The sequence below is a fragment of the Chryseobacterium caseinilyticum genome, assembly GCF_014837145.1.
GTDB classification, from domain to species: Bacteria; Bacteroidota; Bacteroidia; order Flavobacteriales; family Weeksellaceae; genus Chryseobacterium; species Chryseobacterium caseinilyticum.
This window is the reverse complement of the sequence record NZ_JACYFS010000003.1, coordinates 216,836-274,506: the sequence shown is the minus strand read 5'-3', so window position 1 is coordinate 274,506 and position 57,671 is coordinate 216,836. Positions and strand designations below refer to the sequence as shown.

53 protein-coding genes and 1 pseudogene (1 of these 54 cut by a window edge) are annotated in these 57,671 nt (G+C 34.4%); 40 read left to right on the top strand and 14 right to left on the bottom strand.

The genetic code is table 11. From position 1 onward, the window contains the following. Positions 1–4: 4 nt before the first annotated feature. On the bottom strand, positions 5–2,134 hold the full coding sequence (locus IC610_RS11875) for a carboxy terminal-processing peptidase (protein WP_191737049.1): 2,130 nt from the start codon (positions 2,132–2,134) through the stop codon (positions 5–7). A gap of 214 nt (positions 2,135–2,348) precedes the next feature. On the opposite strand from IC610_RS11875, the gene IC610_RS11870 reads away from it, so the two are divergent. From IC610_RS11870 to surE, 13 genes are all read left to right on the top strand, one after another. Next, complete coding sequence (locus IC610_RS11870; protein WP_191737048.1) at positions 2,349–3,338, top strand: hypothetical protein; 990 nt, start codon at positions 2,349–2,351, stop codon at positions 3,336–3,338. A 63-nt stretch (positions 3,339–3,401) separates the two neighbouring features. Next, a complete protein-coding gene (locus IC610_RS11865; RefSeq protein ID WP_191737047.1) occupies positions 3,402–3,890 on the top strand; it encodes a DUF4280 domain-containing protein in 489 nt (162 codons plus the stop codon). 2 nt (positions 3,891–3,892) lie between these two features. Beyond that, positions 3,893–4,201 (top strand): hypothetical protein, encoded by a 309-nt coding sequence (locus IC610_RS11860; RefSeq protein WP_191737046.1) that lies wholly within the window; start codon positions 3,893–3,895, stop codon positions 4,199–4,201. Positions 4,202–4,415: 214 nt separating this feature from the next. Then, complete coding sequence (locus IC610_RS11855; protein ID WP_191737045.1) at positions 4,416–6,602, top strand: hypothetical protein; 2,187 nt, start codon at positions 4,416–4,418, stop codon at positions 6,600–6,602. Between the two features lies 1 nt (position 6,603). Next, positions 6,604–7,287, top strand: a complete 684-nt coding sequence (locus IC610_RS11850; RefSeq protein WP_191737044.1) for a hypothetical protein — start codon at positions 6,604–6,606, stop codon at positions 7,285–7,287. A gap of 7 nt (positions 7,288–7,294) precedes the next feature. Then, positions 7,295–8,080 carry a hypothetical protein gene (locus IC610_RS11845; RefSeq protein ID WP_191737043.1) on the top strand — a complete coding sequence of 262 codons (786 nt, stop codon included), beginning with the start codon at positions 7,295–7,297 and terminating at the stop codon, positions 8,078–8,080. 120 nt (positions 8,081–8,200) lie between these two features. Further along, positions 8,201–8,410, top strand: coding sequence for a hypothetical protein (locus IC610_RS11840; protein ID WP_191737042.1), 210 nt, complete (start codon positions 8,201–8,203; stop codon positions 8,408–8,410). A gap of 4 nt (positions 8,411–8,414) precedes the next feature. Next, complete coding sequence (locus tag IC610_RS11835; RefSeq protein WP_191737041.1) at positions 8,415–9,923, top strand: hypothetical protein; 1,509 nt, start codon at positions 8,415–8,417, stop codon at positions 9,921–9,923. Between the two features lie 64 nt (positions 9,924–9,987). After that, on the top strand, positions 9,988–10,830 hold the full coding sequence (locus IC610_RS11830) for a hypothetical protein (RefSeq protein WP_191737040.1): 843 nt from the start codon (positions 9,988–9,990) through the stop codon (positions 10,828–10,830). A 532-nt stretch (positions 10,831–11,362) separates the two neighbouring features. Further along, complete coding sequence (locus IC610_RS11825) at positions 11,363–11,662, top strand: hypothetical protein (RefSeq protein WP_191737039.1); 300 nt, start codon at positions 11,363–11,365, stop codon at positions 11,660–11,662. 161 nt (positions 11,663–11,823) lie between these two features. Next, the gene (locus tag IC610_RS11820) at positions 11,824–12,777 is read left to right on the top strand and encodes a hypothetical protein (RefSeq protein WP_191737038.1); all 954 of its coding nucleotides are present in this window, start codon (positions 11,824–11,826) and stop codon (positions 12,775–12,777) included. Beyond that, positions 12,758–13,759, top strand: coding sequence for a hypothetical protein (locus IC610_RS11815; protein ID WP_191737037.1), 1,002 nt, complete (start codon positions 12,758–12,760; stop codon positions 13,757–13,759). The genes IC610_RS11820 and IC610_RS11815 overlap by 20 nt, the downstream gene beginning before the upstream one ends. A 192-nt stretch (positions 13,760–13,951) precedes the next feature. Beyond that, on the top strand, positions 13,952–14,722 hold the full coding sequence (gene surE / locus IC610_RS11810; RefSeq protein WP_191737036.1) for a 5'/3'-nucleotidase SurE: 771 nt from the start codon (positions 13,952–13,954) through the stop codon (positions 14,720–14,722). Between the two features lie 307 nt (positions 14,723–15,029). Here surE and IC610_RS11805 read toward each other — a convergent pair whose 3' ends face one another. The 4 genes from IC610_RS11805 to IC610_RS11790 are packed head-to-tail and all read right to left on the bottom strand — an operon-like array spanning position 15,030 to position 17,654. Next, on the bottom strand, positions 15,030–16,433 hold the full coding sequence (locus tag IC610_RS11805) for a radical SAM protein (protein ID WP_191737035.1): 1,404 nt from the start codon (positions 16,431–16,433) through the stop codon (positions 15,030–15,032). A 10-nt stretch (positions 16,434–16,443) separates the two neighbouring features. Then, a complete protein-coding gene (locus IC610_RS11800; RefSeq protein ID WP_191737034.1) occupies positions 16,444–16,650 on the bottom strand; it encodes a hypothetical protein in 207 nt (68 codons plus the stop codon). Between the two features lie 9 nt (positions 16,651–16,659). Further along, a complete protein-coding gene (locus tag IC610_RS11795) occupies positions 16,660–16,893 on the bottom strand; it encodes a hypothetical protein (RefSeq protein ID WP_194698920.1) in 234 nt (77 codons plus the stop codon). Further along, on the bottom strand, positions 16,890–17,654 hold the full coding sequence (locus IC610_RS11790) for a prolipoprotein diacylglyceryl transferase (protein ID WP_191737033.1): 765 nt from the start codon (positions 17,652–17,654) through the stop codon (positions 16,890–16,892). Before IC610_RS11790 ends, IC610_RS11795 begins: the two co-directional genes overlap by 4 nt. A 70-nt stretch (positions 17,655–17,724) precedes the next feature. On the opposite strand from IC610_RS11790, the gene IC610_RS11785 reads away from it, so the two are divergent. Both IC610_RS11785 and IC610_RS11780 read left to right on the top strand, forming a co-directional pair. Beyond that, positions 17,725–18,765, top strand: coding sequence for a GMP reductase (locus IC610_RS11785; RefSeq protein ID WP_191737032.1), 1,041 nt, complete (start codon positions 17,725–17,727; stop codon positions 18,763–18,765). 770 nt (positions 18,766–19,535) lie between these two features. Continuing rightward, positions 19,536–21,044, top strand: a complete 1,509-nt coding sequence (locus IC610_RS11780; RefSeq protein ID WP_191737031.1) for a tetratricopeptide repeat protein — start codon at positions 19,536–19,538, stop codon at positions 21,042–21,044. A 56-nt stretch (positions 21,045–21,100) separates the two neighbouring features. Here the strand turns inward: IC610_RS11780 and fabG are convergent, their stop codons facing one another. Genes fabG through IC610_RS11765 form a run of 3 tightly spaced genes read right to left on the bottom strand, consistent with a single transcriptional unit; the run spans position 21,101 to position 24,037 of the window. Beyond that, positions 21,101–21,844: a 3-oxoacyl-[acyl-carrier-protein] reductase gene (gene fabG / locus IC610_RS11775; RefSeq protein WP_056083134.1), complete on the bottom strand. Its 744-nt coding sequence runs from the start codon at positions 21,842–21,844 to the stop codon at positions 21,101–21,103. A gap of 10 nt (positions 21,845–21,854) precedes the next feature. Continuing rightward, complete coding sequence (gene rsmI, locus IC610_RS11770) at positions 21,855–22,589, bottom strand: 16S rRNA (cytidine(1402)-2'-O)-methyltransferase (RefSeq protein WP_228462914.1); 735 nt, start codon at positions 22,587–22,589, stop codon at positions 21,855–21,857. A gap of 2 nt (positions 22,590–22,591) precedes the next feature. Continuing rightward, a complete protein-coding gene (locus IC610_RS11765; RefSeq protein ID WP_191737030.1) occupies positions 22,592–24,037 on the bottom strand; it encodes a hypothetical protein in 1,446 nt (481 codons plus the stop codon). Positions 24,038–24,097: 60 nt separating this feature from the next. Here IC610_RS11765 and IC610_RS11760 point away from each other — a divergent pair, with 60 nt between their 5' ends. The 6 genes from IC610_RS11760 to IC610_RS11735 all read left to right on the top strand — a co-directional run bounded on the left by IC610_RS11760 (position 24,098) and on the right by IC610_RS11735 (position 32,841). Further along, positions 24,098–24,691, top strand: coding sequence for a thymidine kinase (locus IC610_RS11760; protein ID WP_056083125.1), 594 nt, complete (start codon positions 24,098–24,100; stop codon positions 24,689–24,691). 139 nt (positions 24,692–24,830) lie between these two features. Continuing rightward, entirely contained in the window at positions 24,831–27,278 is a 2,448-nt protein-coding gene (locus IC610_RS11755) for a bifunctional UDP-N-acetylmuramoyl-tripeptide:D-alanyl-D-alanine ligase/alanine racemase (RefSeq protein WP_191737029.1), read from the top strand. A gap of 2 nt (positions 27,279–27,280) precedes the next feature. Continuing rightward, positions 27,281–29,437, top strand: coding sequence for a patatin-like phospholipase family protein (locus IC610_RS11750; protein WP_191737028.1), 2,157 nt, complete (start codon positions 27,281–27,283; stop codon positions 29,435–29,437). Positions 29,438–29,442: 5 nt separating this feature from the next. After that, the gene (gene ybeY, locus IC610_RS11745) at positions 29,443–29,850 is read left to right on the top strand and encodes an rRNA maturation RNase YbeY (RefSeq protein WP_191737027.1); all 408 of its coding nucleotides are present in this window, start codon (positions 29,443–29,445) and stop codon (positions 29,848–29,850) included. Between the two features lie 206 nt (positions 29,851–30,056). Next, positions 30,057–31,919 (top strand): tRNA uridine-5-carboxymethylaminomethyl(34) synthesis enzyme MnmG, encoded by a 1,863-nt coding sequence (mnmG, locus tag IC610_RS11740; RefSeq protein ID WP_191737026.1) that lies wholly within the window; start codon positions 30,057–30,059, stop codon positions 31,917–31,919. Positions 31,920–32,019: 100 nt separating this feature from the next. Beyond that, positions 32,020–32,841, top strand: coding sequence for a class I SAM-dependent methyltransferase (locus tag IC610_RS11735; protein WP_191737025.1), 822 nt, complete (start codon positions 32,020–32,022; stop codon positions 32,839–32,841). A 649-nt stretch (positions 32,842–33,490) separates the two neighbouring features. Here IC610_RS11735 and IC610_RS11730 read toward each other — a convergent pair. After that, positions 33,491–34,681, bottom strand: a complete 1,191-nt coding sequence (locus IC610_RS11730) for a phosphoglycerate kinase (protein WP_191737024.1) — start codon at positions 34,679–34,681, stop codon at positions 33,491–33,493. Between the two features lie 700 nt (positions 34,682–35,381). On the opposite strand from IC610_RS11730, the gene IC610_RS11725 reads away from it, so the two are divergent. From IC610_RS11725 to tsaB, 14 genes and pseudogenes are all read left to right on the top strand, one after another. Continuing rightward, a complete protein-coding gene (locus tag IC610_RS11725) occupies positions 35,382–37,001 on the top strand; it encodes a DUF4139 domain-containing protein (RefSeq protein WP_191737023.1) in 1,620 nt (539 codons plus the stop codon). Positions 37,002–37,037: 36 nt separating this feature from the next. After that, positions 37,038–37,472 carry a ribose 5-phosphate isomerase B gene (rpiB, locus tag IC610_RS11720; RefSeq protein WP_056027681.1) on the top strand — a complete coding sequence of 145 codons (435 nt, stop codon included), beginning with the start codon at positions 37,038–37,040 and terminating at the stop codon, positions 37,470–37,472. Between the two features lie 493 nt (positions 37,473–37,965). Then, positions 37,966–38,217, top strand: a pseudogene (locus IC610_RS11715) (thrombospondin type 3 repeat-containing protein); the annotation flags it as partial. A gap of 1,018 nt (positions 38,218–39,235) precedes the next feature. After that, positions 39,236–40,288, top strand: a complete 1,053-nt coding sequence (locus IC610_RS20185; RefSeq protein WP_191737022.1) for a thrombospondin type 3 repeat-containing protein — start codon at positions 39,236–39,238, stop codon at positions 40,286–40,288. 2 nt (positions 40,289–40,290) lie between these two features. Continuing rightward, a complete protein-coding gene (rnr, locus tag IC610_RS11705) occupies positions 40,291–42,441 on the top strand; it encodes a ribonuclease R (protein ID WP_056083091.1) in 2,151 nt (716 codons plus the stop codon). Further along, positions 42,441–42,953, top strand: a complete 513-nt coding sequence (locus IC610_RS11700; protein WP_191737021.1) for a hypothetical protein — start codon at positions 42,441–42,443, stop codon at positions 42,951–42,953. Before rnr ends, IC610_RS11700 begins: the two co-directional genes overlap by 1 nt. Positions 42,954–43,084: 131 nt before the next feature. Continuing rightward, positions 43,085–43,771, top strand: coding sequence for a LysE family translocator (locus IC610_RS11695; RefSeq protein WP_191737020.1), 687 nt, complete (start codon positions 43,085–43,087; stop codon positions 43,769–43,771). 160 nt (positions 43,772–43,931) lie between these two features. Next, on the top strand, positions 43,932–44,858 hold the full coding sequence (locus IC610_RS11690) for a S66 peptidase family protein (RefSeq protein WP_191737019.1): 927 nt from the start codon (positions 43,932–43,934) through the stop codon (positions 44,856–44,858). 1 nt (position 44,859) lies between these two features. After that, the gene (locus IC610_RS11685) at positions 44,860–45,213 is read left to right on the top strand and encodes a DoxX family protein (RefSeq protein ID WP_191737018.1); all 354 of its coding nucleotides are present in this window, start codon (positions 44,860–44,862) and stop codon (positions 45,211–45,213) included. Positions 45,214–45,267: 54 nt separating this feature from the next. After that, positions 45,268–45,639, top strand: a complete 372-nt coding sequence (locus IC610_RS11680; protein WP_191737017.1) for a YraN family protein — start codon at positions 45,268–45,270, stop codon at positions 45,637–45,639. A gap of 92 nt (positions 45,640–45,731) precedes the next feature. Continuing rightward, the gene (locus IC610_RS11675; protein ID WP_191737016.1) at positions 45,732–46,484 is read left to right on the top strand and encodes an SDR family NAD(P)-dependent oxidoreductase; all 753 of its coding nucleotides are present in this window, start codon (positions 45,732–45,734) and stop codon (positions 46,482–46,484) included. 12 nt (positions 46,485–46,496) lie between these two features. Further along, on the top strand, positions 46,497–46,949 hold the full coding sequence (locus IC610_RS11670; protein WP_191737015.1) for a hypothetical protein: 453 nt from the start codon (positions 46,497–46,499) through the stop codon (positions 46,947–46,949). A 26-nt stretch (positions 46,950–46,975) separates the two neighbouring features. Next, positions 46,976–47,980 carry a virulence RhuM family protein gene (locus IC610_RS11665; protein WP_191737014.1) on the top strand — a complete coding sequence of 335 codons (1,005 nt, stop codon included), beginning with the start codon at positions 46,976–46,978 and terminating at the stop codon, positions 47,978–47,980. Positions 47,981–48,087: 107 nt separating this feature from the next. Continuing rightward, positions 48,088–48,768, top strand: coding sequence for a tRNA (adenosine(37)-N6)-threonylcarbamoyltransferase complex dimerization subunit type 1 TsaB (gene tsaB, locus IC610_RS11660; RefSeq protein ID WP_191737013.1), 681 nt, complete (start codon positions 48,088–48,090; stop codon positions 48,766–48,768). Between the two features lie 15 nt (positions 48,769–48,783). Here the strand turns inward: tsaB and porW are convergent, their stop codons facing one another. The 5 genes from porW to IC610_RS11635 all read right to left on the bottom strand — a co-directional run bounded on the left by porW (position 48,784) and on the right by IC610_RS11635 (position 54,223). Then, positions 48,784–51,396 carry a type IX secretion system periplasmic lipoprotein PorW/SprE gene (gene porW, locus IC610_RS11655; protein ID WP_191737012.1) on the bottom strand — a complete coding sequence of 871 codons (2,613 nt, stop codon included), beginning with the start codon at positions 51,394–51,396 and terminating at the stop codon, positions 48,784–48,786. Between the two features lie 83 nt (positions 51,397–51,479). Then, positions 51,480–52,034, bottom strand: a complete 555-nt coding sequence (locus IC610_RS11650) for a Maf family protein (protein ID WP_191737011.1) — start codon at positions 52,032–52,034, stop codon at positions 51,480–51,482. 39 nt (positions 52,035–52,073) lie between these two features. Continuing rightward, the gene (locus tag IC610_RS11645) at positions 52,074–52,592 is read right to left on the bottom strand and encodes a KdsC family phosphatase (RefSeq protein ID WP_191737010.1); all 519 of its coding nucleotides are present in this window, start codon (positions 52,590–52,592) and stop codon (positions 52,074–52,076) included. A 93-nt stretch (positions 52,593–52,685) separates the two neighbouring features. Then, on the bottom strand, positions 52,686–53,441 hold the full coding sequence (locus IC610_RS11640) for an SIMPL domain-containing protein (RefSeq protein ID WP_191737009.1): 756 nt from the start codon (positions 53,439–53,441) through the stop codon (positions 52,686–52,688). Positions 53,442–53,470: 29 nt separating this feature from the next. Next, positions 53,471–54,223 (bottom strand): Rossmann-like and DUF2520 domain-containing protein, encoded by a 753-nt coding sequence (locus tag IC610_RS11635; protein WP_191737008.1) that lies wholly within the window; start codon positions 54,221–54,223, stop codon positions 53,471–53,473. Positions 54,224–54,602: 379 nt separating this feature from the next. Here IC610_RS11635 and IC610_RS11630 point away from each other — a divergent pair, with 379 nt between their 5' ends. The 5 genes from IC610_RS11630 to IC610_RS11610 all read left to right on the top strand — a co-directional run. Then, a complete protein-coding gene (locus IC610_RS11630) occupies positions 54,603–55,154 on the top strand; it encodes an RNA polymerase sigma factor (protein WP_056083040.1) in 552 nt (183 codons plus the stop codon). 17 nt (positions 55,155–55,171) lie between these two features. After that, positions 55,172–55,879 carry a hypothetical protein gene (locus IC610_RS11625; RefSeq protein WP_228462913.1) on the top strand — a complete coding sequence of 236 codons (708 nt, stop codon included), beginning with the start codon at positions 55,172–55,174 and terminating at the stop codon, positions 55,877–55,879. 7 nt (positions 55,880–55,886) lie between these two features. Then, the gene (locus IC610_RS11620; RefSeq protein WP_056083037.1) at positions 55,887–56,381 is read left to right on the top strand and encodes a hypothetical protein; all 495 of its coding nucleotides are present in this window, start codon (positions 55,887–55,889) and stop codon (positions 56,379–56,381) included. Between the two features lie 106 nt (positions 56,382–56,487). Then, positions 56,488–57,513: a hypothetical protein gene (locus IC610_RS11615; protein ID WP_191737007.1), complete on the top strand. Its 1,026-nt coding sequence runs from the start codon at positions 56,488–56,490 to the stop codon at positions 57,511–57,513. A 34-nt stretch (positions 57,514–57,547) separates the two neighbouring features. Further along, positions 57,548–57,671, top strand: partial view of a hypothetical protein gene (locus IC610_RS11610; RefSeq protein ID WP_191737006.1) — the 5' portion only. The gene runs 59 nt beyond the window's last position; the window shows 124 of its 183 coding nt (coding positions 1–124); its start codon is at positions 57,548–57,550; the stop codon falls past the right edge of the window.

The following is a 57,671-nucleotide window of genomic DNA, read 5'->3' as shown; positions in this document are numbered from 1 at the left end:
TGTTTTATGATTTCTTACTCATGTCGGCAATGATATTCATTGCTTCCTGGAGGTAAGTGTCTTTGCGGAGATTTTTTACCCAGATTTCAGATTTCTTTTTGAAAACTTCGTCTTTCTTCTCTCTTTCGATTTCGGCAGGATACATATTGAATTTCAATCCGTTATCGTATTTCGTAAGAACTTTAAACTTTTCGATCTGTGCTTTTCTCTGCTTCATAAGATCGTTGAATTTATTCATATTTAAAGTGATCGTTTTTTCTTTATCTAACTGCTCTCTCCATTGTGCAGACTCCATCAACAGTTGATAATTGGCGTTTTTCGCCATTCTTGCATTGCTGGCAGCTTCCAATGCTTTTACATCAAAAAAGCTAAGTTTCTCGTACTTCGTAGATGGAATTTTGTCCCACGCCAAAGAGAAGTCATCATAGCGCTCTCCTATTTCTGCATAGCTGAAGAAATCTTTCATCTGAACATCAGAAACAATTCCTTTTCGCTGGTTAGATTCTCCGGTAATTCTGTAGAATTTCTGAATGGTTAATTTTAATGATCCAAAATCATCTTCGGTATTTAAGAATCTGTTTAAGTCAACGAAAGTCTGAACCGTTCCTTTACCGAATGATTGCGGTGAACCAACTACAACAGCTCTGCCGTAATCCTGCATCGCGCCTGCCAGAATCTCAGATGCTGATGCTGAAAGTTCATTTTGCATAATTACCACAGGACCTGTCCAGATTGGAGTTTCCTGCTTATTTTTCAGCGTTTGGATTTTACCGTTAGAATCTTTTACCTGAACGTAAGGACCGGCATTCATAAATAATCCCATGATATCTCCTACTTCCGTCAGTGAGCCACCGCCATTATTTCTAAGGTCTAAAACGATTCCTTCGATATTCTGAGCTTTTAACTTAATTATCTCATTTTTGATGTCATCAGAAGCGTTTCTTCCTTTTGCATCTTCAAAATCTGCATTAAAACTTGGCAAATTGATGAATCCGTATTTTTTTCCGTCAGGAGAATTTACGATGATACTTTTTGCGAAAGTGTCTTCAATAGCCACTTCCTCACGAATCATGGTCACTTCTCTTACAGTTCCGTCTTTTTTCTGAACCGTTAAAGTTACCGGAGTTCCTTTTTCACCACGGATCAATCTTACAGCTTCATCAGAAAGCATTCCTACAACGTTAACGTGGTCTTCTTTAGGTTTGGATCTTACTTTTAATATTTTATCCCCTTCTGAAAGCTGTTTAGATTTCCATGCCGGAGCTCCAATGGTAAGTGCCCCGAGATAAAGATTTCCTTTTTTCTCCTGGATAATAGCTCCGATACCGATTACTTTTCCAGTAAACTGAGTATCAAAATCTTCCTTATCCTTTGGAGAATAATAGTTTGTATGCGGATCAAAAACTTCTGTGTACGAATTCATATACACAGAGAACCAATCCATTTTCTTTCTCTTTTTGAATCTTGTAAATGTTTCTTTTACAAGATCTTTCACCTCATCGGTAGCTTTCTGAATCTTCTGCTGAGGCGTAAGAACTTCAAGTTTGATGGTATCCTGCAGCTTGTATTTCTGTACAGAATCTTTCTTTTCTTTCTGTGCATCGTACTTACTGTTCATAGATTCCACCTCCTGAAGAATGTTGTACTTGATGTATTTTCTCCACTCATTGTACTGCTCCTGCTTATTTGCCGGAACAACCTTATCTTTTGCTTCCAAAACCAAAGTTTCATCTTCTTCCAGGTTTATTGGTTTGCTGAAGATGTCCTGAGTGATTTTATCAATCTCGTCTACTCTCTGGTAAAGTCTGTCGATAGTAAGTTTATAAAACTGAAGATCGCCCTGATTGAGATAGTCATCAAGTTTTGTTTCATGCTTTGCAAATTCTGTCATATCAGACTGCAGGAAATATCTTTTTCCGGGATCTACCATTTCAAAATAATGCTTGTAAACATCTTTTGAGTAAGCATCGTTGATGGGTTTTGGACTATAATGTAAGTATGAAAGTGTGTTTTTAACGCTCACCATTATCGTCTGCATCTTTTCGTCATCATTTTTCGGTGAATTGAAACAAAACATCAAGCTTGTTAATGGAATGAGGAGTAAAAATTTATTCAGTTTAAAATTTTTCCACATAAATCTTTAAGGTATAATATTATTTTCTAAAAATTGTTTGCTAATTAGTGTATAAAACCGTGAAGCTGTTACAAACTATCAAAAGTAATACCTTATTTACAAATATCAAGCAGTTTTAAGTATTTTTTAATAGCAAATTTCATTAATTTTTACTGTTTAATTATTTCATTTTTTCGGGATAATTTCTATTTTTGTGTAAACACAAATGACATAAATGAAAGAAATTACGCTCTCCAAAAAAGAGTTGCAGCACCGGCTCAACAGCATAAAGATCAATTATGAAGGCCTGAAGCCCCGAAAATACGGTGTTTCTGTAAAATATTTTTCCGGAACCGAAAACAAACCTTCAAAACGTATTGACTACGAAGTAACCGCTGATTTACAAATCATTAACGGCATCGGAACAATCAGTTTAGATAAAAAGAATATTTTCTACAACCGGCACAGCCCCGATCTCATTAACGAAATTATTTCCGATAGCATTACAAAATCAATCTATCCCATTGAAACTACTATTAACGAAAGAGGAAATTCTACCTGCGAAATTTTAAATCATGATGAAATAATCAATCGCTGGAAGCAGAATAAAGAATTGTTATCAGAAAAATATCAAAGCAAAGCACTCGATGAATTTTTTGCTGTAGCCGACCGGAAAATCAATTCAAAACTGCAGATTGAAAGAAGTTTGCATCACGATTGGTTCTGGAATTTATTTTTTCACCCTAGGCTGATCAGTTATGGTGACTACAGACAGGTTGAAACAGATTTACTCTTATCTGTTATCGCATATCAGGCTCCTGTAAGATTTCATGGAGTTCAAACGATTGAAAAGATTCCGACGGATTATCATTCTTTTGTGATCCGGTTTGAAAGTGACGAAATAAAAGCTCGTAAGTATTTCTATCCCAAAAACAGTGCAGATGATTTTACACTTTATATGTCTCTGTGCGTAGAGTTTGATTCAGATCTTTACCATCATTTTCCGATGCATACCCGTGCTATATTCCAGATTTATTCTAAAAATATGGATGGCTCGAAATTGATTACCAAAAAAATTGAATTTACGATGTATCAGATCGATTCTGATGGGTATCAAAACAAAACTTTAAGTGTGGAGAGTCCTTTTATTACCGGCGGTTTGGTGAAACTTCCACCCAATAAATGGGGCTTTGACAATTTTGAAAACCTGGAAAATAATTGGTAATTATCATTTTTTATTGAAATAATTATTATATTTATATACCACAATTACAAAATAATAAACACAATGTCACTGAAAGAAAAAGTAGTACAGGGAGCAATCTGTATGTGCAACTTCGGCACAACTCCCGACACGTTAAAAGTTCTTACTCAGAGCAAATACTACCTCAACGATTACGAAGGCAACAACAAATTAGCAGCTACGCATAAAGATATAGGGCAAACATTCGAGAAAAACACATTCGGCCCCTGCAAGATGCAGCCCACTCCCGGAGGTTACAAACCTTGCCAGGCCATTGTCACAGAATGGAGCGGCTATTATGAAAAAGAAAAATACTCCCCACCCGATGGCTATATACTACTGGAAGACAGCAAGGCAACCTGCCCCATTGGCGGTAAAGACTGTATTAAAATCATAAAAACCGGCCAGATTGGAGAACCATCAAAGAAGAATTTTGTGAATGCTGACAGTGAGTTGCAGTCGCATGTGAATCCTTTGGTGGATGTGAAGAATTATGAGAAGAAAGATCCTTATGAATTTTTAAATGCAGAATAATTATGCCTGATACTATTGAAAATACAGTCGGATTGCAACACTGCTACTGGAGTACGAACGGAAAACTTGCAGCCGTTACCAAAGGCGGTACTTATTTTTTGTATACAAGAGATAAAAACGAATTTATAGTTGATGAAAGTTGTGTTGGTGGAAAAACGGCCAACCCTAAATATACAGCAGATCATGCCAGATGGGCTTTTATTTATGACCTCTTTTTCCAAAGCTTGGAGAAAGCAAAACCTGAGGATATTAAAGAAAATCTCTGGGGACCTTTAGCGGCGGAACTATTCATGTTAGTAAATATGGATTAGAGAAAAAATATAAAGTTGGGCGTTCTTTAAAATTTAATCCATCTGAAGGCTCATATTATTTTGGACATAAACAAAGAGTTGAGCTTTTCAGCGAGAGTCTGGAACAGGATTTTATTTTTATATCGTTCCCGTAACTTCATCAAAAATAAATTATGCCTATTTTCATAAGAGTGAAGATATTAAACACTACTGAGAAAACGTAAGTCTTACTGTAATGTTTCATGGCTATAATCTTGAAAAGAAAAATAAATACAAAGCAAAAGTTTATCTGCTTGAGGAAACAGAAGCGATAGGATTAACACAAACAGAAGACTTTGAAGACAAAAACCTTTGGGATGCTGTAATTACTGATGATTTATCGTCAACAGGAAAAGATGATGATTTTAATCATTATCTAAAGCACAATTTTAATATTAATATCGACTGGAAAAAAGGAGAAAACATAAAGAAAAACTTCACCGTTGCAGTTGAGGTTTACAGAGTTTGGGAAGAACCGGGAATGATATACGGCACATATGCAAAAGAAGAAAGAGTCGCTTTTAAAAACTATGCCGATACTCCTACTACAGATCTCATCAATTATAATGCTGAATTACTAAAAACCCAGGATGTAGATAAAAAAGATTCTATCTCCAGCCGTTTTATGGTTTCTGAAGAATTAATGGATCATTATCTTACCCGTATAGAACAGGACAAAAAAAATATGATTCAGTATATCGGGGATATTGAATACACGAAACGAGAATTTGATCCTTGTGGATATTCAAAAATTACTATTCAGGATAAAGGAGATGCAAGTCGCTCTCTGGTTATATTTGATGAAACAAAACCAGCCAATGAAATTGATAAAACGGAACACGCATTTGGTATCATAGCAGGCGACAATCGAAAAGAGATAACCATTACTCTTGATGGCTTACAGACCAAAAACCAATTTTGCCAGGGATCGCTGTTGGATGAGGGACAAAAACATACACAAGATAAAAATGTTTTTCAGGTAGATAAAGTGTATTCTGCATTTTTCAGAGGAGAAATCACAACACCAGACTCTACACATCAACAGCAGCAGAATGACGCTGGTATTCCAACTACTGTGGAAAACAGCAAAGATACCGATGTTATTATAACCGATAATGTATCTAATCCATCTGCAGCACAACAGTGGCAGGACAGAATTGATTACAAAATTGAAAGTGATAAAGAAATTACTTTGAAACTGAGGTATTTGTATAATAAGTCGGCGTTTGAAAGTTTACAAGGTTCTAATAAGACACTAAATAATGCGGTAAATTTATTTTGGGTTTTTAGATATTTTTGGTTTACAGATAGGATTGTTCAAAAATATTTCCTTCCAATTTCAACATGCAGATACCCAAACCAAATAGCAAAAATAAATGTTTATCCAGATATTGAATGGGAAGTTTCATTCTTAATCACAACGGGCGAAACCCATACTTTAGCTGGTGGCAAAAAAGATGATGTAACAAATTATCCTTCAAGACAAAATTTTAAATTCTCAGATAGATTTAAACTTACACGTGAATATAAAGGTTTTAGTTTTGCTACTGATATCTCTGTGAAGGTTAATGGTGACGTTCATAAACTAGGATTAGATAAAATTGAAAATATAATCAAAAAACTAGCTGATTTAAAGGAGTTTCTTGATCAATTTAATAGCAGTAATTCTGTAAATGCGAGTACAGGTGGTTTTAAAGAATACTTTACTTTTAAACTTGTTTCTCCTAATATTGCCTTGGCTTTTAAATGGAATCTGGGATATGTTGTAGAAAGTGCACATAATCATAAGGCTGTAACGATGCTTAATGGTGCTTTAAAACTTGCTCCATTGATCGGAGTTAACTTTGAAGTAGATTTATTTATCATTACAGACAATATTAAAGTTTATGGTATAGGACCAATCACTAAATTTATTAGAAAGTCAATAGAATGGGTAACTGAAACGGATATATTTGTACTGGCCTATGTAAATGTTGAATTACATGGCGAGTTTACATTGGTTTATAATTCAATTAATGGATTTGATAGTAAAAAATCATATAGAAAAGCGATTTTAAGTATTCCATTTGGAGTTAGAGGAGGTATAAAGAGTAATGAAGAAAATGTAATTATATTACCAACGGGTGAAAAAACGGAAAAATTCAATGCAGAAATATCTATAAATTCAGGAATTGATATTGTAGAGGAGTTAGGAACAGATAATACCGGTCCATATAAAAAGAATAGCTATATTTTTAAAGGATTAAATGTAAAAGTGGTTATTGTTGAAAATGTATTTAGTCGCAACAGAATTTCTGTCATTCCAAAAATTGATGAAACATTTGAAATTTTAAAAGAAGATAAAATTTGTCCTGATAATACAGAATACTTAAATAACAATTAAAATGAAAATAAAGTCCATACTATTTTTACTGTGCCTAATTAATTTAACAACTGTTTCCTGTCAGTCAAAATCAGAAAAAGTTAATTTGAATATTTTAAATGAACCGAGTAGGAATGTTATAGGCAATAAACAAACATATCCCTTAAAGTATTATAGTTTCATAGACTCACTACACTCTCGCGTAGTCTTACAAGAAAACTACATTCAAGACAAATGGCAATTATTTAAAGATAAAAATTTTAAGCTAGGTTATATGGATGTTTATTTTAATAAAGAAAACGTAGTAGGTTTTAAAGGATATTTGGAAACTGACTCTAAACGTGACGCTGAAGCATTATACAAAAAGGCTTTGATATATATATCTGAAGATGAAAATTATAAACAGATTGATTTAGTATATGATGACCCTTCTATAATGATTAATGAATGGGAATTTAATGACTTTATACTGGGTATTCAATATGAAACAGGTAGTAAACAATTTGCAGTTTTAGCAATATACAAAAATGAACTGTCAACTTTTTACGATAAAATTTTTGATAGTGAATTTTTAGATTTAACTAAATTTCGTGATAAAAACTCACAAATAAAATTTAAAGAATTAAAGGTGTCACCTTCCAAAAGTGATAAAAACTTTTATAAAAAGACAATCAACGAATTAAAAAAAGAATATAATAAAAAATAACACAGATATGTATAAGCAACCCATGTATAAAGTTGAAGTAAAAGCATATTTATGTTCAATAGAAACTTTTGTAAATGAAATCCCATGTTTTTCATATTTTGATGAGCCTCAAATCGCTACTGATACTCCTATAAATAATTTAATTTTTAACTCTGGAAAACAAAAACTTAGATTCAAAATCACTCCACTTTTTAATAATGAAAAATTAAATAAAAAAACAAAAATTGAAATCAATGTTTTTGTTAAAGAATCGGATGATTTTTATTTGAAAAAACAAGTAATAAAGTCTTATGTAAATAAGGAGCCTCTTGGAGAATTACAGTGGTTCGAAGATGAGTTAAATTTTGAAGCCACAATCCCATATAACTTAGATAATAGCTTTATTAATTATTCTTTTATTAATGATGAGAAAGATAAATTGTTATCAGAGGTGTATAATCAATATGAAATTCTTACTAATTTCATCAATAAGCAGGATGTGAATAATTATAATGATTTGACAGAAATTAGATTTAATGCTTTTGTAAAAGCACATTATCTTGATGCGAGCAAGCAAAATTACTATTTAAATAAATCACTCAATTCATTTAAAGATTATAATCTCACTTTAGTGCCCAAAATCGATTATACATTAAAGTTTTGTTATGAAAACAAATTGGTTTACTTACAAAAAATAAAAAATGCACCAGGATTAATTTTAGAAGATTTGTCGTCTGGAGACGAACAATTACACTTTACGGAAAGTGCAGTTTTTTTTAAAGATAAGAACGGAAAATTAAAGTTATTTAGATAAATGCGATTGCAGTAAAATAAGAATGAATGATAAATTAAAAAGATTCTATTTCCAGCCATTTATGGTTTCTGAAGAATTAATGGATCATTATCTTACCGCATAGAACAGGACAAAAAAAATATGATTCAGTATATCTGGGATATTGACTATACCCAACGTGAATTTGATCCTTGCGGATATTCAAAAATTACAATTAAGAATAAAGAAGATGCAAGTCGCTCTCTGATTATATTTGATAAAACAAAACCAGCCAATGAGATCGATAAAACGGAACACGCATTTGCTTTCATAGCAGGCGAAAATCGAAAAGAGATAACCATTACTCTTTGATGATTTGCAGACCAAAAACCAATTTTGCCAGGGATTGCTGTTGGATGAGGGACAAAAACATACACAAGATAAAAATGTTTTTCAGGTAGATAAAGTGTATTCTGCATTTTTCAGAGGAGAAATCACAACACCAGACTCTACACATCAACAGCAGCAGAAGGACGCTGGTATTCCAACTACTGTGGAAAACAGCAAAGATACCGATGTTATTATAACCGATAATGTATCTAATCCATCTGAGGCACAACAGTGGCAGGACAGAATTGATTACAAAATTGAAAGTGATAAAGAAATTACTTTGAAACTGAGGTATTTGTATAATAAGACGGCGTTTGAAAGTTTACAAGGTTCTAATAAGACACTAAATAATGCGGTAAATTTATTTTGGGTTTTTAGATATTTTTGGTTTACAGATAGGATTGTTCAAAAATATTTCCTTCCAATTTCAACATGCAGATACCCAAACCAAATAGCAAAAATAAATGTTTATCCAGATATTGAATGGTTAATAAGTTTGAAACTAAGCTCAACAATACCCAATGTATATTCGCATACTAATATGCCATCTGGTCCCACCTATGAGCATCATCAGGAAAGAGCTATTGAAGTTGGTCAAAATAGGAGAAGACTAAATAAAGAAGTATCTTTTGAATTGGTAATTAAAGCAACGACAGACTCTGTAGAACGTTCAATCGGTATTGCTTATGAGGACAAAATTGAAATTTTATTAAAAGCTTTAATTAAAGTCAAAGAAATTTTAGATAATATTACAGGTGTTACAAGTGCTCGTAATGGAATGGCAGGAGAAATTGCAGATAGACTTCCAGGGTTTTTAGGAAAAAGTCCAATTACATTTCAATTAGATTATCCCACAATTTCAATTGACGGGGGTTGGAAATTTGGATTTGAACCTTCAAAAAAAACTGTGGAAGCCCAAGGTAAACTTGCTGTTGCTCTAACACCATTAATAAAAGGTACGGGAAAATTAGATTTAATTGCTTGTGCCGAATTTATTCCTCCAGCAAAGCCCATTATTATGGCAATTAGAACTGCTACAAAAGCAGTTGGTGTAGACATTTGGTTTAATTTATATGCGTTTGGACAGATAGATATAAGTTACACTTTTTTATTTGGTGCTATTGTGGGAGCAGAGCCTTTGAATATTGCTACAACAGTAGGCATCGGTGCTGAACTCGGAGTTAGAGCATCTGCAGAAGTGCCGAAATTGAGCTTTGGAAATGAAACCGTAGATAATATGAATATTGGTTTTGAGGCTTCTGCTAAAGGGGAAACGTCATTAATAATTTCTGGTAAACAAGGTTCTACTACAGAAGGTGTTTATATTGAACCATCAATTGGTTTTGGTGGAATGGTTGTTATAGTAACAGCAAAAGCCAGTGTATGGAAGATGGGAGTTGGATTTGAAGATAAACCATATGAATTAATAAAACCTGAGCCAGATCTTTTAAAAGATAAATTTTATATAATAAAAGCAAACAATGATAAGAAATAGTATAATTTGTCTCTTAATGATGATGTTGATTTCATCATGCAAGGGACAAGATAAAGATCAAAAGATGGAAAAAATTACGGAAGAAATAATTAGCTTAATTCATCACTATCCTACTACCCCTATGTACTCTTTACAAATGAATAAACAAGGATGTAAACTGGTAGTTGAAATGGAAAACAACGTAGATTATAGGTTAGTAGAAAATAATGGCGAGAGTATAATGATTCCCCTAAATGTAATGATAACAAGAAGTGGAAAACAAAGATTAAAAGTGAAAATTTATCCTAAAGATGGGGATCAATACCTTACCAAGTATGCACATGTGCAGATAAATATTTTTAACGCTCCTTCTAAAAACAGCTCATTAAAGGAATATGTTAAAATTGCTGAATTTATACTACCTCAAGGATTAGAAGCAAAAAAACTACCATATTATGAACAAAACGTAGATTTTAAGGCACGTGTTCCTTTCGATTATAGTGAAGAACTTAATACTGCAATGGATCTGAGTAAAATAAAAGGTATTGAAGAAAAAGTTGTAAAAAAATATAACGAAGTCAGAGAAATTTGTGAAAATTCTGATATTATCGCTTATAATAAACTCTCAATACATTCTTCTGTTCTGGTCTACAATACTACTTACACATCGGCTGAAGATATTAAAAATGGTCAGAAGTCTAATAGATTTGGTGTTGTTGAATCAAATTTAAAAAACAGAAAATTTTTACCTATAGAAAATTATATTGTACAGTTTTATGCCAATAATAAAATTGTAGCACTTTGGCAAAAGAATCATAATCCATCGCTATTTATGAATGGAGAAAATTCTACTGGTAAGATTATGGAAGGCGGAGATCCTTTATTTTTATATATGCCCGAAGGTAGTACAGAATTAAAAGCTTGGTAGTTTCATAAGTAAAAATGTGAACCTCTTTAAATATTAGCAAGAAATAATTTCTTGCTTTTTCAGCTATATGCAATCTTATATGTTTTTATGAATTTATCTATAAATAAATGGTTTTCAGTAAATAAAAAAACATTTTTCGAATTTGCAAAATTAATCGTTATTGTAATCCTAACCCCTTTTAGAAAACATTTATCTAAAAGAAGATAAAAAATAATAGAAATGAAAAAGATACTTTTATTAATACTAAGCTTTTTATTGATAATAAGTTGTAAATCCCAAGAAAAAGAAAACCCAAAGGCACTGGGTAAAAAAGATCAGAAATTTTATTTGGATAGACTGTCATTTTAATGAAAATAAAGATATTTTATTTTCAAATGTAAAATATGTAACAGGTAATATTAATGATAAGGCAACCTTATACAATATTAATAATCCAGAAAATATTTCACTCAATATTGGGGATGTAAATATTATTTTTGATTACATGCAATTTTGGATTAATATAAAAACAAATAAATTTATTTTTCTCGAGTTGGAAGCCGAAGCCGATGAAAATAAAACATCTGATATTATAAAAAATCTAAGTGAATCATTTAAAAAGATTGATTTAACTGATAAAGAAATATTAGAAGAGGATATCTCAGACAAGAATACTTTCATGTATCATAAAAACTACTTATTTAAATCAAGTAACATGTATATAAATTTGGAAACAATTGAATTTAAAGATAAAAAAGAACAAAATAGAATTCGTTTAAATTTTTATTCTTATCCATATGATGATATTCTCATTGAATCAAATCAAATAAGTGACAAAATATTAAATCAATAAAATGTATAAAAATCCTTTTTATATAGCTGAATTACAAGCTAGTAATTGTCAAGTTGAGTTATTAGTTAATGATCTGCCGTGCTTTAATCAATATACACAAAATTTTCCTTCCCAAATAGTAATAAAAGATTTGGCATGATCCAGAATAAAATATTTAGATGATGAATAATACAATAAATATATTAACCTGCACAGTATTATTTTTGTTAACGATAGCTAGTTATAGTTGCTCAAATAAATCTAACGATAATAAATTAATCATTCAAAATAAAACCCAAATTGAGAAAAATAAACACATAACTTATGCCGTGCATGTGAATGCCAAAACACCATATGAACTTTATCTCGATGATATATTGATAGATCGTTTTTATGAAAATAATATGAATCGTAGTACAGATTTAAACACTTATCTTTTAAACAATGGAACACATAAACTAAAAATTAGATATCTGCCATTGTCTGACAGTCAGGATGGTTTGTTGGATCCTAAAGATATTATATTTAATAAAGATTCGAGATGGCACATTTACTTTGTCTCGCTTAATAAGGACCCTGAAGCTCCTTTAGGATATACCAATGAAATAGATTATGGAAGTAGTGCTTTGAATATTATAACGCCACCAAAAAAAGTCCCTTTTTGGGAACAGGAATGGGATTTAGAAATAAAAGACTTACCCTATAAGTTAAAAGGATGGAGTGAAAGTGAAGATTTATCAAAGGTAAATCAAGACGAGTTGAAAAAAGAAGTTGTAGCATTCTTTGAGGAACAAAGACTTTTATTAAATGAGGGAAAGGTTGACGAATATCTACAATTGGGATTAAAAAAAGATCAGGAATTAATTGTTGCTACTTATGGAGAAGATTTAGAGTATTATAACTCACAAGAAAGAAAAAAAAATATATTAAGAGCAAAAGGAGATATGCTTCCATTAGAAAATTATACATTGGAGCTGTTTGCCAACGGAAGATTAGCAACATTAATAATAGCATCCGGACAATATAAAAATTGGTCAGCATTATTAAGTAAAAGTGAAAAAGGAAGAGTTAGCGGATGGGGAATCTTAGTACATAAGCCTAAAGGCTCATCCCAATTTGAAATTATTAGAAAATAAAACAATTTTGAAGCAGCTTTTAAATACCGGAATCAAAATCGTAGGAATTATATGTTTAATTGCTACAATCATGATCTCTATTACTGCATATACTCAAAAGATAGAAATTATACCTACTTATTTGGCTATTCTTTTTTGTGGAATTTTATTTGAAAGTTTTAGAATTTCAAATAAAAGTAAATCAATCTTTTACGTTTTATTATATGCCTATTTTATAAGTTTAATAGTTTTCTTTCCTGATCAGGGAAATGATGCTTATCATTTTGAAGAAAGAATTAAGCGATTACCGTATGTTTTATGTTTTGTCTATTTAATAATTTTAGTTGCTTCCCATAAAAAAATAATAATCCCTAGACTCACCGAAGGGGTAACCTTACTGCTTTCGGTTTCTATTATATATTGGTTATTAAGTAAGCAATTGCTAAATTTTGAAACCTGGTACTCATCAATAATAACAATAGTTACTTTATTATTATCCTTATTTTCTGTCATTAATGGATTGTTTTTGGTAAAACTTTCTAAATTAAACCGTTTAATTTTAAGTATTTGGAGTACAATTATAGTATTTGTAATAGGTGTAGATGATTTTATAGGTTTGATGGATTATATTAGTTTTGATGATCAGAATGGTTTTTCTGATTCATTTAAGATTGTTATTCAATATTTTCTTTTTGGGATGAGTAGTATTTACTTAGTTCAAAACTTTTTTTTATTATTTCTGCTCATACCATCGAAAGAAGATCAAGACAATATTTTGTTTCATGAAAACATCAGAGATCATTACGGTCGGTATTCTGAAAGTCAAGTAAAAAGACTCTTTTCTATTTTTTGCATTATATATTGTTTTGTATTTTTTTACCTAAATCATATCCTAAAAATTTTACCCATAAATACAATTATTTGGATCGTTACATTTACATTTCCAGTTGTATTAAATGTAATGATAAAAATTAACTATAAAAAAAGTGAGTTCATTGATTAATGATGGATTGGTTTGTTTGTAGAAAAAAAGATAATCAAATTATTAGATTAAAATTTTTTTTAATGTTTAACAACTTACAATTATATCCTCAATAAATAAAAAGTATCCTCAATAATTTTAACAGAACCTTCACCCCACCCTCTCAAAAATCAATTTCCATTTTAGTAAATTTGTTCAAATTAAAAATAATATATGGAAAAACCACTTATTCTGGTAACCAATGATGATGGAATTACGGCTCCCGGTATCAGAAATCTTGTAGAATTTATGAATGAAATCGGAGAAGTAATCGTGGTAGCTCCCAACTCTCCCCAAAGTGGAAAAGGTCACGCCATTACCATCAACTCTACTCTAAGTTTTGAAGAAGTACAGCTTGACGGACCTCAAAAAGATTATTCGTGTAGCGGTACTCCTGTTGACTGTGTGAAGATGGCTTTAGATAAAATTCTTCCGAGAAGACCGGATATCGTGGTTTCAGGAATTAATCACGGTGCGAATTCTTCGATTAATGTAATTTATTCAGGAACCATGTCTGCAGCGGTGGAAGGCGGTGTGGAAGGACTTCCTTCGATTGGTTTTTCACTTTTAGATTTCAGTTGGGAAGCAGATTTTACGCAGGCAAAGGAATACATTCAGAATATTGTAAGAAAAACTTTAGAAAACCCAATGCCTAAAGGTGTTGTGCTGAATGTCAACATTCCGAAACTTACCAAAGAAGAAATTAAAGGCGTGAAAATCTGTAAGCAGGCCAATGCAAAATGGGAAGAAAGTTTTGACGAAAGAATCAATCCGCACGGTAAAAAATATTACTGGTTAACAGGTTATTTCAACAATATGGATGAGTCTGAAGATGCTGACGAAACCGCTTTGGCTAACGGATATATCTCGATTGTTCCCGTTAAATTTGATATGACGGCTTATGAATATATGAATACGCTCAATGAGGTGATGAAGTTTGATTAAAAGAATTATTCTTTTGTCTTGAAATCGCAGATTCGACGTAGTCAAACAAAAGAATCAAAAATTCAAGACTTGGAATCTGAATGCTAAAAATTAAAATTTAATCCTAAAATTCCCAAAACTTGCGCGATTGAATATTGTTTCTTCGATTCAAAATTTCTACCGCGCTTCGAACAGTGGGAATTTTTTCACGGATTAAATTTTAATTTTCTTAACGCTTCAGTTTCCTATGTCGTTTCTGATTCATCACAATATAAAAATCTGTGAAATCTGCGGGAACATTTTACTTTAAGTTATTGTTCTGTGGGATTTAAAATAAAACCCTATCCTCTTTCCTCAGTTCCTCCAGATATTTAATTTTATCATCGCGGTAAAATAAATTCATCGTCTCAAACGGAATCATTTTTAAATCTTTATTCACAATGTGAACACAGGATTTCTTAATTGCCCGGACATCAAAATCATGCGCATCCATAAAATTCATAATGATGATTCTGAAAAGATTATCATAATCCAAATTCGGAGCTGAAACTTCTGGCAGACAACATAATAACTGGTTTACTTTAGGCTGAACTTTATCCACAGAAATACCGGTACTGAAAATATCCAAAAGCTGCATCTGTAACCCTTGATCCTGTTCGTAAACAATAGTGTTTTTCGTTTCGTTATTCAGAAGATCAGCAGGATTAATATATCTCGTTAAAGGAATAGTTTCACCCTCGAGCTTTAAAATATATCCCATGGCCAAAGAATCAGGATTACACGGAACAGGAATAATATCGTTACCATTCAGCAGCGGAAACTGACTTAAGATTTCCTGACGGACTTCAGTTAACGTGATTTTTTCGTGCGCTGAATCTTCACGGTTTCTTCCGGCGACCTCAACGGGCTGAAAGGTAATTCCGCGGACGCATTTCTGTTTTAAAGCAAAATCAATCAGCTTCCCAATCTCATCAATATTTTTTCCTTTCTGAAGAACAATCACGAGCGTCGTGGAAAGATTTAAATCATTCAATTTCTCCAAAGCTTTCATTCGGACGTTCGTGAGATCTTTTCCTCTGAAATCTTCCAGAACTTCAGGCTTAAAAGAATCAAACTGAAGATAAATTTCAAATTCCGGAGCGTAAGTCGCCAGCTTTTCTGCAAAACCGGGATCATTTGCGATACGGATTCCGTTGGTATTGAGCATCAAATGTTTAATAGGTTTCGTTTTGGCGATATCCATTATTTTAAAAAATTCAGGATGTATCGTTGGCTCGCCACCGCTGATCTGCACGACATCTGGCTCGCCCTCGTTCTTTACAATCGTATCAAACATGGCTTCGATCTGCTCCAAACTACGGTGACTTCCGTAATGCGGTGAAGACATTGCGTAACAGGTTGGACACGTCAGATTACATCGGTCAGTAACCTCAACAATCGACAGACAGCTGTGCTGCTCATGATCTACACACAATCCGCAGTCGTAAGGGCAGCCATATTCCACGTCAGTTCCGAAGTGAACGGGCATCTCTGATGCTTTATTGTAGTTTCTGATATTTTTATAATAATCAACATCCGAGGCAATCATCGTTTTGAAAAAGCCGTGATCCGGACATCTTTTGGTCATAAAAACCGCCTCATCTTTAATGATAATCTTCGCTCCAACCCTTTTCAGACATTCGGGACAAAGGCTTATTGTATAATCGTAATAGGTATAATTTCTTACAGGCATAATTTATTATTTAAAGTAGTCCGCCACAGACCATTCCGCTTATAATCAGAATAAGAAGGGCTGCTATTGCAATAGTCTGCCAAAACTGCTTTGAAGAAAATTCTTGCTTTCTCCAATGAAAAATACCTTCTGTAATTTTTGCAATGACAAAAGATATGAAAAAAACGATGGCTCCTCCCATCAAAAGAAGCATCAAAATTCCAAAGATGATTTCCATTTAAATTTTTTACATTCCACCACAAACAGCTCCGCTTATCAATCCGCAAATCAACATTGAAATAAGTACGGTTGTCCAAAATTTACTTTTAGAAAATTTTCGTCCGTCTTTACTTTCGTAAATAAGTTTTGCAAAAACGGCAACGACCAATGATACAACGAAAGCTACAGCAAGAATCATCAGAATGATCATGGCGACCAATCCTTCTAAACCACCAACTTCCAGGAGTGTCAGCATTTTCATAATGTAACTGTGTTTTTAGGTTTAATTAAATTTCTCTCCGTTTTTAATACATAAATATAATAAATAATCATTAAAAGACACACCAGTTGAATCGTTCCGAGATTTCCAATGATGTGAATTTTAGGTTTAATAAAATCTAAAAGAAATCTGAATGAAAAATAACTCAGCATAAACATTTTGAAGAGAAATCCGGAAACATATTTGTTTTTCCGGGCAATCATTTTCAGTTCGAACCAAATAAAAAGTAAAAATGCGATCTCATAAAGTGCTACAGGATGTCTCAGATATTCATCACCGAGATGCATTCCGAAGATTGAGGTTGTTGGTAAGCCATAGGTTTCTTCATGAACGCCTGTCAGAAAACAGCCTATTCTTCCGATGATCATGGCTAAAATCAAAGGATAAACAATTAAATCTCCTGTACTTTCTTTATGACCGACAATCTTTTTTGCCAGTTCCACTCCAATCAAGCCAAACGCTAAACCGCCGACGATGGTATTATTGGTCCAGAATCTTTGAAAGTTGAAATCACTGAAAAAAACATGAGGATTTTCAAGATTTCCGATGAGTTTTGAGCCAATCAGAGCGCCTGCAGTTGCACCGATCAAAACCGCTGCAGAAGTGTTGAAAGACAGTTTTTCGGATGATTTTCTTTTTAAATAAAAATAAAAACGCATTCCGAGAAAAATCCCTACCGTTTCAAACACGGGATGTGCCAGAATTGTTTTGCCAAAAATGTGAAAAGTAACAGGGAAATCCATCTGACCAAAAGTAGTATATTTAAGGTAAATTATTAATTTTAATATTTAAATAAAAATAAATTTCACCAAAATGCGAATAGAAAATGATATAAAGCTGGGTTTTAAAGACGTTATGTTCAGACCGAAGCGTTCAACCTTAAAATCCCGCTCAGAAGTTGATCTGGAAAGAGAATTTACTTTTCTTCATACCCAAAAAAAATGGAAAGGAACCCCAATTATCGCTGCCAATATGGATACGGTGGGCACTTTTGAAATGGCTGTGGAGCTGGCAAAAGACAAAATTATCACTGCTGTACACAAACATTACACCGTGGAAGAGTGGTCGGAATTCCTTGAAAATCAAGACACAAGCATTCATCAGTACATTGCATTAAGTACCGGAACTGGGAAAGCTGACGAGGAAAAGATTAAAAAAATTCTTGATAAGCATCCGCAGATTGAATTTCTGTGTATTGATGTTGCCAACGGATATTCAGAACACTTTGTGCAGTTTGTAAAGAAGGCAAGACAGGATTTTCCTGATAAAATCATTATTGCGGGTAATGTAGTGACCGGTGAAATGGTGGAAGAACTGCTTTTGGTAGGTGCAGACATCATCAAAGTAGGAATCGGGCCGGGATCGGTCTGTACTACGAGAGTGAAAACCGGTGTTGGTTATCCCCAACTTTCCGCTATAATTGAATGTTCTGATGCCGCTCACGGTTTGAAAGGTCATATCATCGCAGACGGTGGCTGCAAAGTTCCGGGTGATGTTGCCAAAGCTTTCGGTGGCGGAGCAGATTTTGTAATGCTCGGAGGAATGCTTGCCGGACATGAAGAAAGTGGTGGCGAGATGATTGAAGAAGACGGTAAAAAATTCAAACTTTTTTATGGTATGAGTTCTAAAACAGCAATGGATAAACACGCCGGAGGTGTAGCCGAATACCGTGCCTCGGAAGGCAAGACTGTGAAGATAAAATACAAAGGAAATGTATCTGAAACCGTAAAGGATATTTTGGGTGGAGTGAGATCAACCTGCACTTATGTGGGTGCCTCCACGTTGAAAGAATTGTCAAAAAGGACGACTTTTATCAGAGTTCAGGAGCAGGAAAATCAGGTTTTTAATGATTAAATTCTGAAAAATCAGGATTAATTATAAAGTTTATATATACTTTAAGACTATCTTCAAACCCTCATCAATAAAGCATTTACAAAAGTAGAGGGCAACTTGCGGGCTGGATTTTTTGCCCTTTTTAATATTTATCCATCTATTTGCATTATCAAATCAGTGAAAACTGAATGATACACAAATGATGGAGAACAACAAGCTCCGGATACTTTTTCTTTTGGAATAAAGTATTCGGATTTTTCATGTTTTTAAATTTGAATTTGCAGACAAAAATCACAGTTATCAAAGCTGTATTTCTGTGTAAAAATAAAGTGCAGGCTCAAAAGATCTTCTGACCTTTCTCCTATTTTTTTCTGCAGAACCTTATTCTCAATTTACTCTGGAGATTTTCTGTTTTTAAAAATTTATTCTTTAAATCCGCAATTGCAGGAATAAATTACAACCTCATACAGTGAAGCTTTTATTTTCAGAAAAAAATTTCATTTTAGAATATTTAGGCATAATTAATTATGATCAGTTTTCTTTAAAATAGAAAATCAAGCATCTTTCCAACTATTTCAGACTTTCCGAAAAAAATCTCTAATTTTATACTACAATCAGTGAATAAGGCATAATTATTTATACCTAAATTAAAATTAATCCGGACAAAAAAAGGTCCTTATCAACTGTCAAACTAATAACGTGATCTTTATTTGACAGTAAAATCTAAAGGTTGGAACTCAATTTGTTTATGCGATTGACTAATTTAATTATTTAAAAATCAGTATTAAAAAATGGATTATAAAAAATCCTTTCATAACATATTTTACATTTTTCTATTTCTGTGGAGCGGATTTTTATTTTCCCAAAAAAATGAAAAACAAAATCATATTGATCGGCTGATTAATACAACCAATCAACTGTATCTGGACGGTAAAACCGAAAATTTTCTGGCAACGTCAAAAGAAATTATTTCCCTGTCTGAGAGTATGAAGTACGAGAAAGGTATCGCCTATGGTTACTATTATTTATCCGCTTATTACTATGACATCGCCGAGTTCAGAGAGAGCATTCATCAGGTAAAAAAAGCGCAGGAATTTAAAGATTATCTGGCAAAAGATAAAACGCTGGCAGCCAGAATTTCGGCCATGCTTGGAGGAAATTACCTGCTTTTGGAGCTGTACACACTGTCTTCAAAAAATTACAGAAACGCACTCAGAGTCTTAGCAGGAAAATCCGGCAAAAACACCATAGATTCACTTACAGAGAGTTCGGCATACTCGAATATGAGTTACCTTTTTCATAATATTAACCTGCAGGATTCCATGTATTTTTATCTGAACAGGGAAAATTCGATCCTGAAAAAGATTAAATTTAAAGATGCATACGTCGAAAAAGGATGCTCATGTTTAGGCTTTGGAAACTACCATTCTACCCAAAATAAAACTGATTCTGCGGTATATTATTACACTAAATCTTTAGCTTTTTTTGCAGGTAAAAAACATCCATGCAAAATAGAATCCCTGATTGGCCTCGGCAATCTTCTCACTCAACAGCATGACTACGAAAAAGCACATGAATATTACAATTCTGCGCTTCAGAACTTCGAAAACAACAGCTTTCCGGACATCCAGAGTGAACTGTACAAAAAAATCTCAGAACTTTATATAGCGCAAGGCAACGCAACAGAAGGAAAAAAATATCAGGATTTGTACCTGACATCACATAAAAAGCTTGATTCTCAAAAGAAAAAAGAACGGGATTTTGCCCTGAATGAGGCAATGAACGAAGAGAAAGCATTGCACGATGCGGAGGATAAGAAAAATCGGAAAATTACCTTTATAATAGTTTTTGTATTAATCCTAATCACTCTTTTTATTATTTATCTGCTGAAAAAATCAAAATCAAAAAACGAGAAAGTATTAGAAATTACAAAAAAATTACAGACTGAAAAAGTAATCACAGAGAGGGAAAAAGACAGTTTGAAGATGCAGCTGAGTGATGCTTACGAAGAAGTACGGAAACTGGCCAGAGAGAACAGTCCTGAATTTTTCATAAGATTTCAGGAAGTTTATCCACATTTCAGAATAAAAATGCTGGAAATCAATCCTAAATTTAAGGTTTCTGAACTTACTTTCGGTGCTTATATTTATTTGGGTTATAACACAAAGGAAATTGCAGATTATACGTTTAAGGCAGTAAAAACAATTGAAAATAACCGGTACAATTTCAGAAAAAAACTGGGAATTTCTCCCGATAAAGATCTGTCGGTCTGGCTGAGGAACTTTATCGATTCTGAGTAGAAAAAATCCCTTTCACCAAATTGATGAAAGGGATTGTATTTTTGATTAAATCTTTCTTACGTTAACATTCCACCGTCAACATTCAGAACCTGACCGGAAATATAAGATGACATTTCACTCCCGAAGAATACGCACGCGTTGGCAACATCTTCCGGCTGTCCGCCTCTCTTCAACGGAATTCCGTCTCTCCAGCCCTGAACGGTTTTTTCATCTAAAGCTGCAGTCATTTCAGTTTCGATAAATCCTGGAGCAATGGCATTGCAACGGATGTTTCTTGAGCCCAGTTCTAAAGCGATAGATTTTGTGAAACCAATAACTCCTGCTTTAGAAGCGGCATAATTTGCCTGTCCTGCGTTACCTTTCACACCAACTACAGAAGTCATGTTGATGATAGAGCCTGATTTAGCCTTCATCATCGGCTTAATCACCGCTTTGGTAAGGTTGAATACAGAATCTAAATTTACTTTGATAATCGTGTCCCAATCGTCTTTAGACATTCTCATCAACAGATTATCTTTGGTGATCCCTGCGTTGTTGATCAAAATATCGATTTTACCAAACTCCGCCATCACATCTTCTACCAGTTTCTGTGCAGCATCATAATCTGATGCATCAGACTGATAACCTTTAATCTGAGTAACAGAACTTAAAGCAGTTTCCAATTCTTTCGCTTTTTCTACAGATCCGGCATAGGTAAAAGCTACTTTCGCTCCCTGCTGAGCAAAAATTTCAGCAATTCCCTTCCCGATTCCTCTTGTAGCTCCGGTAATTAGTGCTACTTTTCCTTCTAATAGTTTCATTATAGTAATATTATTTTTCTAAGTTTTTGTATTTATTTGTAGAAGTTTTCTGTGTGGGTTCTTCCTCCGTGCCGGCCGCGTTATTCACAATCAGCACAATTTCTCCTTTTAAAGTTTTGCTTTTGGAAAATTCAATTAATTCATTGATTGTTCCCCGTTTAGTTTCTTCAAATTTTTTCGAAATCTCTCTGCTTAAACTTGCTTTGGTTTCTTCACCGAAAAATTCTTTTATCTGTTCTAAAGTCGTATTGATTTTATGCGGACTTTCATACAGAACAATTGTTTTTTTCTCTTCTGCCAGTTGTTTTAACTTGGTCTGTCTTCCTTTTTTCTGTGGAAGAAAACCGGCAAACAGAAATTCATTGTTCGGCAGACCAGACACCACAAGGGCTGGAATTAAAGCCGTTGCACCTGGCAGACAAATCATTTCAATAGTGTGATCTGATCCCGCTTTTGCCAAAAGATAACCGGGATCTGAAATCCCCGGTGTTCCCGCATCGGTTATAATCGCAATATTCTGACCGTTTTTAAGGTCTGCAATTACTTTTTCAGTGGCCTGATGCTCATTGTGAAGATGATAGGATTTTAAAGGTTTCGATATTTCGTAATGTTTCAGTAAAATTCCCGAGGTTCGGGTATCTTCACACAAAATATAATCTACATCCTTCAGTGTCTTGATTGCTCTGAAAGTCATATCCTCAAGGTTCCCGACCGGTGTGGGAACAAAATACAGTATTCCGCTCAAAACTAAAGGAATTTATTTTCTACCAATACCCAAAGTCTTTGGGCATATTCATCTACCTTCTCCCACTTTTTGTCGTAATACAGCTCGCTCAGATATTCTTTAGCTTCATCAATATTTTTGCATCTGTTCAGTACAGAAACAGCATTATTAAGATCTGTCTGGCTTCCAGCAAAAAGCACCTTTGTAAATGCAAGTCTGTCATTCAGATCCAGTCTGAATTCAGGTTTTGGTTTTTCAGCTTCCATAAAATCTGTCGGCATATTTGCTTTAAGCAAACTTCCCGTATCTTCTTTTACAACAGGTTTTACCTCAGTCTGCTCAGGTTTCTCTTCAGGAATTTCTCTCTCCAGAGGATCATCATCAAACAGTGTCTGGATATTTTTCAGTCCTCTGATGTTGGCCAGTTTTATTTTCTTTTCCTGACGGTAGGCTTCTATATTCTCAAAACTTTCGTCGGAACGTGGATTTTCGTTTACCGTTTCAGATTGAGGTTGATCGATGTCAACAATTCTTCTGCGGTCAGATTCTTCAGGTTTTGCTTCAATCTCAGCTTTTTCCAAAACCTGATCATCTCTTTTAATTTCACTTAAAATAGATTCTACATTTGAACTTTCTGTAATGATTTCATCCTGTCCATGATTCAGGCTTGAAACGTATTCATTTTCAGTCTCTTCAATCAAAATATCATCTTCATTCTGTTCGGTCGCAAAAATGTCGTGAATGGTATGTTTTTCCTCTTTTCGAATTTCGGAATTCTGATTTTCCTCTTCATTGATTTCACTCAGCTGATCATTAAAAACCTCTTCTTCCTCAGTAACTTCCTCTTCAAAAATTTCTTCTTTGATATCGTCATCGTTATCCGGCTCAGAATTTTCCAGAATCCTGTCTTCATCTACAAAACTGAGAACACGGTCGGTATTTTCGGCTTCCTCTTCCTCATCAATTTCATTCAGCTGATTGTTGAAAACAGCTTCTTCTTCGAGTTGCAGATGATCTGAAATCTCGTCCGAAACAAAATTTACATCCGCTTCCGGCTCGTTTTCTTCAACTGAGTTGACAATATTTTCATGGAAATCACTTTCAATAATTTCATTTAACTGATTATTAAAAATGGCTTCCTCTTCCTCAACTTCAGACTGCGTTTCAGGCTCAGTGAAAGCTTCATTTCCTATTTCATTGAGCTCGTTATTGAAAATCGCTTCTTCCTCCGTGACAGGATCAGGCATCAGTAAATCTTCTGCCGGCTGTGTTGAAAAAGCAGGGGTTTCCTGGTTATCATTTCTGATATTTTTATCCAACAATTTTAAAAAAGCAATTTTTTCAGCCAAATCTTCTAACAGATTGTGCTTCGAAATCAGTTCGTCAACATTGTTTATTCCACCCAAAATATCGATGATATTTCTGGATTCAAAAAAAATCTTATCCTTTAAATCTTGAATGTTCTGCATCGTAGATTCTTATTAAAATTGCTTACTTTTGATGTTAAAATATTACGGCTAATTTAACAAATGTTTTTAGAAAATACAATTAATCATTCCAAACAGAGCGGTTGGATGGAAGTTATTTGTGGCTCAATGTTTTCCGGAAAAACCGAAGAGTTGATCCGAAGGCTGAGAAGAGCAGAAATGGCAGGGCAGAATGTGGAAATTTTTAAACCTAAAACCGATACCCGGTATTCTGATGAAGATGTCGTTTCGCACAACAAAAATAAAATCCGCAGCACAGCAGTACAAAATCCTGATGAAATTATTCTCCTCGGATCAAATTGCGATGTAGTGGGAATTGATGAAGCTCAGTTTTTTGATGAAAGCATTGTGGAAGTTGCCAATCAGCTCGCAAACAGTGGAATACGTGTAGTGATCGCCGGTTTGGATATGGATTTTCTGGGAAGACCTTTCGGGCCGATGCCCAACTTGATGGCGACTGCAGAATATGTCACAAAAGTACATGCGATCTGCCGTAGAACCGGAAATTTAGCCAATTATTCGATGAGAACATCAGAAGGTAAAAATCTGGTGGAGCTCGGAGAAACAGAATCTTATGATGCCGTGAGCAGAAGAGTTTTTGTAGAAGAAGTTCTTGAGAAGATAAATAATGTTTAATTTAGTTTGATATAAAAATTAGGCTAATACTATAATTAAAATCTGATTTTGAAATTTTTAATTACTATTTCAAACTTTTCGCATTGGCGATAATCAAAATAACAAATATTAAAGACAGCAGATAAGCAGAAAGGCACCAATGAATTATACCGCAGGACAAATCGCAGAAATAACCAATGCAAAAGTAATTGGCGATAAAAATGTAATGATCAAAAACATCGCTTTTGACAGCAGGATCATTTATTCAACAAAAAATACTGCATTTATAGCCATCAACACGGGTAAAAATTCCGGTGAAAAATTTATAGAATCTGTTGTCGACAGAGGGATTAATGTGATCATTTCAGAACATCAATATCTTCAGTTTGAAAATATCAACTGGATTTTAGTGGAAAATTCAATAGAATTTCTGCAGAAATTAGCTAAATATCACTTTGAAAATTCTCATCTAAAATCCATTGGAATTACAGGGAGTAACGGTAAAACTATTTTAAAAGAATGGCTTTATCAATGTCTCTGGAATGAATTCCCGACTGTAAAGAGTCCAAAGAGTTTTAATTCTCAAATCGGATTACCACTTTCTCTGCTTCAGATCAACGATTCTCACGAGCTCGGAATTTTCGAAGTCGGAATTTCCAAACCCAATGAAATGCACAAACTGGAAGATATTTTCCAGCCACAAATTGGTCTACTCACGCATATCGGAACGGCTCATCTTGCCAATTTCGGGTCTGAAGAAGAATTAATCGACGAAAAAATTAAGCTTTTCAAAAATTCAGAAGTAATTATTTACAATGGAGACAATAAATTGGTTAACAAAAAGATAAAAGATTTATATTTAGGTAAAAAATTAATTTCTTACGGCTTTAAAGTAGAAAATCAGGTTAACTTTAAAAGCAATATTTCCAGGGATGAAAATGTCGTGGTAAAATACTTTGGTGAAGAAATCTCATTCCCTGTTCATCAGCGGGACGAAGCAACATTAACTAATGCTCTGGCACTGATAACAGTCCTAAAAGAATTAGGAGTAGAGAATCAGAAAATCATTGAAAAAATCAACGCGCTGAAAGCCGTTGAAATGCGTCTGGAAGCCATTGAAGGACAGAAGAACAATATCGTGATCAATGATTCCTTTAATCTCGATTTGGATTCTTTAAAAACTGCCCTTCAGTTTCTTAATGAATATAAAAAATCCAGGAAATCGCTGGTTCTTACTGATATTGTTGGTGTCAATTCAAATTCAAAAGAGCTGTATGAAGAAGTTTCAGAATTGGTGAACGAGCAAAATTTTGATTCAGTTTTTCTGATCGGGAGTGAAATATCAAATTTTAGTGATTTATTTAAATCTAAAACTTTTACTTTTATTAATACTCAGGAATTAATTGACAGTAAACATCTTACGGAAATTGAAAATCAAATTATTCTGCTTAAAGGAGCAAGAAAATTTGAGATTGAAAAAGTAAAAGATCTTCTCGAACTTCGCAAACACGACACAGTTCTTGAAATCAACTTAAATGCACTGCTGCACAATATCAATTACCATAAATCACTATTAAAACCTGCCACAAAAATGATGGCTATGGTAAAAGCAAACGCTTATGGTTTAGGAAGTTATGAAATTTCAGAATTTCTGCAGCATCATCACATTGATTATCTTGGTGTAGCTTTCGTAGATGAAGGTGTTGAGCTGAGAAAAAAAGGAATCACGGTGCCAATCGTTGTGATGAATCCCGAGCAGCACAGCTACGAGACCGTTATACAGTACAATCTTGAGCCGGAAATTTACAGCTTTCGTGTTTTGGAACTTTTCTATGAAGCGGTTCAGAAATCAGGTTATGACAAAGAGTATCCCATCCACATCAAACTGGAAACAGGAATGCACAGACTTGGTTTTAAAGAGCACGAACTTAATGAACTGAGTCAAATTTTGAGTAAAATAAATGTCAGGGTTCAGAGTATTTTCAGCCATCTTTCGTCTTCAGATATACCAACTGAGAAAGAATTTACAGTGAATCAGTTAGATACATTTGAAAAAAACTCAGGTTATTTGATAGAAAAACTAGGCTACGCACCTATGCGGCATATTTTAAATTCATCGGGAATAACCAATTATACCGGTCATCAATATGACATGGTAAGAATTGGCATCGGAATGCTTGGAGAATCACCAAATAGTGATATACAGAAACAGTTACAGTCTGTTGTCAGTTTTAAAACGGTTATTTCCCAAATTTCATTGGTAGAAAACGGAGAATCAGTGGGTTACAGCAGAAGATTTAAAGCTGATAAACCTACAAAAATCGCCACAATTCCTGTGGGATATGCAGACGGAATTCCCAGGTTAATTGGAAATGAGATTGGAAACGTAGGTATTAATAAAAACTTAGCTCCGATTGTCGGCAGTATTTGCATGGATATGATGATGATTAATGTAGATCATATTCCAAATGTGAAAGAAGGCGATACTGTCACGGTTTTTAATGCAAAACCAAGCCTTAAAGAATTCGCAGAATATTGCAAAACCATCACCTACGAAGTATTAACGTCCATTTCACCCCGCGTAAAACGGATTTATGTAAAAGATTAACTATGAGAAAACTCCTGATTCTTTTATTCGCACTTCAGCTACTTCTGATTCAATCTCAAGTAAAAGAAAATTTGAAGATTCCTAAAAATCCAAAGATAGGACTTTCTCTTGCAGGTGGCGGAGCGAAAGGATTTTCTCATGTCGGCGTTCTTAAGGTACTGGATTCTTTGGGAGTAAAAGTTGATTACATCGCAGGAACCAGCATGGGTGCCATTGTGGGAGGTTTATACGCGTCAGGATATTCCGGCAAGGAAATTGAAAAAATCGTGATGGATACGGATTTTTATTCTTTAATCAGAGATCCTAAATCCAGAAAAGAAAGTACTTTTTTTAATAAATCTGTTGACAAATATTTATTTTCAATTCCTTTACAGGACGGGAAAATTACCCTTCCCTCTTCCATCAGCTCCGGACAGAAAAATGTTTACCTTCTAAAAGAGTTATTTAAGAACGTTTCCAACGTCAATGATTTTTCCAAGCTTCCTATTCCCTTCCTCTGCGTTGCCACCAATCTTGAAAGCGGAAATATGGAGATTTTTGAAAAGGGAGATCTGGTACAGTCGATCATGGCGAGTTCAGCATTTCCTTCTTTAATGGATCCTGTAAAAATCGGAGACAGTATTTATATTGATGGAGCGATGACGGTAAATTACCCTTCAAAACCATTAAAAGACAAAGGAATTGATATTGTCATCGGCGTAGATCTGAACCAGGATCTTTCGAAAAGAGAGGATTTAAATAATATTATTTCAATTTTGAATCAGGTGATTGATTTTGGAATTCAAAAAGATACCAGAAGACAGTACAAACATACAGACATCAACATCAAACCGAATCTCACCGGAATGACAGCTACAAGCTACGACGACAAGAAGAAAATTCTTGACAGCGGCTATGTGGAAGGGCAAAAATACGCTGCAATATTGGATCAGCTGCCAAAACGCGAATTTGACCGCCTTAGACAGGCCGTAAATCCAATCTATTCTAATGTTTATAAGATAGACAGCATTTCAATTGATGGAGGGAGAATATACGGTAAAAACTATGTTCTTGGGAAAATGGGGCTCCGTCTCCCATCGATGCAGACCTATGGAAGTATTAACCGTGGTTTGGATAAATTGGTTGCGACGAACAATTACCGTTTCATCAACTATGATATCGTTACTGAAAACAATATTAATTATCTTAAATTATATGTCACCGAAGATGAATCAAGACATTTCTTAAAGTTCGGACTTCATTATGATGAAATTTTTAAAACCGGACTTTTACTTAATTATTCCGCTAAAAGACTTTTATTTAAAAATTCAAATCTTTCATTGGATGTGATTGTCGGAGATAGACCCAGATACTATTTAAATTACTTTATTGATAACGGATACATTCCAGGATTTGGTATCTACTCTTCCGGGATGAGTTTCGATATCAAAGGAAACGACAATATTAATATCGACAAATGGGAGTGGCTCAGAAATGAAGCATATATCCAATCGGTGTGGAAAGATAAATTTGCAATTGGAGCAGGAATCAGTCACGATTATTTCGAAGCGGAAATGAACGGTTTAAATAAAAGATATAACCGCTTTCTCAATCCGTATGTATTTCTGAAAAGCGATACGCAGAATGACCGCGATTTTCCCACCAAAGGATTTTATTTAAACGCAGAAGGTAAAGTTATTGATCTGCTTAAATCTGAAGTGGACAAAAGAGTCGTGCAGGTAAAAGCTGACATTAGGATCAATATCCCACTATCCAGACAGTTCAGCTATCACCTGAATTTATATGGCGGAATTACCATTGGCGACAATCTTCCAAATTTTTATCAGTACAGATTGGGAGGAATCTTCGAACAAAATGTGGTTAATTTTAAAACTTTCAATGGTTTCTATTTCGCACAGTTGAACAGTAATAATGTCGCTTTAATTTCAAATGATGTTCAGTATAACTTTAAGAAAAACTTTTTCCTCAGCGGAAACTTTTCTTTTGCCAACCTTTCAGACGACATTACCTTTGAAGATGCAGTAAAAGTAAACTACAGTTCAGTTGGTGCAAGTATTGGCTACAAATCTCCTTTTGGCCAGATAAGATTTAATTTCGGACATTCACTCAAAAATAATCAAAAAGGCATATTCAGTGTCATTCTGGGACACTGGTTTTAAAAATCATGATACAATTCTTTTACGAAAACTTACCTGAAACTGTTAACACAAAATATATAAGCTGGCTGGAAGATATAATTCTTTCTGAAGGAAAAAAGCTTGGAGAAATTAACTACATCTTCTGTGACGACGAATATTTGCTGAAAGTAAATCAGGATTATCTACAGCACGATTACTACACAGATATCATTACATTCGACTATGTAAAAGGCAAAACCATAAGCGGTGAGATTTTCGTATCTTTGCAGCGCATTTCAGACAACGCTTCTACTCTATCCAAAAATTTTGAAGAAGAACTGTGCAGAGTTTTGGCTCACGGTGTTCTGCATCTTTCGGGATATAAAGATAAGTCGGAAGAAGAGGAACAGTTAATGCGAAGCAAAGAAGATTTTTATTTAGCAAAATTTTACTAAAATTTTAAGTATTATTTAGGAATTTATTCCCGCTCTCTGCACTCGCTTTTTTTCTTTTTCCAAAGATAAAAGAGCTCAGGCAAATGCTGCGACCGCGGTTAAATAGCGTCTCATAGCTTATTTGAGACTGTTTATTAAGACAATGTTTCACGTGAAACATTTAGAGAAAAAATTAAAATTTAAAGCTTTAAACAAGCAATAAAGAAATGATTTCAGAAATATATGATGTAATTGTAGTAGGTGCCGGTCACGCAGGGTGTGAAGCCGCTGCCGCTGCTGCGAACTTAGGTTCAAAAACCTTGCTGGTTACAATGAATATGCAGACCATCGGACAGATGAGCTGCAACCCGGCAATGGGAGGAATTGCAAAAGGACAGATCGTAAGAGAAATCGATGCGATGGGTGGATACTCAGGAATTATTGCAGATAAATCCGCAATCCAATTCAAGATGCTGAACCTTTCAAAAGGTCCGGCAATGTGGTCTCCGAGAACTCAGAATGACAGAATGCTTTTCGCTGAAGAATGGCGTCTTGCACTCGAGAATACTCCAAATCTGGATTTTTTCCAGGATATGGTTAAGAGTCTTATTATTGAAAATAACAAAGCTGTAGGAGTTATAACCTCTTTAGGGATTGAGATCAGATCAAAGTCTGTCGTTCTTACAAACGGAACATTTTTAAATGGTTTGATCCACGTTGGAGATAAGCAGTTAGGAGGAGGAAGAATGGGTGAACCGAGAGCTTTCGGAATTACTGAACAATTGGTTTCTTTAGGTTTTGAAGCAGGCAGAATGAAGACAGGTACTCCACCGAGAGTGGATGGTAGAAGTCTTGATTACTCTAAAATGGAAGAACAGAAAGGAGATGAAAATCCTCAAAAATTCAGCTATTTAGATTCTCCTAAATTAACCAAACAGTTAAGCTGTCATATTGTTTATACCAATGAAACTGTACACGACATTCTGCGTGAAGGTTTTGACAGAAGTCCTATGTTCAACGGTACTATTCAGAGTTTAGGACCAAGATACTGCCCAAGTATTGAAGATAAAATAAACCGTTTTGCAGAACGTACAAGACACCAGCTTTTCGTGGAACCAGAAGGTTGGAGGACTGTTGAAATTTATGTGAATGGTTTCAGTTCTTCCTTACCAGAAGATGTTCAGATAAAAGCAATGAAACATATCCCTGGATTTGAAAATGTGAAAGTATTCAGACCTGGCTATGCTATTGAATATGACTACTTCCCTCCTACTCAGTTAAAGCATACCTTAGAAACAAAACTGGTTGACAATTTATATTTTGCAGGTCAAATAAATGGTACAACAGGTTACGAAGAAGCAGGTGGTCAAGGCTTAATGGCTGGTATAAATGCTCATAACAAAGTTCATAACAAAGATGAATTCATTCTCAACAGGGATGAAGCTTATATCGGTGTTTTAATCGATGACTTAATCACAAAAGGCACTGAAGAACCCTACAGAATGTTTACTTCAAGAGCAGAATACAGATTACTTTTAAGACAGGATAATGCAGATATAAGATTGACAGAAAAAGCATACGAATTAGGCTTGGCAAAAGAGGACAGACTTAAAAAAGTTGAAGAAAAAATCACTAAAAGTCAGGAACTTGAAGCGTATTTGAGAGAAACTTCTTTAAAACCTGGAATCATCAACCCAATTTTAGAAAGTATTGAAAGTAATCCAGTAGATCAGGCTTACAGGGCTTCTCAATTTCTTACAAGACCTAATATTACACTGGAAAAACTGGATGAGATTGATTCTATAAGAGAATTCACTTCTCAGTATAGCGACGAAGTAAGAGAACAGGCAGAGGTAAACATTAAGTACAAAGGCTATATCGAAAAGGAAAAAGAAAATGTTGCTAAACTAAATCGGTTGGAAAATGTAAAAATTCCCGAGGATTTTGATTACATAAAAATATCAAGTCTTTCTGCAGAGGCGAAGCAAAAAATGAATAAAGTACGTCCTAAAACTTTGGCTCAAGCCGGTAGAATAAGTGGTGTTTCACCTGCTGATATTAACGTTTTAATGGTATATTTAGGAAGATAAATTAGATATGTTTCACGTGAAACATTTAAAATAAACAAGGGTATTTAGAGGCTTAAAACACTTTTCTGAATACCTTTATTTTTAAAATAGAATAATCAAAATGAAAATTAAAGATCATTTTCTATCTCAGGAAATATTTGAAATTGTAGAAACCGATACTATGGGAGTTTTTAAAACCTCCCCTATTCCATCCAATATTTCGAAGTATTATGAAAGTGAAGATTATATTTCGCATCATCAGGATTCTGGAAGTTTAAAGGAGAAACTTTATAAATTTCTACAGTCATTCAATCTACAATATAAAAAGACGATCCTTTTAGACCGAATTAAGAAAGGCTCAAAAGTTCTTGATTACGGTTGCGGAGCTGGTGAATTTGTAAAATATATTGAAAATGACTTTATAACTTTTGGATTTGAACCTGACTCTGACGCAAGGAATGCTGCACGTCAAAAGATATCAAAGGCGGAAATTTTAGATAATCTTAATACGATCGAAGATCAAAGTCTGGATGCAATAACACTTTGGCATGTTTTCGAGCATGTGGAAAATCAAGATGAAATGCTTGAAATATTTAACAGAAAATTAAAGGAAAAAGGTCTGCTGATTATTGCTGTTCCCAACCCTACTTCTTTTGATGCTAAACATTATAAAGAATACTGGGCAGCATACGATGTGCCCAGACACATATATCACTTTTCTAAAAATGGAATGGAAAATTTGATTTCTAAAAAACCAAACTGGAAAATGAGAAAAATTAAACCACTGATCTTAGATTCATATTACATCTCGATGTTAAGCGAAAAATATAAAAAATCACCACTTTTTTGGCTTAAAGCAACGATCTTTGGAACAATTTCTAACATAAAGGCTCTTTTTTCGAACGAATTTTCAAGTTTGATATACATTATCGAAAAAAAGTAGAAATTCGATTTTTAAGCTATTTCTGAAAGTCAATTTTCAGCATTTTATCACAAAAAAGACAAAAACTCAGAAAAATCTTCTGAGTTTTTTATTTTCATCCTATTCTACCAAACACATAAATCGATAAAAATTTTTCATATTCAAAATTCAATTTCATCTCTAACTTCATTTTTTCGAAAACATAATCTAAAATACAAATCCGAAACAGGAAGAAATTTTTATCTTTTCTATAATTATCTTTCACTTTGTTCATTTTCAAAAACTGAATATTCAATGCAAAAAAAATAAATAGAAAAAATAACTTTACACATTTCTAGATTACAATTTTTGAGAATTATAAAAAGTCACCTGAGAGATAAAAAATATAGATCGAATACAATACGAAAAGCAAGAATGACAAAAGAAACATAAAACCACTTTTTGTGTCAGAAAATCAATCTTCAAAAGATAAATTTCAACAGAAACCAGCCTTTTCCAGCCTTAATTTTAAATCCGATATTACAAGTCGCGGATTTTGACTTTTAAGAAAATAGACATATCTCTGAAAGTCATTTTTTGTGGAATTTCAAGAAAAATCAATTTCGCACTTTTGTACAAAAAAGGTCCGGCAGAAAATCTGCCAGACCGAATATTTCCAAAAAATAAATTCTTACTTATTTATTGCCGCAACTCCGGGAAGTTCCAGACCTTCCAGACTTTCAAGCATAGCTCCACCTCCGGTAGAAACATAACTTACTTTTTCGCCATAACCGAACTGTTTAACGAAAGCAACACTGTCTCCTCCCCCAACTAATGAAAAAGCTCCCAATTTCGTAGCTTCTGCAATACTGTCTCCCAAAGCAACAGTTCCCGCAGAGAAATTTGACATTTCAAAAACTCCGATTGGACCATTCCAAAGAATCGTTTTTGAATTCAGTAACACATCATTGAACTGATCTCTTGATTTCGGACCGGCATCCAATCCCATCCATCCTTCAGGAATTTCATAAATATTTACTTCCTGTGTATCAGCATCATTACTGAAACTTTCAGCAATTACGGTATCTGAAGGAAGATAAACTTTTACATTATGTTCTTTCGCTTTGCCTATAATTTCAAGTGCAAGGGACAGTTTATCTTCTTCAACCAGTGAAGTTCCAATTTTGCCACCAAGTGCTTTAATAAATGTAAATGCCATTCCACCACCAATGATTAAATTATCAACTGCAGGCAAAATATTTTCTATAATGGTAATTTTAGTTGAAACTTTAGAGCCTCCAAGTATCGCTGTAACTGGCTTTTCTCCGCTTTTTAAAACCTTATCGATTGCCTTAAGCTCATCAGCCATCAGTAAACCGAAAAATTTAGTTGATTCAAAAAATTTGGCAATCACAGCTGTAGAAGCATGAGCTCTGTGCGCTGTACCGAAGGCATCATTCACATAAGCATCTCCTAATTTAGAAAGCTTTTCAGCAAACGCCTCATCACCTTTCTCTTCTTCACTGTGAAACCGTAAATTTTCCAGTAAAAGAATTTCTCCGGCTTTCAGTTCAGAAGCAGCCTGTTCAGCCTTTTCTCCAACACATTCTTCCACGAATTTTACTTCTTTGCCAAGAACTTCTGAAACTTCATCAACAATATGTTTCAAAGAAAACTCATCTTTAACTTCTCCCTTTGGTCTGCCTAAGTGAGCCATTAAAATTACAGAACCTCCATCATTCAAAATCTTATCAACTGTAGGTTTTACAGCAACAATTCTTGTGTTATCGGTCACCTTCAGCTGGTCATCCTGTGGAACATTAAAATCTACTCTTACCAGAGCTTTTTTGTCTTTAAAATCGAAATCTTTGATTGTTTTCATATTGTATATTTAATATTTTTCCAAAGTCGTGAGCAATCGCTATTCCACATTTAGTTTCCGCAAGAAACCAAATCCCGAAATGACTTATTCAGACTTAATTTTTCGCAAATGGCCGTTTCCATCAGCACGGATGGATCATTCAAACTCAGGTCGGCATCACTTGCTTTTTTTAAATTTCTGTTTCACAAATGTAAGATTTTAAAGTCTCGCAAAAAATCTAAACTTTTAAAAGTTTTCAAAATTTTCCGCACAATCCCCCATTCACTAATCAACACTAATTTCTTTTTTTTAATAAAGAAAGAATGAATACTGTTGTTGAGTGTTGTGAGTTTAGGGGATAACTTTAAAGCAAATACTTCATAACACGCAGTTTTAGTTTAATTCATATTTAATTCACAAAGTAAAACGCTGTAGATCTGATTTTTCTGATACTTACCAACAAATATGGATAACTTTTCCACGATACCGTTTATGAATAACCGGTTTATGGAGAAACTTCAGAAATGTCTGAGGAAAGTTTTTGAAAATTTGTGCCCGAATATTTGGAGGCAACTTTCATTAGTTAATTTTTGGTGAGAAAAAAAGTTTAATTTCAACATAGTTTTCCACAGTTATTCACAATGATGCTAACACTCATTCGACGGGAAACTAACAATTGAGATTTAATACTTAAATTTGAACATTCAAAAAAACTGATGTGATGAATAAATTTTATCTGTTTGGTCTTTCATTATTTTCTATTTCGGTTTACTGTCAGAAGCCTGTCTTTGCTGAAGCTGAGCTGAAAACCGCGACAGTATATGAACAGTCTGGAGAGCTTTTTTCGACGACTTCTTTTAAAATCCCGAAAGGTAGTTCGGAGATTATCATCACCAATATTGCTGAAAACATTGATCAGAATTCGATTAAACTGGGAAGTAAAAATAAAATCTCGATTCTCACCTACCGTTTTTCTAATGATGAAGAGATGTATGCTGTTGCTTTAGATAAAAAAAATCCGCAGCATAAGGTTGTTTTAGACAGTATTGATCTGGTTAGGAAGCAAATTAGTAATTTAAATCTACAAAGAAACGCTCTTACAAAAAGCCTTGAAATTTTAGATATCAATCAAACCATTAATTCAGGTTCTACCTCTTATGCTTCTGAAGTTTCAAAATTGTTGAAATACAATCAGAAGAAAAGATTGGAGTTGGGTAAAGAACTTGAAAATAATCAGGAAATCAGTAACAAGTGGCTTGAGAAACTGTCCACCCTGCAGAAGAAATTTAATCTTAATAGTCAGGAAAGAGAAAATTACCCAAAAGGAAAACTCATTCTTCAGGTTTCTTCCGAAGCCAGTGAAAATGTGAATATGGAGATAAAGTACAACGTTTATAATGCTTCCTGGAGACCTTATTATGACGTTATTGCCAATGGTTTGGGAGGAAAAATAAATTTAGGATATAAGGCGATGATCCGCCAAAACTCAGGTTTGGACTGGAAAAATGTGAAATTGAATTTAATTTCAGGAAATCCTAACCAGCGCAGAGTGATGCCTGAGCTTGGGATTTGGCAGCTGTACTATCAGCCTCAGGAAGATAGAACAAATGTAGCTGCCATGTTGCAGGGAAAAGTTCCCGGAGTTTCTATCAGAGGAAATTCCTCCGCTTCGGTGTCCGAAATTTCTGAAATGGTTGTAACCGGACCGAGAAATGTAGTTTCTCAAAATCAGTTGAATTTAAGCTACGAGCTGGAAGATAAATTCACTATTTTATCGAATAACAAAGATAACAGCATTAATTTAAATTCCACAGATATCGCTGCAAACTTTATTTATTCTGCGGTGCCAAAATATTCCAATTCTGCATTTTTAGTTGCTGAAATTGAAAATTTAGACAAGTATAATTTGATTCCTGCCGAAGCAAATATTGTTTTCGAAGACACGAATGTTGGCAAAACCGTCATCAACCCGGAAACTACCGACAGTAAAATGATTCTGACCTTAGGTGAAGACCGGAGAATCAGCATTAAAAGACAGCCGGTGAAAGATAAAACGTTCACAAAAAGCATTTCTTCGACGAATAAAGAACAGCAGTTTGCGTTTGAAATTACGGTGAGAAACAACAAAAGTGAAAAGATAAAAATTAAACTGAAAGACCAGATTCCAATCACCACAGATAAGCAGATTATTATTACGATGGTAGATAAAGGGAATGCAGAATACGATGAAAAAACAGGAATTCTGACCTGGAATGTATCTTTAAATGCTAATGAAACTCAGAAAATAAATTTCTCATATAAAGTTAATTCTTTAAAAGGCAGTGATTTAAGAGGTTTATAAACTAAAAATAAATTTAAAATCTAATATAAAAGTAAAATGAAAAGAAAAATTGCAATTGCCGGAGACCACGCCGGTTTTGAGTACAAGGAAATTCTGAAAAAACATCTCGAAGAGCAGTTTGAAGTTCAGGATTTCGGGACTTTTTCTACAGATTCTGTGGATTATCCGGATTTTGTACATCCCGCAGCAACATCAGTTGAAAACGGAGAAAACGAATTGGGAATTTTGATCTGCGGAAGTGGAAATGGTGTGCAGATTACAGCCAACAAACATCAGAAAATCAGATGTGCACTGTGCTGGATGCCCGAAATTGCTGAGCTGGCTAGACAGCACAACGATGCGAATATGATTTCGATTCCTGCGAGATTTATTGCAAAAGAAGTGGCGATAGAAATTGCAAATAAGTTTCTTAATACGCCTTTTGAAGGTGGAAGACACCAGAACAGGGTAGATAAAATTGCAGTCTGCTAAAAATATAAAGGCTTGTAATTCAGTTTGCAAGCCTTATTTATTTTTTATTTTATATATTTGCAGAGTCCAATGGTAATTACTCGACTGTTGATTCCTCCTAAAATTTCAGATATTTTTAAAAAGATTATCAGAAAATTTTCCCCACTCTTCTCCATATTTGTTTTAAATTTATACAAAACTAAGTCTGAGTTGTAAATTGATTATTAAAAAAATCTTACACTCAAAGTCTATACTCATTAATGTTAGAAAATTCTCAAATAGTATTAAATTCTCAAGTGAATCTGAAAATCATTCGCTTGAAAATATCCATTGATCATTCGATGAAATTATCGGGAATCAAATCTGCTTATTACACAATCTCAAGATCTAATTCATGAAAAAGTTTTTATCTTTTTTAATTGTGATTTCAGCTTGTTTTGCCAATGCACAGAAAATTACTGACAAAGAAGCTTTTAAAAAATGCAGGAAGGAGTTCAGCAAAAAGATATGTTTTTCAGATAAAGATGGTGTTTTGTTTTATTCAGACCGTTGTGCAAAAGAATCGGGAACTGCAAAAAATAATGGATGTAAATGGCCGGATTCTGACGGAGACGGTATTTTGGATAAAGATGATGCCTGTCCTTCAGTTGCAGGACCACTTGAAAATAATGGTTGTCCGTGGCCGGATATAGATGGTGATGGAGTTTTGGATAAAGATGATGCATGTCCGAATGTTCCAGGTATAGTTGAGAAAAATGGCTGTCCTGGTGGAAAACTGGATTGTACTCAATTTTACGAAGATGAAAAAAATAAATTTGAAAAATTCAGAGAAGATAATTCAACAATTGAGAACATTTATAGTAAACTGAGTGGCAATTTGTTGAAATATTTTACTGAGAAAAATAAAAATATAAAGGTAAATTTAGTTTATCTGAAATTTCTGGATTATGGTCCATCATGTGATTATCATCCCAGAAATTATGTTCCTACTTGTACAAGTAGCAGAAATACAGATGAATATAATTTTTTACTGATAAAATTCTGGAATAAAAAAACATTAGATAGGTTTGTTGAGAAAAATAATGTTGCCGTAATGGTTAGGTATCCATTTAAAGAATATGATAGCCGTTTTAGTACAGTTTTATCAGAAGAATTACATAATTATCTTAAATTAAAATCAACAGGAAGTACATCATACATTTTTCCTCAAGGCCAAAAAGCAGTTAAAGCAAACGCTGTCACAATTGTGATAGAAATAAGATTTGTGAGCCCTTATGTATTAGATATTACGTATAATCCCAACTCTGGAGGATTGTATCCTGTTTCTAAAAAATTAGAATACAGCAATGGAAATTGGAACGAATTGAAAAATTAAAATTAATATAAAATCATGAAAATGACTCAAAGCTAAAGTTTAATGTGTTGAAAATCAAGTAATAATACTTTTTCATTTTTTATTTTATATATTTGCAAAGTCCAATGGTAATTACTCGACTGTTGATTCCTCCTAAAATTTCAGATATTTTTAAAAAGATTATCAGAAATATTTCCCCACTCTTCTCCATATTTGTTTTAAATTTATACAAAACTAAGTCTGAGCTGTAGACTGATTTTTATTAAAAATCATGCACTCAAAGTCTATAATCATTAATGTTAGAAAATTCTCAAATAGTATTAAATTCTCAAGTGAATCTGAAAATCATTCGCTTGAAAATATCCATTGATCATTCGATGAAATTATCTGGAATCAAATCTGCTTATCACACAATCTCAAGATCTAATTCATGAAAAAGTTTTTATCTTTTTTAATTGTGATTTCAGCTTGTTTTGCCGATGCACAGGAAATCTCCGACAAAGAAGCTTTTAAAAAATGCAGGAAGGAGTTCAGCAAAAAGATATGTTTTTCAGATGAAGATAAAGACGGCGTTTTATTTTATTCAGATAGCTGTCCGAAAATTTTTGGAGTAAATGAAAATGCAGGCTGTCCATGGAAAGATACCGATAACGATGGTGTTATTGATAAAGATGATCAATGTCCTGAAATTAAAGGTTTATCAGAATACCATGGCTGTCCTATTCCTGATATGGACGAAGATGGTATTTTAGATAATGATGATGCATGTCCTACGGTTTTTGGATATGCATCTGATGAACCTCTTAAAAATGGATGCATGAAGGAAGATTGTAAAAAACTTTACGAAGAAGAACAGGAAAGATTGAAACATCTTCGGGAGCAAGGAAAAACGATAGATTACACTTCATTAGCAGATGAAATTATAAAAAATATTGATTTAAGTTTGTTAAAAGAGAAAAATCTGATTTTAGTTGTGGAGTCAGAATTTCTGGAATGTGGAACAATCCCGGGAAGAGAATATTCTTGTAATTTTTCTCGCAATGATACCCCATTTTATAAGTCAAGCGATTTTTGGACAGCCGAGACAATAACAAAAATTTTTAATAAAATTAATAAAAACTTTATTCTGGGAATACTTTATGATGGAATGGGAAGTGGAATTGAATTTGAAAATATTCCAAACAATTTTTCAAAACTAAATCTTCAAAACAAAAAAATTAAAATATCTAAACAAGGATCGGAAAAAGAGGTTCCTATCTATTATAAAAATAACATCACTCAACCGATAAAAAAGTTAAATGTACTATCAGTAAATATTAATAAAAATGATTTCGGAAAAACAGTGAATGTTGAAATGCTTTATACGACGTACCATTCTGATATATCTTTGGCGAACAACATACATCGTTTTAACAGAAAATATTTAGTATATCAATTTATAAACAATCAATGGAAATTGATTGACACAAAACAAAATTTTTAAAAATGCCAAAAAAAAATAAATACATAAGTCAGAAAAATGACTCAAAACTCGTGGAAATAGGGAGATTGATTCTCCGTTTCATGAATCAGAACCAAACAAAAGTTTACAATTACAAACAGATCTCAGACGGGATCGACCACAAAAATCCACGACAGCGCGAAATGGTGATTCAGGCTTTGCACAAATTACTGTCGAGCCAGAGAATTAAAGAAACCGATAAAGGAAAATACAGCATCAATCTCAATATTGAAGGTACTTTAACGGGAACTATAGATTTTAACCAAAGCGGAAATGCATACGTTACGGTAGAAAACCTGAAAGACGACGTTTTCGTTCATTCTAAAAATGTCAAAGATGCTTTGCAGGGCGATAAAGTTTTAATTGTTACCTACAATTTTAAAGGTAAAAAACTCGAAGGCTCTGTTCTGGAAGTTCTGGAGAGAAAAAGAACTGAATTTGTCGGAACTTTTCAACTCGTTCCTCATAAGGAATTTGGGTTTGTAGTTTGCGATAAAAAAACAATCAATACCGATATTTTTATTCCGAAAGGAAAAATAAACGGTGCCGAAAACGGTAATAAAGTGGTTGTAAAAATGACTGAATGGAAACCTGGAGATAAAAATCCTGAAGGTGAAATTCTTCAGGTTTTAGGAAATCCCGGCGAACATGAAACCGAGATCCACTCTATCCTTGCAGAATATGGTTTACCTTACGATTTTCCGGAGGAAGTTGAAAGAGATGCCGACAAAATCGACCGCAGAATTACAGATGAAGAAGCGGCGAAACGTTGGGATATGAGGGATATTTTAACCTTTACCATTGACCCGAAAGATGCCAAAGATTTTGACGATGCGCTGTCGGTGAGAAAACTCGATAATGGAAACTGGGAAGTTGGCGTTCATATCGCAGACGTTTCACATTACGTGATTCCCGGAACCGTTTTGGATGACGAAGCATACGAAAGAGCAACGTCAGTTTATCTCGTAGACCGCGTTGTACCAATGTTGCCGGAAGTTTTGAGTAACGATGTCTGTTCACTCCGTCCGAATGAAGATAAATATACATTCTCAGCCGTGTTCGAATTGAATGACAAGGCAGAAATCCAGAAAGAATGGTTTGGCAGAACCGTAATTCACTCCGACAGACGATTTACTTACGAAGAAGCTCAGGAAAGAATTGAGACAAAAGAAGGTGATTTGCAGGAAGAAATCAATGTTTTGGATGATTTGGCAAAAATTATGCGTGCAGAACGTATCAGAAACGGTGCAATTACTTTTGACAGAAGCGAGGTTCGTTTCAATTTAGATGAAAACAATCAGCCGATTGGGGTTTATTTCAAAATCAGCAAAGATTCGAATCACTTGATTGAGGAATTTATGTTGCTTGCTAATAAAAAAGTATCAGAATTTGTCTCTCTGAAAAAAGGAAGACCCAATCAGAATACCTTTATTTACAGGGTTCACGACGATCCGGATCCTGCGAAACTGGAAGCTCTAAGAGATTTTGTTTCCACTTTCGGATACAAAATGGATTTGGCAAATACCAAAAAAGTGGCAGAATCTTTAAACTCTTTACTGAAAGACGTAAAAGGCAAAGGCGAAGAAAATATGATCGAAACTTTGGCGATGCGAAGCATGAGCAAAGCAGTCTACTCTACCGAGCCGATTGGCCACTACGGTTTGGGCTTTGATTATTATTCGCATTTCACTTCTCCTATCCGTCGTTATCCCGATTTGCTTGCTCACAGATTGCTTCAGCATTACCTGGATGGCGGAAAATCTCCCGACAGAAATGAGCTGGAAGAAAAAGCAAAACACTGCAGCGCAAGAGAACGTCTGGCTGCCGATGCAGAGAGAGATTCAATTAAGTTCATGCAGGTAAAATTCATGGAGAAACATTTGGGAGAAACGTTCACAGGTGTGATTTCCGGAGTTGCAGAATTTGGTTTCTGGGTAGAAATTCCTGAAAACGGTGCTGAAGGTTTAATCAAACTTCGTGATTTGATGGATGATTCTTACACTTACGATAAAGCAACGCATGCCGTTTACGGTTCTCGCACAGGAAACAGATATCAGTTGGGAGATCAGGTTCAGATTAAAGTGGTTAAAGCCAATTTAATAGCGAAGCAGCTTGATTTTAAGATTGTTGAGTAATGACAAAGACAGATAAATATATTGTTTTCAGTATTATCAATGTTGTTTTAATTATTACTATAATATTTAAAACCGTGATCAATTTTTATCTGTTCATTGTGATTATCATTTTGATTTGTTTTATTCTTAATAAATTAATCGATAAAAAATTAATCAGGATTAAAGACGGAGATAAAAAATACTTTTTATCGGTTACATTTCCTTTTATCGTCAATTGCTTTTTTCTAATAAATTATTTTACAGGAATGAATCCTCAAAAGGAAACATACTGTTTTAAAAATATGATTTCTGAAATAGGAGGAAGACATAGCCACCAAAAAGGAAAAACTACATATATCTATCTTAGTGAAAATGCCTATCCGTACTCTTACATGACAAGAAGTTTTTTTATTGATTACAAAAAAATGTGGGGAAACAATCAAATAACATATACTTTTGAAAGAGGAATTTTCGGTTTGAAAACAATAAAAAAATTTCAATTTATGGATAATGAAAATTGTCCTGATAATTAGAATTTTCTAAAGACCAGAGGCTGTTCTAACAAGACAGTCTCTTTTTTTTTAGAAATTATGAATTAAAACAATGTTCTTTTTAAACCCTAATAAAAATATAATTTCTAAATTTGGGATAGAAACAATTTTGAATGTTTGAACTTGTATTTTCGGCCATTGGTCTGGGCTTCATGCTGAGCCTTGTTTTCATTGGTCCTATTTTTTTCCTTTTAATTGAAACCAGTTTTACAAGAGGGCCTAAACATGCTTTGGCATTGGATTTTGGTGTAATCACAGCAGATTTACTGTGTATTATTGCAGCCTATTACGCAAGTGCTGATATTGTTGATCTGATCGACAAGCACCCCGGTTTTTACAGAATTACATCTATTCTTATTCTCAGCTACGGGATCATTATGATGGTCACAAAAACCAAAATGCACATGCCTGGAGAAGAAAAATTAATCAGCCAGAATTATTTTAAAACATTTATTAACGGGTTTTTATTGAATCTTTTGAATGTTGGGGTTATTCTTTTCTGGTTAGTTACGGTGATTGGTGTCAGAAATCAGTATCCCGATACAGAAACGCTGATTTTATACCTTGCAATTGTTATTTCAACCTATCTTTTAATTGATTTGGCTAAAATTTTTCTTTCTAAACAGTTTCACGACAGGCTCACACAAAAACTGGCCAACAGAATCAGAAAAGGAGTGGGAGTCGTACTGATTATTTTCAGTTTTTTCATATTCCTTCAGAGTTTCAAGATGTTTAATCAGTTTGATAAGCGGTTGGAAGAAGCGGAGAAAAAAGAATTAAAATACAAAAAGAACAGATAAACTGTTAAAGTTTCATCTTAAATGCAGGTTTATTTTGGCCTTTGCTGAGTAGAAAGTCTTTGTGAACGAAAAGTATTCAGAATTATGATAAAAGAATCATTGCGGACTTTGAATCAAATCAGCACATTTAAAACTATTAATGAAAACAACAAATTGATCAATGAAAATATTTCCAAAATCACTGAAAAAAGGCGACAGAATAGCCATCATTTCTCCCGCAGGAGCCGTTGAACCATCTCAGCTGGAAAAAGGAATTGAAATGATAAAATCTAAAGGATTTGAACCTGTTTTAGGGAAAAATCTATATACCAAATTTTCAAACGGATACAATTATGCCGGAACTGAGGAGCAAAGAACTCATGATATCAACTGGGCTTTAAACGATCCTGAAATCTCTGCAATCTGGGCTTCCAGGGGCGGTTATGGCTGTCAGCATTTAATTGAAAATTTAAATCTAAAAGGTTTTACTAAAAATCCAAAATGGTATATTGGGTATTCTGATAATACTGTTATCCAAAGTTATTTGCTGAAAAAAGGTTTCGCTTCTATTCACGGACAAACCATTAAAACTTCAAGTTTTGGTGTAACTGAAGAGAGTTATGATTTAACCTTTAATATTCTGAAAGGAAAACCTCTAAAATACACGCTGAAATCCAATCATTTTAATAAAGAAGGAAATGTGGAAGGCGAATTGGTTGGAGGAAATTTGGCATTAGTTTATGCTCTTTTGGGAACCAAATATTCCTTTGATTTTAAAGATAAAATTCTGTTTATCGAAGACATTGGCGAAAATTTTTACGCGCTCGACAGAATGATGATGAGTCTGGAAATGGCAGGTGTCTTCACCAAAATTAAAGGTCTGATTATTGGTGGTATGACCAATATGGGCGACGAAAAAGAAAATGAACATTATGAAGACAGTTTTGATGAATTTGCCTACAAATTAATTTCAGACAGAATTTCAGAATATAGCTTTCCTACTGTTTTTGCTTTTCCAAATGGGCATATTCATAATAATATTCCATTGATTTTAGGCTCAGAAGTATCTTTGAAGGCCGGAAAAAATGTTACATTAACTTTTAAATAAAATGCTGTTTTACTCAAAATTTATACTCGCTTTTTTCCTGATTCTGGCTGGAGTTTTTCATTTCATTAAACCTCACTTCTTCATGAAAATCATGCCCGATTATATTCCGATGCACTTGCAAATGGTTTACATCAGTGGTGTAGTAGAAATTTTGTGTGGGATTCTCCTTCTTTTTCCGGAAACTCAAAAGTGGGGAGCCTATCTTTCCATCGCTTTATTTATTGCGGTTTTTCCTGCCAATATAGAAATGGCGAGAAAATTCTATCTGATTCATCACAAATACTTCTGGCTTACAGTTTTGAGACTTCCTTTACAGATTGTTTTGATTTGGTGGGCGTATCAGTTTAGAAAATAAAATGAAGAAACAAAACTCTCATACACTCCAACCCTACAACTCTCCAACCCGATAATGGCAGATCACAACGAATTAGGAAAAGAAGCAGAAAATCTTGCAGCAGAATATTTACTTAAAAATGAATATAAGATTCTCGTGCGCAATTTCCGTTTTAAGAAAAATGAAGTGGATATCATCGCCGAAAAAGATAATCTGATTGTTGTAGTAGAAGTGAAAGCCCGTTCAACAGATTTTTTTATTCTGCCTCAGGAAGCTGTGACGAAAGGAAAAATCAAATCAATTGTTTTGGCAGCGAATCATTTTATGGAAGAATTTAATAAAAATCAGGAAGTAAGATTTGATATAATTTCGGTCCTCCCCAACCAAAAAGGAAATTTAGAAATAGAACATATTCCGGATGCTTTCCAGGCATTTGATGCAAACTGAACTAATGTAAAAATCTACTAATGTAACGGTCTGGCAATAATTGGTAAACTGTTAAACTGATACATTCTTATATTTAAAAATTGAAAATTTTAATGAAAACAATACTCATCACCGGAGCCACGTCCGGAATAGGAAAAGCGACAGCAGAGCTTTTTGCAAAGCAGGGGAACAGAGTTATTATCTGTGGAAGAAGATCTGACGCTTTAGAATCTGTAAAAACAGAATTATCAGCTTTAACCGAAATATTTAGTTTAAAGTTTGATGTCAGAAATTTGGAAGAAGTTGAAGCCGCTATTGCGTCACTTCCTGAAGAATGGAAAAATATTGATGTGCTCATCAACAATGCCGGAAATGCGCATGGTTTGGAGCCTTTGTCAGCAGGAAGTACAGACGACTGGGATAATATGATTGACGGAAATGTGAAAGGTCTTTTATACGTGTCAAAAACGCTGATCCCGATGATGAAGCAAAGAAATTCGGGACACATCATCAATATCAGTTCGGTAGCTGCAAGACAGACATATGCGAACGGTGTTGTCTACTGTGCGACTAAAAAAGCAGTCGATGTGATATCCGAAGGGATGAGAATCGAACTCACAGAATTCGGAATCAGAGTGACCAATATCCAGCCGGGAGCTGTAGAGACAGATTTTTCTTTGGTCAGGTTTAAAGGTGATCAGGAAAGAGCTGCAACGGTTTATGCGGGTTATGAAGCATTGAAAGCCACAGATATTGCTGACGCGATTGCTTATTGTGTAAATGCGCCTCAACACATTACAGTTTCAGATATGACGATTTACCCGAGCGCTCAGAGTGAACCGAGAACGATTTACAGAAAAGGATAATTAAATTTGAAAATGGGTCAATTTGAGAATTTGAGAGTGAAAATTCTTCATTTATCTTTTGTAATTGTATTTGCAATTGGATATTCTCAAGGCTATTCAAAACAAGAAAAAGCAGTTTTGATTCAGGCTAAAAAGCTTGATTCGCTGATGAAGAACAATGATCAATCCATTGTAAGTTTATTCTCCGAAAATGTTTCTTTCGGTCATTCCAACGGATGGATTCAGAATCTGAAGGATTTTAAAAAAGATTTTACTTCAAAGAAAGTTGTTTACAAAGAAATCCGTCAGACAGAAGTTTCTGAACTCAAAAAGTTTAAAAATACTTTCAGCTTGAGACGAACGATCAGAGTACATGGTTTATATAAAAATCAGGATTTTGAAATGAATCTTGGAGTGCTTGAAATCTGGATTAAAAAGAAATCTGAATGGAGATTGTGGAGTCGCCAAAGTGTGGAAATAAAGTGATAAATTTGTTGTAAAACGAACAAATAATGAACGGAGATTTTCAAAAATTTTTAATTTATCAGACGCCCAACAATGAAGTTCGGGTAGATGTTTTTCTTCAGAACGAAACGGCATGGCTTACACAGAAGTCGATGGCAGCTTTGTTTGATGTCAATGTTCCGGCAATCAGTAAACATCTTTCGAATATTTTTGATGAAGGAGAGCTAAGTCCCGAATCAACTGTTTCCATTTTGGAAACAGTTCAGCAAGAAGGTAACAGAAAAGTAAAAAGAAATGTAGAATATTACAATCTCGACGCCATAATTTCCGTAGGCTACCGCGTCAATTCTGCAAAAGCCACGCAATTCAGGATTTGGGCTACAAAAACTTTGAAAGAGTTTATCATCAAAGGTTTTGTGATGGATGATGAGCGGTTAAAGCAGGGACAAACGGTATTCGGGAAAGATTACTTCAGGGAATTACTTCAGAGAATCCGATCCATCCGTGCAAGCGAGAGACGCATTTATCAGCAGGTCACAGATATTTTTGCGGAATGCAGCATCGATTATGATAAAAATGCTGCAGTTACAAAAAACTTTTATGCTACGGTTCAGAATAAATTTCATTTTGCCATTACGGGAAACACAGCCGCTGAAATTATTTATAAAAACGCTGACAGCAAAAAAGAAAATATGGGTTTAACTACGTGGAAGCATTCACCTGAAGGAAGAATATTAAAATCTGATGTTGTGGTGGCTAAAAACTATCTGACAGAAAAGGAAATTCAACAGCTGGAAAGAACCGTGACAGGCTATTTCGATTACATTGAAGGTTTGATTGAAAGAGAAAATACTTTTACCATGGAGGCTCTGGCTGAAAGTGTGAATAAGTTTTTAAACTTTAATGAATACAGAGTTCTGGAAGGAAACGGCAAAATCGCAAAAATAGTTGCCGATAAAAAAGCAGTCACTGAATACGAAACATTCAATAAAACACAAAGAATAGTTTCTGATTTTGATAAAGAAATCAAAAAATTGGGAAGAAACCTGTAGTCCTCATATTTTGTAAACGTTTTGAGGTTTTCATTCAATCATTTCTTTTGGTACTTTTGCAGGAGAAAAAGGCTAATTAAATTGGTCATTATTTAAAATTTAATTCAATGAAAATTTTATATCTCGAAACCTCCTCAAAAAACTGCTCAGTGGCTATTTCAGACAGTGAAACGCTGCTTTGTGTTGCAGAAGAAGTTTCCGAAAACTATAAACATTCCGAATCATTACACACTTTTGTAGAATGGGCTCTGGAAGGCGCAGAAATTACTTTAAAAGAAATAGATGCCGTCTGCCTGGGAAAAGGTCCCGGTTCTTATACAGGATTGAGAATTGGTGCTGCATCTGCAAAAGGTTTTTGCTACGGTCTGAATATTCCTTTAATTGCAGTCAATTCTTTGGAAAGCATGAAAGAGCCGTTTTTAGGGCAAAACTACGACCTGGTTATCCCTTTGGTCGATGCAAGAAGGATGGAAGTTTATACAGCCGTTTATAGTGGGATTTCAGGAGAAGAGATCAGTGCTACTGAGGCGAAAGTTCTAGATGAAAGTTCTTATCAGGAATTTAAAGACAAAAAAGTACTGTTTGTAGGAGACGGAGCAAAGAAAGCTAAAGATATTCTGCAACTTCCCAAAGCTGAATTTAATGAAGATATCTACCCTTCGGCAAAATTTTTAGTGAAGAAAACTTTAGAAAAAATGGAAGCGAAGGAATTTGAAGACATTGCCTATTTTGAGCCCTTTTATCTGAAAGATTTCCACGGTGTCAAAAAGAAAAAAAGCGAAGATTAGTCTTCGCTTTTCTGTTTATTTTGGTTTTGCAGGAGCTGCATTTGGATTCGTCATATTAAAATTCGGATTATTTCCCTGCGGCTGTTTATCCGATGGTTTGGTCTGAATCGTATTCTGCGTTGGCGGTATCGAATTCGGCATATTTCCCATCGGAATTCCCGGAGCACCCATCAGCGGAGCCTGCTGGCTTGAAGGTTGCTGAGATTGATTCTGAATATTTCCCGGCATCTGATTCTGGCCTGGAATCATCTTATTTCCCTGACTGTCTGTGGTCTGAAAGGCAAGATCGCTTTTAAGATAATTAAGCATCTGCTTTGCCTTCTCCCCTTCCGGAGTTTTGCCATAATTGAGAACAATCTGTTCCAGCTGAAGTATCATCACCTCTTTCCCACTCGATTTTCCTGCATTAAAGGCATTCAAAAGAGAAAGTTTTGGTACTAAAGCGTCTTTAGGATTTTTCTGTATCGCCTGATCAATCATGCTCTGACTTTCGGCAAATTTTTCAGATTCATATAATGCAAATGCCGTTTTGTACTCATTTTCTGTATCTGCAGATGACTTAACAAAGGTATTGTTTTTCGGATTTCGTGCAAATTCAGCGTATGATGTGTACGGATAATCTTTTAAAAGAATCTGTTTTGCACGTTCAGCTACCTGCGGATTTTTCTCGTAATTCATTGCAAAAATCTCATAGAGAGCCTGCAGCATTACCTTTTCTTCAGGTTTCACGTCTACAAGATCGTAAAGTGTTTTTGTAGCTAAAGGTGTGTTGGTAAAATAGTTTTGGTACATTACACCAAGCCCTAATGAAGCCGTATCTCTGTCTTTTTTCAGCTGACCCAGTTTACCTGCATCGGTAGGAATTTGTTCGATATAATATGCGGGTTCAAAACGTCTCGGATTAGGTACTGAAGTCACGCCCAGCGCCTCATTTTTCATATCTTCAATCGTTGCCATTTTTTTGGAAAAACGCCAGTTGTCTGAAAGTGCCCTGTCGCCCCAAACCTGCTTAAAGGTTGATGTACCTTTACTTACAGTTCCGGTGTTGCTGAAGTAGAAACCTTTCTGGCTCACACCAAAATCTTCAAACGTGTTTCCCGAGTTGGCAAACATCGAATTTGCGCTGTAATCTCCGGTGTCAAAGCCTTTATTCCGTTCTGCCCTTCTTCTTTCAATTTCTTCTTTTTCTTCCTTTGCTTTAAGTTTTGCAATATGTTTGCTGAAGAAATCTGTTTTTTGCTCAGGACTGAGTTTCGCCAGAGAAAGAATACTGTCATTTTTCTTGATAAGATAGTAGTTTACAGAGATTTTTTTTATGTAAACGCTCTGATCTTTCAATAAAATTTTTGATGGCTCATAAGTCATCGTTGCTAACGCAGAATCGTAGTAAGCTCCGGCACCGATATAATCGTTTTTATCTAAATAATTTTTCCCGATTTCGTAGTAGGCAAGACCTCTCACCTGCCCGTCTGAAACTTCTTCTTTTAAAGATTTTCTGAAAAATTCCTGAGCCTCGTCTTTCTTTCCGGCATTGTTGGCCATAAGACCTAAAGCGTAGTAAAATTCATTTTTTCTTGAGCCGTAAGTACCTTTCTTGCTTATTTTTTCAAGGTATTCTCTAGCGCCATCGTAGTTTCCTTTTCCGTTAAAAGTTTTGGCAATCTGAATTTGGGATTTCACTTCAAATTCAAAATCGTTAGCATACTTGTAGGCTGCCATAAAGCTTTCTCTTGCTTCATCATTTTTACCTAATTCCTGCTGTACCTGACCTTTCAGGAAAGCAATTCTGCTTTTCAGCTGTCTGTTGCCGTTTAACGCATAGGCACGGTTCAGTTCTTCCAGAGCCTCCGCTTTTTTACCGTTATCCAGTAAAGCTTCTGAACGGTAAATGCTTAAAAGTTTATCATAATCTTTCTTTAAACCTTCATTTTTTACCTGCCCCCAGATTTGTTCAGATTTGTGGAAATTATTCATTTTAGCATAAGCTAATCCTTCGTAAACCTTGGCCAAAGGAAGTCTTTTGTCCTCCTTCATGTGGGTATAAACATAATTGAGTGCGTCTAAAGCCTGCAAATTTTTACCCTGATAAATTCTTGACTGAACCAAAATAATATAAGCATCAAAAATCGTTTTGTTAACCTCTTCATTTTTTCTGATGACAGAATATTTATTAATAGCCTTTAAAGCCTTTGCTTCAGCAATTTCAAGAATTGTTGCTCCTTTATTTTCCGGTTTGATCTGTGATCCCTGACCCCCCATCATTGGACTGTTGCCTCCCAAAGGACCCGGCATACCCGGAGGCCCCTGAGGTCTTCCTCCATTTTGCGGTCGGTTTACCTCCGCCATTTTCATAGAATTTTCTGCAAATGCAGAAGACTGTCCCAAATCACTTCCCAAAGGTTGCTCTTCGTATGTCAAAATAGGAATATAAGGCGCATAAAAATTGTCTTTATGGGCTTTATCTCTGTTTTCAAACTCGGTATTCAAAGCGTCTTTTGCATTGAAAAGCGTGTTGTAATATGTTGAAAATCCTTTAATAAACTTCGATCTCGCTTCCGGTTTTTTTACTTTTGTAGAACAGGAAACAATGAGAATCGCCGCCAAAAGGAATAAGATATTCTTTTTCATTATCTAATATAACTCTCTAATCTGCTTTTTATTATGACAGAATGATGATTTTGTAAAAATAACAATTTTTTATTTGGAATTTTTTAAATATTTTTCAAAATCTGATAAACAAGATGCGTCGGAAGTCCCATTATCGTATAATAACTTCCTTTTATGTTTTTAATTTTTGCCATTCCGAGCCATTCCTGTATTCCGTAGCTGCCTGCTTTGTCGAATGGTTGGTAGTTTTTTATGTAAAAATCAATTTCCTCATCGGAGATTTCCTCAAATTCCACATCGGCAACATCGGTTTCCGTGATGGTTTTATCTAAGGTTTTAATCGTAACAGCTGTGTAAACCTGGTGGGTTCTGCCGGATAAAAGTTTCAGCATTTTTCTGGCTTCATCTTCATCCAGAGGTTTTCCCAAAAACTGATTTTCTATCGCAACAACAGTATCTGCAGTAATTAAGACTTCATCATCAACCAAATCTCTGAACGCGTTGGCTTTTAATTCAGACAAATACGCGGCAGACTCTCCTACTTTTATGTCTTCGGGAACAATCTCTTCGCAGTCAATTTTAACGACTTCAAAACCGAAACCTAAGCTGGATAAAAGTTCTTTTCTTCTGGGAGACTGTGATGCTAAAAGTATTTTCATTGAATTTATAAACTGTTATTGATTTTTTTTTAGATTTAATTATACAGATTGTGTATTGTCGTCATGCCATTTTCCCTGCACCTTCATTACCTGCTCAATCACATCGCGTACAGCTCCGCTCCCACCTTTTACTGAAGAAATGTAGTCTGAAATATTTTTTACTTCGGGAACTGCATTTTCGGGACACGTCGCAATTGCAGAATTTTCCATCATGTGAATATCCGGAAGATCGTCTCCCATCGTAAGAATTTCTTCGTTTTTTAAATTATATTTAGACTTAAAGTTTTCATAGTCAACCATTTTGTTGTGTGATTTTGCATAATAATCTTCAATTCCGAGATAGTTGATGCGGTGTCTCACCATTTCGTCATTTCCACCAGTGATCACACCGATTAAATAGTCATTTTTTAAGGCCTTTACTACAGCATATCCATCCAGAACATTCATTACTCTGCTCATATTTCCGCCGGGCATCAAATAAACACTTCCGTCTGTGAAAACGCCGTCAACGTCAAATACAAAAGCTTTTATATCTTTTAATTTTTCTTTGTAACTCATTTTTCCTTATGATTGATAAATGATAATTGATGAATGATAGAAGATTCAGGTCAATTGCATTCACTTATCGTTTTTATTGTATTTTAAATTAATTTAATCAAGATTATACGTCAGTCTTACCGTAATTCTTGCTGATTTTTCTTTGCTTGAAGTGTCGAAATTTCCGCCATAGCTGTCTTCATCTGTCGAACCTTTCGCTGTAATCTGAAAAACACCCATCGAAGCATCTTTTAATTTGCCTAAATCACCATCGGCACTTTCAACAATTTTTTCAGCCCTTTCTCTGGCATCTTTTGCCCCTGCCTGTATCAGACTGTGTTTCAGAGATGAAAGATCAGAATAAGTATACTGAGCAGCGGATGGCTCAAACTGTACTCCACTGTTGATGAGTTCGGCTGTTTTATCCATTACCGTTTCAATTTTTTTCATCAGATCCGGATTTTTCTTTGCTCTGAAAAATACATTCTGTGAAGCTCTGTAACCGTCGAAAATTTCTTCTGACCTTTCTGCGCCGTCTGCATCTTTGGTGGTAACTGTGCGGAAAGATTTTGAGAAATTAACTCCGCCGAAAGCAAATTCTCCGGCTTTAAAACCTTTGCTGTAGAAGAAAGCCTTTACTTTTTCCTTATCCTGCGAAATTATGCTGTAAGCCTCTTTTGCATCCATCGCACTTGCATCAAAACTTCCTCCCCAACTCATTTCGTCTGAAAGAAAATCTTTAGAACCAAGCCCGGTAACGGAAATGGTGTCCTGTTTTAAATTTCTGTTTTTAAAACTTGAGCCTAAAATAAGTGCTGTAATTACAATTGCAAATCCGATGATGAGAGAACGGATGATGTTGGTATTCATATTATTTGGTTTTCATCAAAGTTAAAACTTTATGGCAATTGATACATTTTTTTGATAGAAAGATTTAAGGTTTTATAAATGTCGAGACTTTCATCCTTTAAAAGATTTTCATGAAGTTCCAGAACCCGTTTGTCGTTCCTTACCGCTGGTCCGGTTTGAGCTGATTTAGGGTCAATTTCATGAATTTTCTGAACAGTTTCATCGATCAACGGCAAAAAATAATCAAAAGGAATTTCCTGAGCATCTGAAATTTCTTTTGCTCTCGAAAAAAGATGATTCACAAAATTGCAGGCAAAAACCGCTGTCAAATGAATGTATTTTCTTTTTTCATACGTACTTTCCATCACATTTTCTGAAATTTTTAAAGCAAGTTCCGTCAAAGTTTTCTGGTCTTCTTCATTTTCAGTTTCAATAAAAAAAGGAATTTTTGAATACTCTAAATCTTTTGATTTTGAAAAGGTCTGTAACGGATAAAAGCTTGATTTTCTGTACGCTCCCACCATAATTTCTTTAGGCAAAGATCCTGAAGTGTGTGCAACTAAACAGTCTGTTTTTGTAATCAATTCAGAAACATTTTCTACCGAACTGTCGCTTACACAAATCAGATACAAATCCGCATCTTCCGGTTTTTCATTTGAGAAAGGAATATTTAATTCTGAAGAAATCTTTTGAAGTTCAGTTTCGTTTCTTCCAAAAATCTGAGCGACAGGAATTTTATTTAAAACGAAAGCTTTCGCCAGATGATAAGCGACATTTCCGGAACCGATGATTACAATTTGCATAAAACAAAGATAAAGATTTTGGTTTTGAATAAAGTTTGATGAACGGGATTAAAATTTTAAACCATTAAGTAAGTTAAGTTTTTAAGGAAAATATTCTTTAGATTTTTAAGATTTACCAAAGTAAAACATTAAGGCAATGTCAATTTGAACAAGAATGTTTCTAAAGATTTTTCAAGCTTTTCTTTTGTGACTTTGACTTAGTTGAATATTCGATTTATGGTTTTAAAATCTGCAGTTACGGGTGGATAATTTTATTTTCAATAAATTTAGGGTTAAATTTAATCTCTTTTTTAAACTAATAATAATTTAATGGGCTCAAAATTGAAGAAGTAATTTAACTTTCAGCTATTTTTGTAATCCAAAACAATGAAAGCATCTTATGAAGAATAAAGACGCGGAAATAATTTCGTTGATGCAAGACCCGCAAACTCGTGAAAAAGGAGTTCGTGCTTTGATGGATGCTTACCAGAGCCGGCTGTACTGGCACATCAGGAGAATTATCGTTGATGGAGATCTGGCTCAGGATACTTTGCAGGAAACATTTATTAAAGCTTATCAGAATTTTCATCAGTTCAAAAATGACAGTCAGCTTTACACCTGGTTGTACAGAATTGCAACCAATGAATCGCTGCAACAGCTTAATAAACTGAAAAAAATGCAGAAGACAGATGAAGATCCTGATTATCACATGCAGAATCTTGTTGCAGACAATGCAGGAACCGATGCGGAAGATATACAGATTTTGCTGCAGAATGCGATACAGAGCCTGCCGGAGAAGCAGAAACTCGTCTTTATGATGAGGTATTATGATGATCTTCCTTACGAGGAAATCTCAAAAATTGTGGATATGTCTGTTGGTACTTTGAAAACGAATTATCATTACGCCAAACAGAAAATAGAAGAGTATATAAAAGAAAATTACGAAAAATAATTTTTCAAAACCAAAACATGAAAGACTTCGATATAGAAAAATTAGAACGGAAAAACATTTACAGAGTTCCGGATAATTTGTTCCAGAATATTCAGGATAAAGTGTTGACCGGAGTGAATGATTTCGATGTTGAGAAATTAGAGCGAAAGAACATTTACAAAGTTTCGGATGATTTGTTTGAAACAGTCCAAAATAATGTGATGTCAGAAATCAGAGGTTTCAATGTAGAAAACCTTGAGAGAAAAAACATTTATAAACTTCCGGAACATTTGTTTGAAAGTGTTCAGAATAAGGTACTTGCGGAAATCAAAGTTGAGAAAAAAGCACCGATTATCAGACTCAACTGGGCATATACAGCTGCTGCATGTTTAGCACTTGTATTTGGAGGATCATTAGTATATAACGGAATTTCAGATGTAGCACCGGCAAATAATCTTGCAGAAGTTACTCCGAAAAAAGAAAGCCAGATTGCATATGAAACTTTACAGGCAGATTTAACTTCTGTAGAATCGGATAATCAAACAGCTGAAGATCAGAATATAAAACCGGTTGTAAGCCATGCTGCACAGAATGTGAACACTGTCCAAAAAGTGAAAACAGTATCAGCATCAGCGAAACAAACGGAAAAACAGATGAACGAATATCTGGATTCTTTTACCAGTTCTGAAATTGCAGATCTTGCAGTGAACGGTAATCAGGATGTGTATTTGGATCTTTATAACTAAACAGACGATGAAGAAACTTTTTTTAATATTATTTGCATTCTGCAGTTTGGGAGTTTTTGCCCAGAAAGACTACGACTGGAAGAAGATGGATCCTAAGCAGCGCAAAGAAATTATCAATAAAATGTCACCGGAAGAAAGAAAAGCCTTGCTCATTAAATTCCGGAATAATATGGTACTGGAGCAGTTGAATATTGATGCCGACGATAAGGAGGAATTCACAAAACTGTACAATGAATATATGGATAAGCAGAAACAGATTAAATCACAGTTTGATTCTGATTTTAATCCTGAAACGCTTTCTGAGGAAGAAGCCAAAACAAAACTGAATCAAAGTTTTGATGTAGGACAACAGATGCTGGATAACAGAAAAGAATATGCAGAAAAAATGCAGAAAGTAATCCCTTGCCAAAAGGTTTTGAAGCTTTTTAATTCTGAGTCAATGATGAGAGATAAAATGAACGAAAGAAAACCTCACGGAGACAAAAAAGGCTCAAGACCGTAAAAGCAGTCTACATAATAGTTTATTTTTTTAATGTTTGAACGACCCTCGCAATTGATTTTGTGAGGGTCGTTTGATTTAAATTCATACTTTTGAGAAAAATCTGGAAATGACAAAATTTATCTTTTTATTACTGCCTTTCCTGGCATTTTCACAGAAAACCGAAACCATTGATCTTTCAAAATCAATTAAAAACAATAAAACAAATTATAAGAGCCTCACTGTAATTGATAAAAGATCAAATCCGGAGATTGGCTCTGTGATGTATCATAAAGATCAGGTCAATCTGGTTTTCGAAAATAACGCCGATACAGATTTTAAAAACTGGTTTTACAAGTACAATCCTGTGAGAGGTAAGGAGGAATTAGTTCTGCTTCTCGAAAATATTGCGTTAAGTGAAGAGACAAAAGAAAAATACTCTATTGGTAAACTTGAAATCCGTGCAAGTACTTTTATTAAGAAAGAAGATGGATATCATTTTCTGTATAAAAAGGACACTGTTACTACCGTATCGTCGCGTACAACGCCTTATTTAGCACAAAGTCTTTCAAAAAAACTGACACTTACCTTCACCGATCTCCTCAAAAAATCATATGAAGCCAGACAGTGGGAATTTCCTGTCTCTGATGCTGAACTTTCAGATTACGCAACCGTTCTGAAAGATAAGCTCGAAATTTTAAAAGCAGACGAACTTAAAGAAGGTGTTTATAAAGATTATTACAGCTTTTTCACCCACAATCCTGAGGCAGGTTTTAACATCGAAACCGACAAAAAAGGAGTTGTGACGAAAGCGGTTAACGGAGACAAAAAAGAGCCTATCAGAAACTTTTATGCATTTGTTCATAATGGTATTCCATTTAAAGTAATTCCTGTGGGTTATGTTGAGATTTTCAGAGACGATCAGGGACTTTTTATTGAAGCTAAAAAAGAGGAGCTTTTTCCAGAATCAAATTCTTCGTTTGTCATGGTCGGCGGCGGCATCGGCGGTTTGATCGGAAGCGTAGTGGCTAATGTGGCAATAGTTGCAATTGATGCCAAGGCAGCAAAAAAGAGGAGTTCCATGGCAGGAACTGAAGTTTCGCTCGATCCTTTGACTGGGAACTACATTTTACCGGAAGATTTTATGAAAAAATAAATCAGTTTAATTTAAATTTAATCACATTTAAAAGATGAAAAAAATATTCTTATTCCTACTTTTTGCCACAATGATTTCGGCACAGGAAACGGCCGTTCTTAAATTTGATCAGAATATTAAAGACAAAAACTCACGCACAAAATCACTTACTCTTATTG

Excerpts from the sequence above, each read along its gene's own strand:
- IC610_RS11800 (WP_191737034.1), bottom strand. The coding sequence starts at position 16,650 with ATGGAAATCATCTTTGGAATTTTGATGCTTCTTTTGATGGGAGGAGCC.
- IC610_RS11850 (WP_191737044.1), top strand. The coding sequence starts at position 6,604 with ATGAAAATAAAGTCCATACTATTTTTACTGTGCCTAATTAATTTAACA.
- IC610_RS11795 (WP_194698920.1), bottom strand. The coding sequence starts at position 16,893 with ATGAAAATGCTGACACTCCTGGAAGTTGGTGGTTTAGAAGGATTGGTC.
- IC610_RS11860 (WP_191737046.1), top strand. The coding sequence starts at position 3,893 with ATGCCTGATACTATTGAAAATACAGTCGGATTGCAACACTGCTACTGG.
- IC610_RS20185 (WP_191737022.1), top strand. The coding sequence starts at position 39,236 with ATGAAAAAGTTTTTATCTTTTTTAATTGTGATTTCAGCTTGTTTTGCC.
- IC610_RS11735 (WP_191737025.1), top strand. The coding sequence starts at position 32,020 with ATGAAAATTAAAGATCATTTTCTATCTCAGGAAATATTTGAAATTGTA.
- mnmG (WP_191737026.1), top strand. The coding sequence starts at position 30,057 with ATGATTTCAGAAATATATGATGTAATTGTAGTAGGTGCCGGTCACGCA.
- IC610_RS11780 (WP_191737031.1), top strand. The coding sequence starts at position 19,536 with ATGGATTATAAAAAATCCTTTCATAACATATTTTACATTTTTCTATTT.
- IC610_RS11625 (WP_228462913.1), top strand. The coding sequence starts at position 55,172 with ATGAAAGACTTCGATATAGAAAAATTAGAACGGAAAAACATTTACAGA.
- rnr (WP_056083091.1), top strand. The coding sequence starts at position 40,291 with ATGCCAAAAAAAAATAAATACATAAGTCAGAAAAATGACTCAAAACTC.
- IC610_RS11650 (WP_191737011.1), bottom strand. The coding sequence starts at position 52,034 with ATGAAAATACTTTTAGCATCACAGTCTCCCAGAAGAAAAGAACTTTTA.
- IC610_RS11845 (WP_191737043.1), top strand. The coding sequence starts at position 7,295 with ATGTATAAGCAACCCATGTATAAAGTTGAAGTAAAAGCATATTTATGT.
- tsaB (WP_191737013.1), top strand. The coding sequence starts at position 48,088 with ATGAAAATTTTATATCTCGAAACCTCCTCAAAAAACTGCTCAGTGGCT.
- IC610_RS11695 (WP_191737020.1), top strand. The coding sequence starts at position 43,085 with ATGTTTGAACTTGTATTTTCGGCCATTGGTCTGGGCTTCATGCTGAGC.
- IC610_RS11840 (WP_191737042.1), top strand. The coding sequence starts at position 8,201 with ATGATTCAGTATATCTGGGATATTGACTATACCCAACGTGAATTTGAT.
- IC610_RS11635 (WP_191737008.1), bottom strand. The coding sequence starts at position 54,223 with ATGCAAATTGTAATCATCGGTTCCGGAAATGTCGCTTATCATCTGGCG.
- IC610_RS11865 (WP_191737047.1), top strand. The coding sequence starts at position 3,402 with ATGTCACTGAAAGAAAAAGTAGTACAGGGAGCAATCTGTATGTGCAAC.
- ybeY (WP_191737027.1), top strand. The coding sequence starts at position 29,443 with ATGATACAATTCTTTTACGAAAACTTACCTGAAACTGTTAACACAAAA.
- IC610_RS11820 (WP_191737038.1), top strand. The coding sequence starts at position 11,824 with ATGAATAATACAATAAATATATTAACCTGCACAGTATTATTTTTGTTA.
- IC610_RS11680 (WP_191737017.1), top strand. The coding sequence starts at position 45,268 with ATGGCAGATCACAACGAATTAGGAAAAGAAGCAGAAAATCTTGCAGCA.
- IC610_RS11725 (WP_191737023.1), top strand. The coding sequence starts at position 35,382 with ATGAATAAATTTTATCTGTTTGGTCTTTCATTATTTTCTATTTCGGTT.
- rpiB (WP_056027681.1), top strand. The coding sequence starts at position 37,038 with ATGAAAAGAAAAATTGCAATTGCCGGAGACCACGCCGGTTTTGAGTAC.
- IC610_RS11640 (WP_191737009.1), bottom strand. The coding sequence starts at position 53,441 with ATGAATACCAACATCATCCGTTCTCTCATCATCGGATTTGCAATTGTA.
- IC610_RS11755 (WP_191737029.1), top strand. The coding sequence starts at position 24,831 with ATGAATTATACCGCAGGACAAATCGCAGAAATAACCAATGCAAAAGTA.
- IC610_RS11630 (WP_056083040.1), top strand. The coding sequence starts at position 54,603 with ATGAAGAATAAAGACGCGGAAATAATTTCGTTGATGCAAGACCCGCAA.
- IC610_RS11805 (WP_191737035.1), bottom strand. The coding sequence starts at position 16,433 with ATGCCTGTAAGAAATTATACCTATTACGATTATACAATAAGCCTTTGT.
- IC610_RS11685 (WP_191737018.1), top strand. The coding sequence starts at position 44,860 with ATGCTGTTTTACTCAAAATTTATACTCGCTTTTTTCCTGATTCTGGCT.
- porW (WP_191737012.1), bottom strand. The coding sequence starts at position 51,396 with ATGAAAAAGAATATCTTATTCCTTTTGGCGGCGATTCTCATTGTTTCC.
- IC610_RS11645 (WP_191737010.1), bottom strand. The coding sequence starts at position 52,592 with ATGAGTTACAAAGAAAAATTAAAAGATATAAAAGCTTTTGTATTTGAC.
- IC610_RS11670 (WP_191737015.1), top strand. The coding sequence starts at position 46,497 with ATGGGTCAATTTGAGAATTTGAGAGTGAAAATTCTTCATTTATCTTTT.
- IC610_RS11760 (WP_056083125.1), top strand. The coding sequence starts at position 24,098 with ATGTTTTTAGAAAATACAATTAATCATTCCAAACAGAGCGGTTGGATG.
- IC610_RS11855 (WP_191737045.1), top strand. The coding sequence starts at position 4,416 with ATGTTTCATGGCTATAATCTTGAAAAGAAAAATAAATACAAAGCAAAA.
- IC610_RS11870 (WP_191737048.1), top strand. The coding sequence starts at position 2,349 with ATGAAAGAAATTACGCTCTCCAAAAAAGAGTTGCAGCACCGGCTCAAC.
- IC610_RS11730 (WP_191737024.1), bottom strand. The coding sequence starts at position 34,681 with ATGAAAACAATCAAAGATTTCGATTTTAAAGACAAAAAAGCTCTGGTA.
- IC610_RS11875 (WP_191737049.1), bottom strand. The coding sequence starts at position 2,134 with ATGTGGAAAAATTTTAAACTGAATAAATTTTTACTCCTCATTCCATTA.
- IC610_RS11790 (WP_191737033.1), bottom strand. The coding sequence starts at position 17,654 with ATGGATTTCCCTGTTACTTTTCACATTTTTGGCAAAACAATTCTGGCA.
- IC610_RS11830 (WP_191737040.1), top strand. The coding sequence starts at position 9,988 with ATGGAAAAAATTACGGAAGAAATAATTAGCTTAATTCATCACTATCCT.
- IC610_RS11665 (WP_191737014.1), top strand. The coding sequence starts at position 46,976 with ATGAACGGAGATTTTCAAAAATTTTTAATTTATCAGACGCCCAACAAT.
- IC610_RS11700 (WP_191737021.1), top strand. The coding sequence starts at position 42,441 with ATGACAAAGACAGATAAATATATTGTTTTCAGTATTATCAATGTTGTT.
- IC610_RS11690 (WP_191737019.1), top strand. The coding sequence starts at position 43,932 with ATGAAAATATTTCCAAAATCACTGAAAAAAGGCGACAGAATAGCCATC.
- IC610_RS11675 (WP_191737016.1), top strand. The coding sequence starts at position 45,732 with ATGAAAACAATACTCATCACCGGAGCCACGTCCGGAATAGGAAAAGCG.
- fabG (WP_056083134.1), bottom strand. The coding sequence starts at position 21,844 with ATGAAACTATTAGAAGGAAAAGTAGCACTAATTACCGGAGCTACAAGA.
- IC610_RS11785 (WP_191737032.1), top strand. The coding sequence starts at position 17,725 with ATGCGAATAGAAAATGATATAAAGCTGGGTTTTAAAGACGTTATGTTC.
- surE (WP_191737036.1), top strand. The coding sequence starts at position 13,952 with ATGGAAAAACCACTTATTCTGGTAACCAATGATGATGGAATTACGGCT.
- IC610_RS11750 (WP_191737028.1), top strand. The coding sequence starts at position 27,281 with ATGAGAAAACTCCTGATTCTTTTATTCGCACTTCAGCTACTTCTGATT.
- IC610_RS11615 (WP_191737007.1), top strand. The coding sequence starts at position 56,488 with ATGACAAAATTTATCTTTTTATTACTGCCTTTCCTGGCATTTTCACAG.
- IC610_RS11765 (WP_191737030.1), bottom strand. The coding sequence starts at position 24,037 with ATGCAGAACATTCAAGATTTAAAGGATAAGATTTTTTTTGAATCCAGA.
- IC610_RS11620 (WP_056083037.1), top strand. The coding sequence starts at position 55,887 with ATGAAGAAACTTTTTTTAATATTATTTGCATTCTGCAGTTTGGGAGTT.